Origin of the sequence: Streptomyces griseicoloratus (assembly GCF_014534645.1) — a bacterium.
GTDB classification, from domain to species: Bacteria; Actinomycetota; Actinomycetes; order Streptomycetales; family Streptomycetaceae; genus Streptomyces; species Streptomyces griseicoloratus.
In genome coordinates, this window is sequence record NZ_JACVQF010000218.1 from 55,608 (window position 1) to 111,040 (window position 55,433).

At 73.3% G+C, this 55,433-nt stretch carries 54 protein-coding genes (2 of these 54 cut by a window edge); 25 read left to right on the forward strand and 29 right to left on the reverse strand.

Annotation, left to right across the window (positions count from 1 at the left end; genetic code table 11):
• The 3 genes from H0H10_RS27120 to H0H10_RS27130 all read right to left on the reverse strand — a co-directional run.
• On the reverse strand, window positions 1-177 hold the beginning of the coding sequence (locus H0H10_RS27120) for a Gfo/Idh/MocA family protein (RefSeq protein ID WP_188183751.1). Its footprint begins 843 nt before the window's first position; the window shows 177 of its 1,020 coding nt (coding positions 1-177); its start codon is at window positions 175-177; the stop codon falls past the left edge of the window.
• A gap of 116 nt (window positions 178-293) precedes the next feature.
• Window positions 294-1,391 (reverse strand): baeRF3 domain-containing protein, encoded by a 1,098-nt coding sequence (locus H0H10_RS27125; protein ID WP_188183752.1) that lies wholly within the window; start codon window positions 1,389-1,391, stop codon window positions 294-296.
• A gap of 84 nt (window positions 1,392-1,475) precedes the next feature.
• The gene (locus tag H0H10_RS27130) at window positions 1,476-3,065 is read right to left on the reverse strand and encodes an alpha/beta hydrolase (protein WP_188183753.1); all 1,590 of its coding nucleotides are present in this window, start codon (window positions 3,063-3,065) and stop codon (window positions 1,476-1,478) included.
• A 248-nt stretch (window positions 3,066-3,313) separates the two neighbouring features.
• On the opposite strand from H0H10_RS27130, the gene H0H10_RS40790 reads away from it, so the two are divergent.
• Entirely contained in the window at window positions 3,314-4,003 is a 690-nt protein-coding gene (locus H0H10_RS40790) for a chaplin (protein ID WP_188183754.1), read from the forward strand.
• A 355-nt stretch (window positions 4,004-4,358) separates the two neighbouring features.
• Here H0H10_RS40790 and H0H10_RS27140 read toward each other — a convergent pair whose 3' ends face one another.
• Window positions 4,359-4,844, reverse strand: a complete 486-nt coding sequence (locus H0H10_RS27140; protein ID WP_188183755.1) for a nucleoside deaminase — start codon at window positions 4,842-4,844, stop codon at window positions 4,359-4,361.
• Window positions 4,845-4,906: 62 nt separating this feature from the next.
• Window positions 4,907-5,614, reverse strand: coding sequence for a TetR/AcrR family transcriptional regulator (locus H0H10_RS27145; protein ID WP_309141908.1), 708 nt, complete (start codon window positions 5,612-5,614; stop codon window positions 4,907-4,909).
• A 128-nt stretch (window positions 5,615-5,742) separates the two neighbouring features.
• On the opposite strand from H0H10_RS27145, the gene H0H10_RS27150 reads away from it, so the two are divergent.
• A complete protein-coding gene (locus H0H10_RS27150; protein WP_188183757.1) occupies window positions 5,743-6,702 on the forward strand; it encodes an NAD-dependent epimerase/dehydratase family protein in 960 nt (319 codons plus the stop codon).
• A 75-nt stretch (window positions 6,703-6,777) separates the two neighbouring features.
• Here H0H10_RS27150 and H0H10_RS27155 read toward each other — a convergent pair whose 3' ends face one another.
• Window positions 6,778-7,041, reverse strand: coding sequence for a GlsB/YeaQ/YmgE family stress response membrane protein (locus tag H0H10_RS27155; protein WP_188183758.1), 264 nt, complete (start codon window positions 7,039-7,041; stop codon window positions 6,778-6,780).
• Window positions 7,042-7,209: 168 nt separating this feature from the next.
• Window positions 7,210-7,650, reverse strand: a complete 441-nt coding sequence (locus H0H10_RS27160; RefSeq protein WP_188183759.1) for an SPW repeat protein — start codon at window positions 7,648-7,650, stop codon at window positions 7,210-7,212.
• 227 nt (window positions 7,651-7,877) lie between these two features.
• Between H0H10_RS27160 and H0H10_RS41315 the strand changes: the two genes are divergently transcribed.
• The 4 genes from H0H10_RS41315 to H0H10_RS27175 all read left to right on the forward strand — a co-directional run bounded on the left by H0H10_RS41315 (window position 7,878) and on the right by H0H10_RS27175 (window position 11,120).
• Window positions 7,878-7,961 carry a putative leader peptide gene (locus tag H0H10_RS41315; RefSeq protein WP_365655653.1) on the forward strand — a complete coding sequence of 28 codons (84 nt, stop codon included), beginning with the start codon at window positions 7,878-7,880 and terminating at the stop codon, window positions 7,959-7,961.
• A gap of 214 nt (window positions 7,962-8,175) precedes the next feature.
• Window positions 8,176-8,733, forward strand: coding sequence for an NADPH-dependent FMN reductase (ssuE, locus tag H0H10_RS27165; protein ID WP_188183760.1), 558 nt, complete (start codon window positions 8,176-8,178; stop codon window positions 8,731-8,733).
• A 144-nt stretch (window positions 8,734-8,877) separates the two neighbouring features.
• Entirely contained in the window at window positions 8,878-10,026 is a 1,149-nt protein-coding gene (locus H0H10_RS27170) for an LLM class flavin-dependent oxidoreductase (protein ID WP_188183761.1), read from the forward strand.
• A 203-nt stretch (window positions 10,027-10,229) separates the two neighbouring features.
• Window positions 10,230-11,120, forward strand: coding sequence for a glycoside hydrolase family 19 protein (locus H0H10_RS27175; RefSeq protein ID WP_188183762.1), 891 nt, complete (start codon window positions 10,230-10,232; stop codon window positions 11,118-11,120).
• Window positions 11,121-11,135: 15 nt separating this feature from the next.
• On the opposite strand, the gene H0H10_RS27180 is transcribed toward H0H10_RS27175, so the two are convergent.
• Entirely contained in the window at window positions 11,136-11,594 is a 459-nt protein-coding gene (locus H0H10_RS27180) for a pyridoxamine 5'-phosphate oxidase family protein (protein WP_188183763.1), read from the reverse strand.
• 148 nt (window positions 11,595-11,742) lie between these two features.
• Between H0H10_RS27180 and H0H10_RS27185 the strand changes: the two genes are divergently transcribed.
• Window positions 11,743-12,135, forward strand: a complete 393-nt coding sequence (locus H0H10_RS27185) for a VOC family protein (protein ID WP_188183764.1) — start codon at window positions 11,743-11,745, stop codon at window positions 12,133-12,135.
• Between the two features lie 44 nt (window positions 12,136-12,179).
• Window positions 12,180-13,259: an adenosine deaminase gene (locus H0H10_RS27190; protein WP_188183765.1), complete on the forward strand. Its 1,080-nt coding sequence runs from the start codon at window positions 12,180-12,182 to the stop codon at window positions 13,257-13,259.
• On the opposite strand, the gene H0H10_RS27195 is transcribed toward H0H10_RS27190, so the two are convergent.
• Together H0H10_RS27195 and H0H10_RS27200 are read right to left on the reverse strand one after the other, a co-directional pair.
• Window positions 13,241-13,756 (reverse strand): mycothiol transferase, encoded by a 516-nt coding sequence (locus tag H0H10_RS27195; RefSeq protein ID WP_188183766.1) that lies wholly within the window; start codon window positions 13,754-13,756, stop codon window positions 13,241-13,243. The two genes, H0H10_RS27190 and H0H10_RS27195, sit on opposite strands and share 19 nt — an antisense overlap.
• 25 nt (window positions 13,757-13,781) lie before the next feature.
• Window positions 13,782-14,666, reverse strand: a complete 885-nt coding sequence (locus tag H0H10_RS27200; RefSeq protein ID WP_188183767.1) for a LysR family transcriptional regulator — start codon at window positions 14,664-14,666, stop codon at window positions 13,782-13,784.
• Window positions 14,667-14,796: 130 nt separating this feature from the next.
• Here H0H10_RS27200 and mgrA point away from each other — a divergent pair, with 130 nt between their 5' ends.
• From mgrA to H0H10_RS27235, 7 genes are all read left to right on the forward strand, one after another.
• A complete protein-coding gene (mgrA, locus tag H0H10_RS27205; RefSeq protein ID WP_188183768.1) occupies window positions 14,797-15,789 on the forward strand; it encodes an L-glyceraldehyde 3-phosphate reductase in 993 nt (330 codons plus the stop codon).
• A 153-nt stretch (window positions 15,790-15,942) separates the two neighbouring features.
• Window positions 15,943-18,489 carry a Pls/PosA family non-ribosomal peptide synthetase gene (locus H0H10_RS27210; protein WP_188183769.1) on the forward strand — a complete coding sequence of 849 codons (2,547 nt, stop codon included), beginning with the start codon at window positions 15,943-15,945 and terminating at the stop codon, window positions 18,487-18,489.
• Window positions 18,486-21,029 carry a non-ribosomal peptide synthetase gene (locus H0H10_RS27215; protein WP_188183770.1) on the forward strand — a complete coding sequence of 848 codons (2,544 nt, stop codon included), beginning with the start codon at window positions 18,486-18,488 and terminating at the stop codon, window positions 21,027-21,029. The genes H0H10_RS27210 and H0H10_RS27215 overlap by 4 nt, the downstream gene beginning before the upstream one ends.
• A gap of 21 nt (window positions 21,030-21,050) precedes the next feature.
• Window positions 21,051-22,088 carry a TauD/TfdA family dioxygenase gene (locus H0H10_RS27220; protein ID WP_188183771.1) on the forward strand — a complete coding sequence of 346 codons (1,038 nt, stop codon included), beginning with the start codon at window positions 21,051-21,053 and terminating at the stop codon, window positions 22,086-22,088.
• A complete protein-coding gene (sbnB, locus tag H0H10_RS27225; protein WP_188183772.1) occupies window positions 22,085-23,155 on the forward strand; it encodes a 2,3-diaminopropionate biosynthesis protein SbnB in 1,071 nt (356 codons plus the stop codon). The genes H0H10_RS27220 and sbnB overlap by 4 nt, the downstream gene beginning before the upstream one ends.
• Before the next feature lie 58 nt (window positions 23,156-23,213).
• On the forward strand, window positions 23,214-24,233 hold the full coding sequence (gene sbnA / locus H0H10_RS27230) for a 2,3-diaminopropionate biosynthesis protein SbnA (RefSeq protein ID WP_188183773.1): 1,020 nt from the start codon (window positions 23,214-23,216) through the stop codon (window positions 24,231-24,233).
• A gap of 195 nt (window positions 24,234-24,428) precedes the next feature.
• A complete protein-coding gene (locus H0H10_RS27235) occupies window positions 24,429-25,037 on the forward strand; it encodes a 4'-phosphopantetheinyl transferase family protein (RefSeq protein WP_309141909.1) in 609 nt (202 codons plus the stop codon).
• A 61-nt stretch (window positions 25,038-25,098) separates the two neighbouring features.
• Here the strand turns inward: H0H10_RS27235 and H0H10_RS27240 are convergent, their stop codons facing one another.
• Complete coding sequence (locus tag H0H10_RS27240; protein WP_188183775.1) at window positions 25,099-25,836, reverse strand: anti-sigma factor; 738 nt, start codon at window positions 25,834-25,836, stop codon at window positions 25,099-25,101.
• Window positions 25,833-26,444 (reverse strand): ECF RNA polymerase sigma factor SigK, encoded by a 612-nt coding sequence (sigK, locus tag H0H10_RS27245; protein WP_188183776.1) that lies wholly within the window; start codon window positions 26,442-26,444, stop codon window positions 25,833-25,835. Before sigK ends, H0H10_RS27240 begins: the two co-directional genes overlap by 4 nt.
• Window positions 26,445-26,864: 420 nt before the next feature.
• Between sigK and H0H10_RS27250 the strand changes: the two genes are divergently transcribed.
• Window positions 26,865-27,275 carry a hypothetical protein gene (locus tag H0H10_RS27250; protein WP_188183777.1) on the forward strand — a complete coding sequence of 137 codons (411 nt, stop codon included), beginning with the start codon at window positions 26,865-26,867 and terminating at the stop codon, window positions 27,273-27,275.
• Between the two features lie 75 nt (window positions 27,276-27,350).
• Window positions 27,351-29,690 carry an FHA domain-containing protein gene (locus tag H0H10_RS27255; RefSeq protein ID WP_188183778.1) on the forward strand — a complete coding sequence of 780 codons (2,340 nt, stop codon included), beginning with the start codon at window positions 27,351-27,353 and terminating at the stop codon, window positions 29,688-29,690.
• 934 nt (window positions 29,691-30,624) lie between these two features.
• Here the strand turns inward: H0H10_RS27255 and H0H10_RS27260 are convergent.
• The 3 genes from H0H10_RS27260 to H0H10_RS27270 form a co-directional block, all read right to left on the reverse strand.
• Window positions 30,625-31,902 carry a streptophobe family protein gene (locus tag H0H10_RS27260; protein ID WP_188183779.1) on the reverse strand — a complete coding sequence of 426 codons (1,278 nt, stop codon included), beginning with the start codon at window positions 31,900-31,902 and terminating at the stop codon, window positions 30,625-30,627.
• 67 nt (window positions 31,903-31,969) lie between these two features.
• Entirely contained in the window at window positions 31,970-32,383 is a 414-nt protein-coding gene (locus H0H10_RS27265) for a PRC-barrel domain-containing protein (RefSeq protein WP_223180510.1), read from the reverse strand.
• Window positions 32,383-32,964 carry a PRC-barrel domain-containing protein gene (locus tag H0H10_RS27270; RefSeq protein ID WP_188183781.1) on the reverse strand — a complete coding sequence of 194 codons (582 nt, stop codon included), beginning with the start codon at window positions 32,962-32,964 and terminating at the stop codon, window positions 32,383-32,385. The genes H0H10_RS27265 and H0H10_RS27270 overlap by 1 nt, the downstream gene beginning before the upstream one ends.
• 164 nt (window positions 32,965-33,128) lie before the next feature.
• On the opposite strand from H0H10_RS27270, the gene H0H10_RS27275 reads away from it, so the two are divergent.
• Complete coding sequence (locus tag H0H10_RS27275) at window positions 33,129-33,590, forward strand: ATP-binding protein (protein WP_188183782.1); 462 nt, start codon at window positions 33,129-33,131, stop codon at window positions 33,588-33,590.
• Window positions 33,591-33,674: 84 nt separating this feature from the next.
• Here the strand turns inward: H0H10_RS27275 and H0H10_RS27280 are convergent, their stop codons facing one another.
• Window positions 33,675-34,562 carry an RNA polymerase sigma factor SigF gene (locus H0H10_RS27280; RefSeq protein ID WP_188183832.1) on the reverse strand — a complete coding sequence of 296 codons (888 nt, stop codon included), beginning with the start codon at window positions 34,560-34,562 and terminating at the stop codon, window positions 33,675-33,677.
• A 345-nt stretch (window positions 34,563-34,907) separates the two neighbouring features.
• Between H0H10_RS27280 and H0H10_RS27285 the strand changes: the two genes are divergently transcribed.
• Window positions 34,908-35,333, forward strand: a complete 426-nt coding sequence (locus tag H0H10_RS27285) for a helix-turn-helix domain-containing protein (protein WP_188183783.1) — start codon at window positions 34,908-34,910, stop codon at window positions 35,331-35,333.
• Between the two features lie 118 nt (window positions 35,334-35,451).
• Here H0H10_RS27285 and H0H10_RS27290 read toward each other — a convergent pair whose 3' ends face one another.
• A complete protein-coding gene (locus H0H10_RS27290) occupies window positions 35,452-36,054 on the reverse strand; it encodes a ClpP family protease (protein WP_188183784.1) in 603 nt (200 codons plus the stop codon).
• Window position 36,055: 1 nt separating this feature from the next.
• Window positions 36,056-36,709 carry an ATP-dependent Clp protease proteolytic subunit gene (locus H0H10_RS27295; protein WP_188183785.1) on the reverse strand — a complete coding sequence of 218 codons (654 nt, stop codon included), beginning with the start codon at window positions 36,707-36,709 and terminating at the stop codon, window positions 36,056-36,058.
• 215 nt (window positions 36,710-36,924) lie between these two features.
• Here H0H10_RS27295 and H0H10_RS27300 point away from each other — a divergent pair, with 215 nt between their 5' ends.
• Entirely contained in the window at window positions 36,925-37,407 is a 483-nt protein-coding gene (locus H0H10_RS27300; RefSeq protein ID WP_188183786.1) for a VOC family protein, read from the forward strand.
• Window positions 37,408-37,751: 344 nt separating this feature from the next.
• On the opposite strand, the gene H0H10_RS27305 is transcribed toward H0H10_RS27300, so the two are convergent.
• Window positions 37,752-38,084 (reverse strand): SDR family NAD(P)-dependent oxidoreductase, encoded by a 333-nt coding sequence (locus H0H10_RS27305; protein ID WP_188183787.1) that lies wholly within the window; start codon window positions 38,082-38,084, stop codon window positions 37,752-37,754.
• Window positions 38,085-38,166: 82 nt separating this feature from the next.
• Here H0H10_RS27305 and H0H10_RS27310 point away from each other — a divergent pair, with 82 nt between their 5' ends.
• The 4 genes from H0H10_RS27310 (at window position 38,167) to H0H10_RS27325 (ending at window position 41,420) form a co-directional block, all read left to right on the forward strand.
• Window positions 38,167-38,964 (forward strand): VOC family protein, encoded by a 798-nt coding sequence (locus H0H10_RS27310; protein WP_188183788.1) that lies wholly within the window; start codon window positions 38,167-38,169, stop codon window positions 38,962-38,964.
• 42 nt (window positions 38,965-39,006) lie between these two features.
• The gene (locus H0H10_RS27315; protein ID WP_188183789.1) at window positions 39,007-39,696 is read left to right on the forward strand and encodes a ribonuclease H family protein; all 690 of its coding nucleotides are present in this window, start codon (window positions 39,007-39,009) and stop codon (window positions 39,694-39,696) included.
• Between the two features lie 131 nt (window positions 39,697-39,827).
• On the forward strand, window positions 39,828-40,811 hold the full coding sequence (locus H0H10_RS27320) for an aldo/keto reductase (protein ID WP_188183790.1): 984 nt from the start codon (window positions 39,828-39,830) through the stop codon (window positions 40,809-40,811).
• A gap of 87 nt (window positions 40,812-40,898) precedes the next feature.
• A complete protein-coding gene (locus H0H10_RS27325; RefSeq protein WP_188183791.1) occupies window positions 40,899-41,420 on the forward strand; it encodes a DUF6328 family protein in 522 nt (173 codons plus the stop codon).
• Window positions 41,421-41,430: 10 nt separating this feature from the next.
• Here the strand turns inward: H0H10_RS27325 and H0H10_RS27330 are convergent, their stop codons facing one another.
• The 10 genes from H0H10_RS27330 to H0H10_RS27375 form a co-directional block, all read right to left on the reverse strand.
• Window positions 41,431-41,856 carry an SsgA family sporulation/cell division regulator gene (locus H0H10_RS27330; protein ID WP_188183792.1) on the reverse strand — a complete coding sequence of 142 codons (426 nt, stop codon included), beginning with the start codon at window positions 41,854-41,856 and terminating at the stop codon, window positions 41,431-41,433.
• Window positions 41,857-41,950: 94 nt separating this feature from the next.
• A complete protein-coding gene (locus H0H10_RS27335; RefSeq protein WP_188183793.1) occupies window positions 41,951-42,922 on the reverse strand; it encodes an LLM class F420-dependent oxidoreductase in 972 nt (323 codons plus the stop codon).
• A gap of 67 nt (window positions 42,923-42,989) precedes the next feature.
• Window positions 42,990-44,582 carry a serine/threonine protein kinase gene (locus H0H10_RS27340; protein ID WP_188183794.1) on the reverse strand — a complete coding sequence of 531 codons (1,593 nt, stop codon included), beginning with the start codon at window positions 44,580-44,582 and terminating at the stop codon, window positions 42,990-42,992.
• A 135-nt stretch (window positions 44,583-44,717) separates the two neighbouring features.
• Window positions 44,718-45,677 (reverse strand): threonine/serine dehydratase family protein, encoded by a 960-nt coding sequence (locus tag H0H10_RS27345; protein ID WP_188183795.1) that lies wholly within the window; start codon window positions 45,675-45,677, stop codon window positions 44,718-44,720.
• A 79-nt stretch (window positions 45,678-45,756) separates the two neighbouring features.
• Entirely contained in the window at window positions 45,757-46,434 is a 678-nt protein-coding gene (locus H0H10_RS27350) for an AIM24 family protein (protein WP_188183796.1), read from the reverse strand.
• Between the two features lie 56 nt (window positions 46,435-46,490).
• Entirely contained in the window at window positions 46,491-47,795 is a 1,305-nt protein-coding gene (locus H0H10_RS27355) for a CAP domain-containing protein (protein ID WP_188183797.1), read from the reverse strand.
• Between the two features lie 93 nt (window positions 47,796-47,888).
• Window positions 47,889-50,852, reverse strand: coding sequence for a helix-turn-helix transcriptional regulator (locus tag H0H10_RS27360; protein WP_188183798.1), 2,964 nt, complete (start codon window positions 50,850-50,852; stop codon window positions 47,889-47,891).
• Window positions 50,853-50,937: 85 nt separating this feature from the next.
• Window positions 50,938-51,291, reverse strand: coding sequence for a UBP-type zinc finger domain-containing protein (locus H0H10_RS27365; RefSeq protein ID WP_188183799.1), 354 nt, complete (start codon window positions 51,289-51,291; stop codon window positions 50,938-50,940).
• The gene (locus H0H10_RS27370; RefSeq protein WP_309141911.1) at window positions 51,288-52,745 is read right to left on the reverse strand and encodes an ATP-binding protein; all 1,458 of its coding nucleotides are present in this window, start codon (window positions 52,743-52,745) and stop codon (window positions 51,288-51,290) included. Before H0H10_RS27370 ends, H0H10_RS27365 begins: the two co-directional genes overlap by 4 nt.
• Window positions 52,742-54,418 (reverse strand): NAD(P)/FAD-dependent oxidoreductase, encoded by a 1,677-nt coding sequence (locus H0H10_RS27375; RefSeq protein WP_188183800.1) that lies wholly within the window; start codon window positions 54,416-54,418, stop codon window positions 52,742-52,744. The genes H0H10_RS27370 and H0H10_RS27375 overlap by 4 nt, the downstream gene beginning before the upstream one ends.
• Window positions 54,419-54,609: 191 nt before the next feature.
• On the opposite strand from H0H10_RS27375, the gene H0H10_RS27380 reads away from it, so the two are divergent.
• Window positions 54,610-55,433, forward strand: partial view of a universal stress protein gene (locus H0H10_RS27380; RefSeq protein ID WP_188183801.1) — the 5' portion only. It continues 49 nt past the right edge of the window; the window shows 824 of its 873 coding nt (coding positions 1-824); it begins with the start codon at window positions 54,610-54,612; its stop codon lies off the right edge, out of view.

The following is a 55,433-nucleotide window of genomic DNA, read 5'->3' on the forward strand; positions in this document are numbered from 1 at the left end:
GGCCTCCGTGTGCGTGGCGACCCCGTCCATCCCGGCCACGGCGGCCTTCGCCCGCTCGGCGTCGGGGTCGGCCACGGCGGCCACCCTGGCGCCGCTCACCACGCGGTCGAGACGTCGTACGTGATCGGCCCCCATGTGTCCCGCACCGAGGACCGCCACACCCAGCAGCTCACTCACGCTCCGCCGGCTCCTTCCCTGTTCGCCGCGCGCCCGCGAGGGGCGGGCACCTGCACGGCGAACAGGGTTTCATGGTCGTCAAGAGGGGCGGTACGGCGCGGTGGACGGCGGGTGCCTCAGTACCGCAGCACTCCCGCGATGCCGTTCGCGTCCCCCAGCGTGCCGTCCGGTACGAAGCGGACGTCGGCGCCCGTCTCCAGGCACTGCTCGACGATCTCGTCCACGATGTCCTCGCGGGCGTCGAGGTCGCCGCTCTCCGCCGGGATGAGATGGTCACCGGCGTCGCGCACCGTCACCCGGTAGTTCTCCTCGACCGCCAGCAGCCGTACACGGCCCGACCGGGCGCTCTGCCACAGCTCGTCGACCCCGGCCGCGTAGTCCTTGCGCCCGCGGGCCGCCTCCAGCTCCTTGGCCACCGCGGCGGCGGAGCCGCGGGCCTCCTCGGCGAGCACCGGGTGCACCGCCTGCCACACGCCCTCGGCGGTGCCGCCGTGGGCGAGTCCGCCGCGCGGCACGAGGACCGCGTCCCTGGCGATGCCGCCGGCCTCGTCGAGCAGGGACAGGGCGGGCTGCGGGCCGGTGATGTACAGCGGCCGCGGGTGCGTCCGCAGCACCTTGGCCATGGCCGCGTCGGCGTCGCGCAGGAACCGGCGGGTGGTCTCGTCCCGGAAGGTGCTGGGCGTGTCCCCGATCCGTTCCTGGCGTTCGGGGTCGAAGTTCTCGGGGGGCCGGTCCATCGGGAAGCCGCCGGTGCGCTCCTCGACGACGCGGTCGACGCCGCCGTTCCACAGGGCCACGCGGTCGGCGGCGACCGACAGCACCCAGAACGGCCGCTCGGCGGTCTGCGCGGCGACGAGGTTGCGGGTGAGGAACGTGTCCGAGAGCACCACGCGCTCCGGCACGGAACGGGCGAGGGTCCACACCTGGTGCTCGCCCGGAGCGGCGAAGATCGCCAATCCGTCCTCGGCGTGCGCCAGATCGACCTCGGTGAGGGCCCGGTCGAGTTCCCGGGAGACCTCGATGCGCCGCTCCCGGGTGACCGAGGGATCGTCCTCCAGCTGTTTCTTGGCCTCGGCGACCGCGTTGCGCAGCCGTACCGGGTCCTGGGCGTTGTTCGGCTCGCGGCGGTGCGTCGGCGTCAGCACGGACACCGCCGGATACGGGCGGGGCCGCCGCAGCTCGGCGAGGGTGGCGGGACTGAGATCGTGCTCCATGTCAGCACGATAGGGCGGATGCGCGTATCGGGCATTCGGAGCAAGTCGCCGGTTCGGCTGCCGGCCCGCCCGCGTGGTTCCGGATCAGCCGCCGCTGCGGCCCGCGTCGTCCTCGGACCCGCAGGAGCTGCCGTCGGGCGGCAGGGAGCCGTACAGCAGGAAGTCGTCGACCTTGCGGTGCACGCACTTGGACGACGCGTAGCCGGTGTGGCCCTCGCCCTTGTTGTCGAGCACCACGGCCGACGGGCCGAGCCGCTCGGCCGTCTCCTCCGTCCAGCGGTACGGCGTCGCCGGGTCGCCGCGCGTGCCGACGAGCAGCATCCTGGCGGTGTCGAGGTCCTTCACGTCCTCGCGGATGTAGTCGGTGCCCTTCGGCCGGCCGTAGCACATCAGCACCTGGACGAGCCGGTAGGGGCCGAATATCGCGGACGCCTCCTCGTACTGCCGGCGCAGCGGGCCCAGGGACCGGGTGACCTGCTCGGCGGAGGGGCGGTCGGGGTCGTCCGCGCAGTTGATCGCCATCAGCGCCGCCGGCAGGTTGTCGAGGGGGATGTCCTCCTCGTCACTGAGGTCGCCGTCGTCGTCCCGCCGGACGGGCAGGTTGACGCCGCCGGAGACGAAGCCCTCCAGACCGCTGGTGTCGCCGTGCTCGATCAGCTGCGCGAGGGCGCGCTCCAGCGTGGGCCACAGCTGCCTGCTGTAGAGCGCCTGCCCGACGGCTCCCACCAGGTCCTGCCCGGAGAACGGCTCACCGAAGGCGGACGGCACCGGGTCCGCGTCGAGCGACGCGACGAGCTGCTCGACCTGGCGCCGGGAGCTGCGGGGGTCCTGCCCGAACGGGCAGGCGATGTCCTCGGCGCACCAGTCGAGGAAGTTCTCCAGCGCGTTCTGCTGCCCCCGCGCGCCGGCCAGTCCCTGCCTGGCCAGGGGTTCCGTCAGCGTGTCCACCCCGTCCAGCACCACGCGGCCCACCTTGTCGGGGAACTGGGCGGCGTACACCGCGCCCAGCCTCGTCCCGTACGAGAAGCCCAGGTAGTTGAGCTTGCCGTCGCCCAGTGCCCGGCGCATCACGTCCATGTCGCGCGCGGCGTCGACCGTGCCCATGTGGCGCATGACGGGGCCGGAACGCTTCTCGCACTCCGCGGCCGCGTCGCGCAGCTGCCGGAGCACGTCGTGCGGATCCGCCATCTCCTCGTCCCCGTCGGTCGCCTCCACGATGTCCACGGTGGCCGGGCCGCAGGTGACGGGCGAGGACCGGCCCACGCCACGGGGATCGAAGGACACCACGTCGTAGCCGTTGGTCAGGTGCATGAAGTTCTTGCCGCTGGTGGCGAGTTCGCTGACGCCGGAAGCGCCGGGACCGCCGAAGTTCAGCAGCACCGAGCCCCGCGAGTCGCCGGTCGCCCGGTACCGGGCGAGCGCCAGGTCGAGCGTCTCCGCGTCGGGCCGGGAGTAGTCGAGAGGAACGGTGACCTTCCCGCACTGCAGGTCTTTGGACACGTCCATGCCCTCGCAGGCCGACCACTTGATCTTCTGGTTGTGGAACCGGGACAGATCGGGGCCGTCGTCGTCCGCGCCGGCGGTGGGCAGGCCCGCGGCCAGCAGGGTCAGACCGAGTGCCCCGGCGACCGCGCAGCGCCGGACCGTGGACCGGGTCGACGGCTTGGCCAGCATCGATGCCTCCTGGGTGCCGCGTCGCGGACCGTGGATCGGTGCCCTCGAACACACACCATAGGCGGCCCCCGGACGCGCCGCCTCCGGGCGGACCGCCCGCCGTGGGCCGCGCTCGGATCTGCCGCCAGTTCGACAACCCGGCCACTCGATGGAGTGAAAGACCGATAAGCCATAACTCGGATGGTGCGCCCGCGTTTTACCCGGTGCGGGCGAGCGCCCGCGATCATTTCTGGAAGGCAGGGAACCTCATGAGAAGGGTTACCCGAAACGGTGTGCTCGCCGTCGCCGCCTCCGGCGCGATGGCCGTGACCATGCCGGCGTACGCGGCCTTCGCGTCCGACGGAGCCGGCGCGGCCGGCTCCGCGGCCGGCTCGCCCGGGCTGATCTCCGGCAACACCGTCCAGGTCCCGGTGGACGTACCGGTGAACGTGTGCGGGAACACCGTGAACGTGGTCGGGCTCCTCAATCCGGCGGCGGGCAACAGCTGCGCCAACACCGGGTCCGGCAGCACGGCGAGCGAGCAGGGCGGTACGTCCGGCGGCAGCTCCTCCGGCGGAGCGGTCGCCGAGGGCGCCGCGTCGGACTCGCCGGGCGTGCTCTCCGGCAACGGCGTCCAGCTGCCCGTCCACGCCCCGGTGAACGTCAGCGGCAACACGGTGAACGTGGCCGGAATCGGCAACCCGGCCGTCGGCAACCAGTCCGTGAACGGCGGCGACGGCCCCGAGACCCCGGCCCGCCCCGAGGAACCGGAGCCGAGCGAGCCCACCGAGGAGCGTGCACAGCCCGCACCGGCCCCGCAGGCCGCTCCGCCGCGCGCCGAGGCGGCCCTCGCGCACACGGGAGCCGACCAGACCCTGCCCGCCCTCGCCGGCGGAGCTGCCCTGGTCATCGGCGGAGCCGTCCTCTACCGGCGCTTCCGGCCGCGGACGGGCGACTGACGCCGCCCCGGGCGCGCGGCGGCCCTCCGGCCCGGCGCCCGCCGCTACCCGTCCACCGGCCGTGCCCGCCCCGCACCGGCCCGCCCGCGTGTCCGGTCGCCCCGGTGGACCCCCTCGACGCCGCCGGAGGGTGCACGCACCGCGGGTACCGGCCCGGCATCCTCGTGCCGGACACCGAGCGGGCGACGACGTCCCGGACCGGACGACGAGCGATCGCGCCGGGCCGGTCCGGGACGGCGGGAGACACGGCCCCGCCGGCCCGCCCTGCCCGACGGCGGCGGGCCGGACGTGCCGCCCGGCCGGTTCGGCGGACACGGGCCGTCTTCGCCGTCCGCCCGCCGGCGTACGGCCGCCGTCAGCCGCGCCCGCGGTGGAAGCGGTGGTGCAAGGCCCGCACCTCGTCCGCGAGTCCGGGAACGGGACCCTCCACCACCACGCCGGGGGCGACCTCCCGCACCGGCAGCGCCCGCACGGGCGGGGCGGGTACGTCCAGCTCGGCGAGCCAGGCCGTGAGCTGCTCCGAAGAGGCGACGTAGACGATGCGGCCGAGCCCCACCCAGGCATGGGCGGCGGCACACATCGGACAGTGCTCGCCGGACGTGTACACCGTCGCGGCCGCCCGCTCCTCGGGAGCGAGGTGGGCCGCGGCCCAGCGCGCGAGCTCGAACTCGGGATGGCGGGTGCGGTCGCCGGAGGCCACCCGGTTGTGGTCCTCGGCCAGCACCCTGCCGTCCGAGCCCACCAGGACCGAGCCGAACGGCTCGTCACCGGCGTCCAGCGCCTCGGCCGCCAGCTCCACGCAGCGGCGCAGGTACGGCAGCTCGGCATCCTTCACGACCATCGGCCTACGACCCTCCTCGTGATCCGTTCCCTCCCGGCACTCTACGTGTTCCAATCCAGCGCTCAGCGGAGACCGAACGCGTCCGCCAGCGCGTCGAACTGGGCGGTGAGCAGGGTGGCGCCGTCGTGCCCCATCCCGGCGAACTGGCCCGCGACCTCCAGCCCGATCACCCCGTGCAGGCCGGTCCAGGCGAGCACGGCGCCGGCCAGCGCGACGGCCTCGTCCCCGGCGGGCACGTGCCGCGCGGCCCACTCGGCGACCGCCGCGTCACCGGCGGCCCACGTCCGCATCTGCTCGGCCACCGGACGCACCGCCGCCGACGGCTCGCCCCCCGCGAACGCCGGCAGGAACGGTCCGAGCACCGCCCGGGCGCTGTCGAGCGTGTCCGGCGGTGCGCTGTACCCCGGCACCGGTGTGCCCTCGATCAGCAGATAGCGGTGCGGTTGCGCCACCGCCCAGGTGCGGCAGGCCGCCGCCAGCGCCCGCAGCCGGGCACGCGGCGAGGTGTCCGCCGGCAGTGCGTCCGCGGCGGCGCCCACGGCGGCGGCCAGATCGGTGTAGGCGTCCCGGATCAGATCGGTGAGCAGGGCGTCCCGGCTGTCGAAGTAGCGGTAGAGCGCGGGACCCGACAGGCCGACCTCCTTGGCGATGCGAGTCAGCGCCACCGCCGTCGTGCCGCCCTCGGCGAGCTGCCGGAGCGCGATCTCCTTGATCTCCGCCCGGGTCTGCTCCCGGTAACGGTCCCTCGGGCTCAGCCGGCTTCCGCTCACGGGCGGCTCCTCTCGTCTCGTGACACACCTTAACGACCGCCGGAGCGCCCCACGCTTGCTATGGCTCATCGCGAGAGTTACTGTCTCTAACAGTTGCGAGCAGTGCTCACAGAATCGAGGAGACCGGCATGTCCGCCACCACCACCCCCCAGACCCGGGCCCGGCACACCGTCCTCGGAGCCGGCCCCGCCGGCACCGCCCTCGCCGGGGAACTGGTCCGCCGCGGCCACCCCGTACGCCTCGTCGACCGGAAGGGCGACGGTCCCGCGCCGGCAGGCGTCGAGCGGTTCGCCGCCGATGTGAGCACCCGCGAGGGCGCGCTGGCCGCCGTGGGCGGGGCGGCCGTCGTGTACCACTGCGTCAACGTCGGCTATCACCTCCAGGTCGAGGTGATGCCCCGCGTGCAGGAGGCCGTCCTGGCCGCGGTCGAGGCGTCCGGGGCCCGGCTGGTCGTGCTCGACACCCTCTATCCGTACGGGGAGACCGGGGGAGCGGTGATGACCGAGGACAGCCCGTGGCAGGCGACCAGCCGCAAGGGCCGGATGCGCGCCGAGCTCGACGAGCGGTACCTCGCCGCGCACCGCGCCGGCCGCGCACGCGTGGTCCTCGGCCGTTCCGCCGACTTCGTCGGCCCCGGCGTGCTCAACTCCTCCCTCGGCGCCGCCGTCTTCCCCGGTGCCCTCACCGGCGGGGAGGTCCTGGCGCTCGGGGACATCGACCTGCCGCACAGTCACACCGACATCCGGGACGTGGCGGCCGGCCTCGCAACCCTCGGCGAGCGTCCGGAGGGCGACGGCCGGGTGTGGCACCTGCCCACCGCGCCCGCCGTCAGCACGCGTGAGATACACACGATGATCGAGAAGTGCGTGGGCCGCCCCCTGAACGTCGTGGTCCTCGAAGAGGCCCGCCCCTTCGGGCCGTTCGACGACCTGTTCATGGCGGAGTACGCCGAGATGTTCTACCAGCACACGGAGCCCCAGATCATGGACTCCTCCGCCTGCCAGCGCGCCTTCGGGGTGGCTCCGACGCCGCTCGCGGACACGGTGGAGGCGACCGTGGCCTGGTACGCGGAACGCCTCGCGCGGTGAGGCGCCGGGCCGAGCGGACGCGCGGGAGCGGCGCGCCGGATCACGCCCGGCGCGCCCGGCCGGACTCCCGCCTCGTCAGCGACGTGCCCGCGAGCGGTCCAGCGCGCCCACGCCGAGCGCGGCGAGGGCGATCTGGATGAGCCACTCGATCCAGTCGACGCCCTTGGTGTCGGCCACGTCGAGCGCGGTGGCGATCCAGGTGCCGATCAGCGCGGCCACGATGCCCACGAGGATCGTCCACAGGATGCCGATGCGCTGACGGCCCGGGACGACCAGTCGGCCCAGGACGCCGATCACGACGCCGATGACGATGGCACTGATGATGCCGTCGATCTCCATCTCCGCCCCTCTTCGTCAAGTCCCCGCACCAAGGCGTGTTCCCGCTGCGGGCGGGCGCAGTCCGCCTTCAGGGCGGCGACGGGCCGGGTGGCGGGAGGGTCGAGGGGGCACGTGCAGGCCGGTACCTCGTTCGGACCGGCCTGCACGGCGTTCCGGTTGTCGGCGTGCCTACGGCCTTGGGACGCTCCTCGCTGCCGTGCCGGCGCAGACCAGTCCCAGGACCAATGCCAGGACGCCGATGACGATGTTGTTCCACACGACGCCGGCGTCCGGGCTGGAGCCGACGATCCACGGTGAGATGATCATCCACACACCCATCGCGCACATGGCCCAGCTGAGGCCGTACATGCGCTCCGGGGCCCTGGTGAACCCGAGGGCCAGCAGTCCGATGGCGATACCCACGATCAGGTTGTGGGGCACCAGCGCCGGCTGGTTCGCCGTGAAGTGGAGGATCCACGGGGACACGGCACAGTACAGACCGAGCAGGAACACCGGCCCGTCCACGAGTGCCACATCGCGACCACCGAGCATGCGGGCGTAGCGTGCCCGCATTTCCGAGGCATCAGGGTGACTGGTGATGTCACCTCTGGTGTGCGAGACGTGGGCCATGAGTCGTCTCCTTTGACTTGCAGGCCGACCGCTCTGATGCGGTATGCGGTAAGCGCCGCGTACATACATTCTGCGCTTATTTCTCCCTTATGTGTAGAGGTCAGCGAGGGTCCCGCACGGTCTGCCAGCATCCCGAACGTCACACCCTCGTGAATTGCGGTTCCGCGATACGAGATCGTCCGGGTACTCCTTGACGGCTCTCGCCGGCCGCTGTCACGATCGACGGCATGACAACGCGACTGGAACTCACGCGGCGACGCCACGTCGACCTCGCACGCGTTTCCAGCGCCTTCTGTCGCATCGCGGCCTGACCCTCCGGTCCGCCGTCCCCTCCCGCGCCGCGAAGGCCCCGCGCGCGTTCTTCCCTCCCACCGTCCCGGCACGGCGCTCTCTCACGTCCCGTTGAACGAGGACCACGCCGAACCCGACGGTGTCTTCTGCCGGTTCCGACCCCTTCCCCCCGACCGCTTCCACCGGGGCGCCGCCCTCGGCGCCGTGCGCTCCGCCGTCCCGAAAAGAGGGCCCATGGCCACCGTCCTGTCCGTTTCCGGCAGCCCTTCCGCCACCTCCCGCACCAACCGGCTGCTGCGCCACCTCGACGACCGGCTGACCGACCAGGGCCACGAGGTGATCCCGCTCGACGTGCGCACCGTCCCCGCCGACGCCCTGCTCGGCGCGGACTTCCGGCACCCCGCGATCGTCGAGGCCACCGAGCTGTTCGCCCGTGCCGACGGGGTCGTCGTCGGCACGCCCGTCTACAAGGCGTCGTACTCCGGTGTCCTGAAGGCGCTCCTCGATCTGCTCCCGCAGTACGCCCTCACCGGCAAGACGGTGCTGCCGCTGGCCACCGGCGGCTCCACGGCCCACGTCCTGGCCATCGACTACGCGCTCCGTCCGGTCCTGAACTCCATGGGCGCGGCGCACATCGTGCAGGGCTGGTTCACCCTCGACAAGGACATCACCGCGCACGAGGACGGCTCGGTCACGATCGCCCCGGGGGCGGCGGAGGCCCTGGCCCATGTGGTCGACCAGTTCTCCGCGGCCCTGGGCGTCCACGTCCCGGTCCTGGCCGCGGCGAGCTGAGGGCCGGCGGCCGCAGGGGGAGAGGTGCGCCGGCCCTCACCCCGCTCGCCGAACACTCGCCGAGGACCACTTCGGGGCAACGTCCGGTTGCCCCACGCCGCCCGGCCGGCCCGTACCGACGAACGTCCCCGAACGGAGACCCACGTGTCCCTCACCTTCCACTGGTTCCTGCCCACCAACGGCGACAGCCGCCACGTCGTCGGCGGCGGCCACGGCTCCCCGGCCACCGCCTCCGGACGGGACCGGCCGCCGACGGTGGCCTACCTGAGCCAGATCGCCCGTGCCGCCGAGAGCCTGGGCTTCGCCGGCGCGCTCACCCCCACCGGCGCCTGGTGCGAGGACGCGTGGCTGACCACCGCGATGGTCAGCCAGAACACCGAGCACCTGAAGTTCCTCATCGCCTTCCGCCCCGGGCTCCTGTCGCCCACGCTCGCCGCGCAGATGGCGTCCACCTTCCAGCGGCTGAGCGGCGGACGGCTGCTCCTGAACGTCGTCACGGGCGGTGAGAGCCAAGAGCAGCGGGCCCACGGCGACTTCCTCGACAAGGACGCCCGCTACCGCCGTACCGGCGAATTCCTGCAGATCCTCCGCGGGTTGTGGGAGGGCGGGACCGTCGACCTGCACGGCGAGCACCTTCGCGTCGAGGACGCGAGGCTCGTGCGCGTACCGGACCCGGTGCCCGAGGTCTACTTCGGGGGCTCCTCGGCCATCGCGGGCGAGGTCGCCGCCCGGCACGTCGATGTGTACCTCACCTGGGGCGAACCGCCCGCGCAGGTCGCCGAGAAGATCGACCGGATCAGGGCGCTGGCCGCGCGGCAGGGCCGCACCCTGCGCTTCGGCATCAGGCTGCACGTCATCACCAGGGACACCTCCGAGCAGGCCTGGGCCGAGGCCGGACGGCTCCTCGACGGCTTCGACCCGGAGACCGTGCGGTCCGTGCAGGACTCTCTCGCCCGCAGCGAGTCCGAGGGGCAGCGGCGCATGCTCGCCCTGCACGGCGGCTCCCGCGACGCGCTGGAGATCCACCCCAACCTGTGGGCCGGCATCGGCCTGGTGCGCGGGGGCGCGGGCACCGCCCTGGTCGGCAGCCACGACGAGGTCGCCGAACGGATCAGGGAGTACCACGCGCTCGGCATCGACGAGTTCGTCCTCTCCGGATACCCGCACCTGGAGGAGGCGTACTGGTTCGGCGAGGGCGTCCTGCCGCGCCTCGCCGCCGAGGGCCTGTGGCGGCATCCGTACGACGACCTGACGGCCGGCCCGCTTCCCGTGCCGGCCGCCGCCGCGAGCTGACGCCACGCCAGTCCGCCCGGTACTCAATGAAGTTGAACTGGTCTACACCCTTGACTGGTACAGACCAAGGCGGTTGAGTGTGCCTCCACACCCCCCACCACGGCCGCCCCCACGCCGTGGCCGGTCCCACCGGCACGCGCGCACAAGGCTCCTGCCCCCTGTCCTTGTCCGGGGACGGCCGTGCTCGCCAAGGAGGCAGACCCGTGTCGAGACGTCGTATCTCCGCCGTGGTGACCGTGCTCGCCCTCGCGGGAGCCGTGCCCGTGCTCCTGCCGGCCACCACGGCGTCCGCCGCCGCGTGTTCCAGCTACCCGAACTGGACGGCCGGCAAGTCCTACAACGCCGGCGACATCGTGCGCTACACCGACGGCAAGGCCTACATCGCCGAGCACGCCAACCCGGGCTACGACCCGACGATCAGCACCTGGTACTGGGAACCGTACGCCTGCGACAGCGGCTCGCAGACGCCGGTCGGCACCTTCGTGGTCAGCGAGGCCCAGTTCAACCAGATGTTCCCGAACCGGAATCCCTTCTACACCTACCGCGGCCTGACCGCCGCGCTCAGTGCCTACCCGGGCTTCGCCAACACCGGCAGCGACACGACGAAGAAGCAGGAGGCCGCCGCCTTCCTCGCCAACGTCAGTCACGAGACCGGCGGACTGGTGCACGTCGTCGAGCAGAACACCGCCAACTACCCGCACTACTGCGACTGGAGCCAGCCGTACGGCTGCCCGGCGGGACAGGCCGCCTACTACGGGCGCGGCCCGATCCAGCTCAGCTGGAACTTCAACTACAAGGCGGCGGGCGACGCCCTCGGCATCGACCTGCTGAACAACCCCTGGCTGGTGCAGAACGACGCGGCCGTGGCCTGGAAGACGGCCCTGTGGTACTGGAACACCCAGTCCGGGCCGGGCACCATGACCCCGCACAACGCCATGGTGAACGGCGCCGGCTTCGGCCAGACGATCCGCTCCATCAACGGCTCCCTGGAGTGCGACGGCCGGAACCCGGCGCAGGTGCAGAGCCGCGTGACCAAGTACCAGCAGTTCACGCAGATACTCGGCGTCGCGCCGGGCGGCAACCTGTACTGCTGAACCGGCGGCCCGCGGTCAGACGGTCCAGACGCCGTCCCGCATGAGGTGCCGGCCCCTCAGCTCGTGCACCCCGTGCCAGGCCTGGACCGCACGCGGACGCACCCGGAACCAGGCGTACGGGGCGCTGTCCTCGCGCGGATCCCAGCCGGTCTTCGCGAGGAACGCCCCGGCCGCCTCCGCGGGCACCTCCGACGCCCCGAAGGTCTCCACGTCACCGTCGATCAGTACGACGTCCCGGGTGTGCCCGAAAGCCAGCCGCGCCCGGCCGCCCTCGCGCAGATTGCGGCCGGTGGGGTTGGTCCGGCGCGTCGCCAGCCACAGGGACTCGCCGTGCCAGGCGAACCACAGTGGGACCAGGCACGGCAGCCCGTCGGCGTCCGCCGTGGCCACCCAGACGTCGGTCTCCCGTTCCAGGCGGGCCAGTACGTCCTGCTTGCGCCGCTCGGGGCCGCGCGGAGGAGCGGTGATCTTCATGGCGGGGACGCTAGCGGAGACCGCGCCGGTCGCGCCTCGGGCGCGAGGCGTAGGGCCGGAGACCGGCGACCAGGGGTTTCCGGAGACTGGCGCCCAGAGAGTTTTACGTATAACCTCTCCCGTCAATCGCTGCTCCCGGAAGGCCCAGATGACCCGCATCGCCCTGGTCACCCTCGTCGTCGACGACTACGACGAGGCGATCCGCTTCTACACCGAGGCTCTCGGCTTCCGCCTCGCCGAGGACGCCCCCCGCCCCGACGGCTCCCGCTGGGTCGTCGTGGAGCCCGGGGTGCAGGGCGAGGGCACCGCGCTGCTGCTGGCCCGCGCCAAGGGCGGGGCGCAGCGCGACCGGGTCGGCGACCAGACCGGCGGACGCGTCGGCTTCTTCCTGTACACCGACGACTTCGCCCGCGACCACGCCCGCATGCTGGCCGCCGGCGTGACCTTCCTGGAGGAGCCCCGGCACGAGACCTACGGCACGGTCGCCGTCTTCCAGGACCTGTACGGCAACCGCTGGGACCTGCTCCAGCCGGCCTCCTGACCTCCCGAACCCATCGCACCGACCCGCCGAGGAACCACCGCACCATGTCATCTACGCGCATAGACGCCGACCTGATCCGCCGCCTCCCCAAGGCCGTCCTGCACGACCACCTCGACGGCGGCCTGCGCCCCGCCACCGTGGTGGAGCTGGCCGGGGCCGTCGGCCACACGCTGCCCACGACCGACCCCGACGAGCTGGCCGCCTGGTACTACGAGGCCGCCAACTCGGGTGACCTGGTGCGCTACATAGCCACCTTCGAGCACACCCTCGCCGTCATGCAGACCCGCGAGGGCCTGCTGCGCACCGCCGAGGAGTACGTCCTCGACCTCGCCGCGGACGGCGTGGTCTACGGTGAGGTCCGCTACGCCCCCGAGCTGAACACCCGCGGCGGGCTGACGATGCGCGAGGTCGTCGAGACCGTCCAGGAGGGACTGGCCGCCGGCATGGCGAAGGCCGCGGAGGCCGGGACCCCCGTACGCGTCGGCACGCTGCTGTGCGGCATGCGGATGTTCGACCGCGTCCGGGAGGCCGCCGAGCTGGCCGTCGCCTATCGGGACGCCGGCGTCGTCGGCTTCGACATCGCCGGCGCCGAGGACGGCTTCCCGCCCGCCGACCACCTCGACGCGTTCGCGTACCTGCGCCGCGAGAACGTGCCGTTCACGATCCACGCCGGGGAGGCGCACGGCCTGCCCAGCATCCACCAGGCCCTCCAGGTGTGCGGCGCCCAGCGCATCGGCCACGGTGTGCGCATCACCGACGACATCCCCGACCTCGGGTCCGGCAAGCTCGGCCGTCTCGCCGGCTGGGTGCGCGACCGGCGCATCGCCCTGGAGATGTGCCCGACGTCCAACCTCCAGACCGGCGCCGCGACCTCGATCGCCGAGCACCCGGTCACGGCGCTGAAGGACCTCGGCTTCCGGGTCACCCTCAACACCGACAACCGGCTCGTCTCCGGCACGACCATGACCCGCGAGATGTCCCTGCTGGTCGAGCAGGCGGGCTGGACGGTCGAGGACCTGCGCACGGTCACGGTGAACGCGGTCAAGAGCGCGTTCATCCCGTTCGACGAGCGCAGGGCCCTGATCGAGGACGTCGTCCTGCCGGGCTACGAGGCGGCGCTCTGAAGGAGCCCCCGTACATAGGCGGCCTGTCCGGCGTGCTGCAGATCGTCGGACAGGACGCTGACCAGCCGCACGCCCAGGGTGACCGGCGGGTCCCAGTTCTCGTCCACGATCCGCTCCAGGTCCTTGGCGGCCACGGAGCGCAGCGCGCCGAGCGTCTGCTCGTGCACGTCGTCGTAGTAGCCGGTCAGCAGGTCCGCCGAGTCGACCCGCACCTTCGCGACCTTGGCCGAGCTGTGGCCGTACCCGGTGTCGAGGCGCGGCAGCCCCAGGCCGAACCGCTTCTCCCACTCCTGGGCGAGCCACACCTGGTCGAGCCCGAAGGCGTCGGCCATGTGGTCGTCCTGCACCCGGGTGAGGTGCCAGACCAGCCACGTGATGGAGTTGGCGTCACCGGCCGGGCGGGCGTTCAGCTCGTCGGGGTCCAGGCCCTCGACGACGGCGTGGACTTCTTCCCGGATGCGGCTGTAGCCCTCGATGAGGATGTCCTTGGCATGCATGGGTCCACCATCGCGCAGTCCGCCCTCACCCGCTCCCCGTCTCCAGCAGTCCCATGAGCGCGCGTGCCGCCGGACTGGTGGCCTGCACGGGCGGCAGCAGCGCGATCGTCTCGTACGCCGTCTCCCCGGTGTCCTTCAGCGGCAGTGACGTCAGGGAGTCCCGCTTGCGCCGGAAGTGGCGCGGCACGACGGCGATGCCGAGGTCCTCGTCGATCAGGTCGAGCAGCCCGTGCACGTCGTTCACCTCCAGCGCCACCGTCCGCCGTACCCCCGCGGCCGCGAACACCGCGTCGGTGACGCGCCGCGGACCCCAGTCGGGGTGGAAGTCGACGAAGACCTCCTCGGCGAGGTCCTGCGGGGTCAGCACCGCCCCGCCGGCCGCCAGCCGGTGGCCGGGGTGGCACAGCACCGTCATCGGCTCGCCGCCCAGCGAGACCGAGCGCAGCTGGTCCGTGTCCGCCTGCGTCCGGTAGGCGAACGCCAGGTCCAGCCGCCCGGCCGCGACCTCCTCCGCCAGTTCGCCCGAGCCCGCTTGCCGCAGCCGGATCTCCACGTCCGGATGGCGCCGCCGGAACGCGGCCAGCAGCCCCGCCACGTACACCCCGGCCACGCACTGCTCGGTGCCCAGCGACAGCGTGCCGCGCAGCACGCCCTGCACCGCGGCGACCGCCTCGTGCGCCGACCGCACCTGAGCCAGGATCCGCCGGGCCTCGCCCAGCAGCGCACGCCCGGCCTCCGTCAGCGTCACCCGGCGGGTCGTCCGCACGAACAGCGGCGTCTGCAGCTCCCGCTCCAGCGAGCGGATGGACGCCGACAGCCCGGACTGGGACACCAGCAGCCGTTCGGCCGCCCGGGTGAAGTGCTGGTCCTCGGCGACCGCCACGAAATGCTGGAGATGACGCAGTTCCATGATTGAGAAGCGTATCCGCTGAATCCCATCGGATTCTTCTGTTGGACCACTGCCCGCGGGCCGCGAAAGAGTGGGACCCGGTCACGTCAGAAAACCCGGCACCTTTGGTGCCAACCCCACTGGAGTCGCGTTGTACACCGCACACCCCGACCGCTACGCGGACATGCCCTACCGGCGCACCGGACGCAGCGGCCTCAAACTCCCCGCGCTCTCGCTCGGCCTGTGGCACAACTTCGGCCCGGACCGCCCCGTCGAGACCCAGCGCGCCATTCTGCGCCGCGCCTTCGACCTCGGCGTCACCCACTTCGACCTGGCCAACAACTACGGCCCGCCGCCCGGTGCCGCCGAGTCCGCCCTCGGCGAGGCGCTGAAGGCGGACTTCACGCCGTACCGCGACGAGCTGGTGATCTCCACCAAGGCCGGCTACCTGATGTGGCCCGGCCCGTACGGCGAGTGGGGCTCGCGCAAGTACCTGCTCTCCTCCCTCGACCAGAGCCTGAAGCGGATGGGCCTGGAGTACGTCGACATCTTCTACTCGCACCGCCCGGACCCGGAGACTCCCCTGGAGGAGACGATGGGCGCCCTGCACTCGGCGGTCCAGCAGGGCAAGGCGCTGTACGCCGGCGTCTCCAACTACTCGCCGGAGCAGACCCGCGAGGCCGCCCGCATTCTCGCGGACCTCGGCACACCGCTGCTGATCCACCAGCCGCGCTACTCGATGCTCGACCGGCGTCCGGAGAGCGAAGGGCTCCTGGACACCCTCGACGAACTGCGGGTCGGCTCCATCGCCTACTCCCCGCTGGAGCAGGGCCTGCTGACCGCCCGCTACCTCGACGGCATCCCGGAGGACTCGCGCGCCGCGAGCGACAGCCCGTTCCTGAACTCCGACGCGGTCACCGAGGAGCTGGTCGGCAGGCTGCGCACCCTGAACGAGATCGCGGCGTCCCGCGGCCAGTCGCTGGCCCAGATGGCGCTGGCGTGGGTGCTGCGCGAGGGCCGGGTGACCTCCGCCCTGGTCGGTGCCAGCAGCCCCGAGCAGCTGGCGGACAGCGTCTCGGCCATCCGCAACCTGCACTTCGGCGCGGACGAGCTGGCCCGGATCGACGAGGTCCTGAAGCGGTAGGACATCCGCCATCGGCGTCGGACACCGGCGCCATCTGGTGAGACATCCGCCCACGATCCGAGAAGTACGGCCGGACCCTCATCCCTCGGCCCCCCGGCAACGAACACCTAGCGAGGCAGGGGCAGGCGACCGTCGGCAGCCGAGGGGGTCACCATGACGGGACAGGAGCTCCAGGAGGCGGTCACGGACCCGGGGGCAGGGGTCCGGCCTCGCGAAGCGCCGCCGGATCCCGTCGTGTCCGCCGGGGCGGAGCGGTTCGCCGGGCTGCTGGCGGAGGTCGCCCACCTGGACGAGGTGCCCGTCGACAGCAACTTCTTCGACGATCTCGGCGCCGACTCCCTGGTGATGGCCCACTTCTGCGCGCGGGTGAGGAAGCAGCCGGATCTGCCTCCGGTGTCGATGCGCGACGTCTACCGGCATCCGACCGCGCGTGCCCTGGCGGCCGGACTGCTCGGCGGCACCCCGGCTCCACCCGACGCCGGGACGCCCGGCCCGTCGGCTCTGCCCGGGAGCCGGGCGCCGGCACCGGCGCCGCCGACGGGCCGCCCCCACCACGTGCTGTGCGGGGTACTCCAGCTTCTGGCCTTCCTCGGTTACGCCTTCCTCCTCGCCGCCGTCACGGCCCAGGGGTACGAATGGATCTCCGCCGGAACGCACCTGCTCGACGCCTACCTGCGGTGCGTCGTGTTCGGCGCCGCGCTGCTCGTCGTTCTGTGCGCCCTGCCCGTGATCGCCAAATGGCTGCTCATCGGCCGGTTCACGGACCGTCGGTTCCGCGTCTGGAGCCTCACGTACTTCCGGTTCTGGCTGGTCAAGACGCTGATCCGGTCGAGCCCGCTGGTCCTGTTCGTCGGATCGCCCCTCTACCCGCTCCTCCTGCGGGCGCTGGGTGCGCGGATCGGACGAGGAGTGACGATCCTTTCGCGCACCGTACCCGTCTGCGCCGACCTGCTGACCGTCGGGGACGGCGCGCTCGTCCGCAAGGACGCGCTGATCAGCTGCTACCACGCGGCCGACGGTGTGATCGAGACCGGGCCGGTCACGCTGGGACCGGGCGCGGTCGTCAGCGAGGCGACCGTGCTGGACATCGGAACCCGGCTCGGCGACGGATCCCGGCTCGGGCACGCGTCCAGCCTCCACACCGGGCAGGCGGTCCCGGACGGCGAGCACTGGCACGGGTCTCCGGCCCGGCCCGCGGACGGCGGCTTCCCGGAGGTGGAGCCCGCCCGGTGCGGCACCGTACGCCGAGCGGTCCACGGAGTCCTGCTGCTGCTCACGGCGCTGCTGGTGTACGTGCCGGTGGCGGTGGGCCTCCTGGGCGTGCTGCTCTCCCGGATGCTGGAGGGGTCCGCGGCGGTCCGGCCGAGCGGGGCGGCGTCCGCCGGTGCGGTGCTCTACACCGACGTGCTGGTGGTCACCGCCGTGGCCTTCTTCGGCGGCGTGCTCGCCGCTCTCGCGGTGCTCGGCACCGTCCCACGGCTGCTCCGCAGGCTGGTCGAGCCGGGCCGGACGTACCCGCTCTTCGGGTTCCACCACGCCGTGCACCGGGCGATCGTCCTGATGACGAACAGGAGGTCCCTGACGCGTCTGTTCGGCGACAGCTCCTGCATCGTGCACTACCTGCGCCTGATCGGCTACGACCTCTCACCCGTGGAGCAGACCGGCTCGAACTTCGGCACGCAGGTCAAGCACGAGAGCCCGTACCTGAGCAGGGTCGGCACCGGCACCATGGTCGCGGACGGACTGTCCCTGATGAACGCCGAGTACTCCAGCACCTCCTTCCGCCTGTCGCCGACCGCGATCGGGGCGCACAACTTCGTCGGTAACCGGGTCGCCTACCCGTCCGGCGGCAGGACCGGCGAGAACTGCCTCCTCGCCACCAAGGTGGCCGTCCCGGTCAGCGGACCGCTCCGGCACGACGTGGGACTGCTCGGCTCTCCGTGCTTCGAGATCCCGCGATCGGTCCGGCGGGACAGCACCTTCGACGAGCTCGGCGCCGGTGACGGGCTGCGCCGGCGCCTCGCGGCCAAGAACCGGCACAACGCCGTCACCATGGCGTACCACCTGCTCACGGGATGGCTGTACGTCTTCTGCGTCGCCCTGCTCTTCGCGCTCGCCGCGAGCCGGTACCCCGTGTGGGGCACGGCGGTGATCGCGCTGGCCAACGCCGTCCTGCTGCCGTTCACCCTCCTGTACTTCGTCCTCGTCGAGCGGGCCGTCACGGCGGTGCATCCCCCCGGGCCACTGTTCTGCTCGATCTACGACCGGCGCTTCTGGCGCCGCGAGCGGTACTGGAAGGTCCCGTCGGAGACGTATCTCCACGTCGTCGACGGCACTCCGTTCAAGAGCGTCGTCTGGCGCCTGCTGGGCGTCCGGATCGGCGCCCGCGTCTTCGACGACGGCTGCGCCCTGACCGAGCGCCGCATGGTCGCCATCGGGGACGGCTGCACCCTCAACGCGGGCAGCGTCGTGCAGTGCCACTCCCAGGAGGACGGCACGTTCAAGTCCGACCACAGCGCGCTCGGTGCCGGCTGCACCCTCGGCGTCGGAGCGTTCGTGCACTACGGCGTGACGGTCGGCGACGGCGCCGTGCTGGCGGCGGACTCCTTCCTCATGAAGGGCGAGACGGTCCCCGAGCACGCCCGCTGGGCGGGGAATCCGGCCCGTCCGGCCCTCGACGACACCGGAGGTGCGCAGTGACGGCACCGACTTCGACCGACGCCCGCGTCCCCGGACACGACGGCCGTGCCGACGGCGGCGGCTGCACGGCCGTGCCCCGATGGGCGGCCGAACCGGTGGCCGGCGCAGCGGAGCACGTCAGGTACCTCCCCGACGCGGTGACGGCGGCCCTGCGCGGACGGGCCCGTGAGCTCGGCGTGCCGCTCGGCGCGATCCTCCTCGCGGCGCACGCGAAGGTGCTCGCCGCGCTCTCCGGAGATCCCGAGGTGCGCAGCGGCTACCGCGCCCCGGGCCGGGCCGGGCCGCTGCCGTTCGAGCTGACGGTCGGGCCCGGCCCATGGCGCCGGCTGGTGCTGGAGGCCGCGAGGGCCGAGGCCGCGGTGCTGTCGCCCGGGCCCGCCGCACCGTCCGCGGCCGGCGCCGAAGCGGTGTTCGCCCCGGCCGGACCGGAGAACACCGTCCCGGTGGACGGCAGCGTGCTGCTCGGCGTCTCCGCCGGTGAGGAGGACGGCCGGCTCGTGCTGCGCGTGCGCCACCGAACGGATCTGCTGGACGCCGACTTCGCCGCCCGGATCGGCGGATACCATCTCGCCGCACTCGAGGGGATCGCCGCCGACCCCGACGCCCCGCACCACCGGCGCAGCCTGCTGTCCGCGGACGAACTCCGGTTCCAGCTCGACGGACTGGCGGGGCCACGCCGTGAACTGCCGGACCGCCGGTTCCACGAACTGTTCGAAGAGCGGGTCCGGAGGCATCCGGACGCCGTCGCCGCGATCCACCGGGGCCGGCGCTGGACGTACGGGGACCTCAACACGCGGGCGAACCGGCTGGCCCGCGCCCTGCTGGCGCAGGGGACCGGTCCCGAGGACACGGTCGCCGTGGTGACCGAGCGCGACCTGCACTGGGCGGCCGGCGTGATCGGCGTCCTCAAGGCCGGCGCCGTGTACCTGCCCGTCGACCCGCACCACCCGCCCGGCCGCATCGCCACCGTGCTCACCCGCGCCGACTGCTCGTACGTCCTCACCGAACCAGGCAGCACCACACACCTCGACCGGGCCCTGACGTCGCTCCCCGGAACCCGGCGGCTCCTCGTCCCGGACCTCACCGAGCGGACCGCCGACGGAACCGACCTCGGCCTGGACATAGCGGCGGACCGGCTCGCGTACGTCTTCTTCACCTCCGGCTCCACCGGAGAGCCGAAGGGCGCGATGTGCGAGCACGCCGGCCTCCTCAACCACCTGTACGCCAAGATCGACGATCTGCGCATCGGCGAGGGCACCGTGGTGGCGCAGACGGCCTCGCAGTGCTTCGACATCTCGCTGTGGCAGTTGCTGGCGGGGCTGCTGACGGGCGGGCGGACACTGCTGGTCGAGCAGGACGCCGTGCTCGACGCGGACCGGTTCCTGGACCGGATCACCGAGGACCGCGTCAACGTCCTCCAGGTGGTGCCGTCCTACCTCGACGTCATCCTGTCCGCGCTGGAACGCGCTCCCCGCGACCTGCCGGACCTGCGGTGCGTGTCCGTCACCGGGGAAGCGCTGCGCGGGGAGCTGGTCCGGCGGTGGTTCGCCACCGGTCCCGCCGTGCGACTGGTCAATGCCTACGGACTGACCGAGACGTCCGACGACACCAACCACGAGGTGATGGACCACGCGCCCGCCACCGACCGGATCCCGCTCGGCCGGCCGGTCGCCAACGTGCACCAGTACGTCGTCGACGACCATCTGCATCCGGTCCCGCTGGGCGCCCCCGGCGTCATCGTCTTCTCCGGGGTGTGCGTCGGCCGCGGCTACGTCAACGACCCCGAACGCACCCGGCTCGCCTACATGGCCGATCCCCACCGCCCTGGCCAACGGCTCTACCGCGGGGGCGACTTCGGCCGCTGGCGGCCCGACGGAAAACTGGAGTTCCTCGGCCGCCGGGACGCGCAGGTGAAGATCCGGGGGTTCCGCGTCGAGATCGGCGAGGTCGAGAACACGCTGTTGCGCGTGCCCGGCGTCACGGACGGCGCGGTCGTGGTGACAGGCGCGCAGGACCACGGCCGCCGGCTGGCCGCCTTCTACACGAGCGAAGGCGCGATGACCGCCGAGGACCTGCGGGAGCGGCTCGCGGACCGGCTCCCCGCGTACATGGTTCCGGAGTCCGTCCACCGGTTGGACCGCCTGCCGCTCACCGCCAACGGCAAGACCGACCGCAAGGCGCTCTCGGCGCTCGCCGAGTACCACGGCCAGGCCCACGACTCCGGCGGTGTCCCGCGGACGCCGACCGAACGGCGGCTCGCGGCGGCCTGGGCGGCGGAACTCGGCATACCGCCCGGACGGATCCACCGGGGCGACGACTTCTTCGATCTGGGCGGCACCTCCCTGTCGGCGGTACGGCTCGCGGTGTCGCTGGACCGGGCGATCTCCCCGCGCGACCTCGCCGGGCATCCCGTACTGGCCGACCTGGCGCGCCTGATCGACACCCGGACCGGCGCGGACGACCCGGCGCCCCGGTCCCCGCTGGTCCCGGACGGTCCCACGCACACCGCGCCGGTCCGCCTTCCCGGGCGAGAGACATGAGCAGTACGACAGGAGAACGACATGCTGTCCGCAGTCTTCCGCAAGCGCAGGGCCACCGGGCCACCGGCCGCACCCCACACGGGCATCGCGGCACCGGCCCCGGACGGCCCTCCGGTACTGGACGCCGAGGGCCCACCCGACGCGGCGGCCTGGGTGGCCGGCCGACGGGACCTGCTGCGCGAACTCCTCGCCGAGCACGGCGCGCTCACCGTCCGGGGCCTCGGCCTGAGCACCCCGGCGGACGTCGGGTCGGTCCTCCACCAGGTGGCCGAGCACCCCGTGGCCGAACGTGAGGCGTTCGCCGCCCGCCACCGCCACGCGGACGGCGTCTACTCGTCGTCGGCATGGCCGCCCAACCAGCCCATGTGCATGCACCACGAGCTCAGCTACGCCCTTCAGTGCCCCGGCCTGATGATGTTCGCCTGCCTGGAGCCGCCTGTCGAAGGCGGGGCCACCGCGGTGGCCGACTCGGCCGCCGTGCTGCAGGCGCTGCCCGCCGAACTGGTCGACCGTTTCGCCCGGGAGGGCTGGCTGCTCACCAGGGCCTACAACGACGGGATCGGCGCGACGCCGAGTCAGTCCTTCGGCAGCGACGACCGTGGCGCGGTCGAGGCGTACTGCCGCGCCCACGCGATCGACTGGTCCTGGCAGCCGGACGGGTCACTGCGGACGCGGCAGCACCGGAACGCCGTCGTACGGCACCCGGTCTCCGGCCTGCGCTGCTGGTTCAACCAGATCGCGTTCCTGAACGAGTGGACGATGGAACCCGACGTCAGGGAGTTCCTCGTGGACGAGTACGGCCCGGACGGTCTGCCCTTCAACACCCGCTACGGCAACGGCGACCCGGTGCCCCCGGACGTCGTCGAGCAGATCAACACGACCTACGAGGCCCACGCCGTGAGCCGGTCCTGGCAGCGCGGGGACCTGTTGCTCGTGGACAACATCCGCACCGCGCACAGCCGCGAGGCGTACCGGGGGCCACGGAACGTCGTGGTGGCGATGGGCGACCCCGTACGTGCCCATCCGCCCGGGCCGCCGGCGGGGAGGGCAGTCGCATGACCGCCGTGCACCCCGATGGCGAACCGGCCGTCGGGACGGACACCCCGGTCGTGCCCTCCTTCGCCGTCGTCCCCGGCAGCCAGGTCAAGCAGGTGCTCGAGGGCCGTGAGAAGACCGTGGTGGAGGTCGTCGAGGCGACGTACCGTCTGCACGGCGCCGGCCGCACGGTCAACCCGCCGTCCTCCTTCCTGCGCTTCCCCGACCGGCCGGCTTCACGGATCATCGCCCTGCCCGCCTCGCTCGGCGGTGAGGGCCGGGTGGACGGCCTGAAGTGGATATCCAGCTTCCCCGCCAACGTGGCGTCGGGCATTCCCCGGGCGTCGGCCGTGCTCATCCTCAACGATCCCGCCACGGGCTACCCCTTCGCCTGCATGGAGAGCTCGATCATCAGCGCCGCCCGGACCGCCGCGTCCGCCGCGTCGGCGGCCGACCGGCTCAGCAGGGGACGACCGCGCCCCGCCCGCCTCGGGTTCGTCGGGGCGGGGCTGATCGCACGCTACATCCACACGTACCTGGAGGGCACGGGCTGGTCCTTCGACACCATCGGCGTGCATGACCTGTCCGCCGGCAGCGCGGCCGGCTTCCGCACCTACCTGGAGCAGTCCGGAGCCGTCGGACGCGTCACCGTGCACCGCAGCGCCGAGGAACTGATCCGCCTCAGCGACCTGATCGTCTTCGCCACCGTCGCCGACCGGCCGCACATCGCCGAGCCGTCGTGGTTCCGGCACAACCCGGTGGTGCTGCACGTGTCGCTGCGCGACCTCGCGCCGCAGGTGCTGCTCAGCGCCACCAACGTCGTCGACGACATCGACCACTGCCTGAGAGCCGCCACCTCACCGCACCTCACCGAACGCCTCACCGGCAACCGCGACTTCCTGCTCGGCACGCTCGACGACGTGATGGCCGGCCGTGTGACGGTCCCGGCCGACCGCCCGGCGGTCTTCTCGCCGTTCGGCCTGGGCGTGCTCGACCTCGCGGTCGGCAGGTTCGTCTACGACGAGGTGGCCCGCTCCGGCGAGCTGAGGATCATCGACGACTTCTTCCACGAACTGCGCCGGCACGGCTGAGGACGGCTCGTCGCCGGCCGTCCGGACGGCCCTCGCGGTCACAGACGAGGAGGACATCGTGCCAGTCATATCCGTCCCCTACGCCTTCAACGAGGAGGACCTGTACGTCGACCTGGAGCCCATGACCGGACACCGGCTCTTCCTCAAGTGCGAGGGCTTCAACTTCGCCGGTTCGATCAAGCTGAAGGCCGCGACCGAGATGGTGGAGTCCGCCGAGCGGAACGGAATCCTCACCCGGGACTCCATCCTGGTCGAGTCCTCCTCCGGCAACCTCGGCGTCGCACTGAGCGTGATCGCGGCGAGCAAGGGCTACCGCTTCGTCTGCGTGACGGACTCCCGCTGCAACCTGGCCGCCCGGCTGATGATGGAGGCCCTGGGCAGCCAGGTCCACGTCGTCTCCGACGAGCACGCCGCCGGCGGCCTCCTGGGAGCCCGGCTGGCGCACCTGCGCGAGCTGTGCGCCGCGGACGACCGCTACGTGTGGCTGAGCCAGTACACCAACCCCGACAACTGGCGGGCGCACTACGGCCGGACGGCCCCGGCCATCGCCCGCCGCTTCCCGCAGCTGGACGTGCTGTTCATCGGCGTCGGCACCACCGGCACCCTGATGGGATGCGCGCGCTGGTTCCGCGCCTGGCACCGTCCGGTGCGGATCATCGCGGTGGACAGCGTCGGTTCCGCCATCTTCGGCCATCCGCCCGGACGGCGGATGATCCCCGGACTGGGCATGAGCGTCCGGCCGCCGCTGCTCGACGAGTCGTACGTGGACGAGGCGGTCCGCGTCGAGGAGGCCGACGCCATCCGCGCCTGCCGGCACCTGGCGGAGCGGGGCTTCCTGTTCGGCGGGTCGACCGGCACGGTCGTCAGCGGGGCGACGAGCTGGCTCGACCGGCACGCGACGCCGGGCCTCACGCCCGTCGCGATCGCCCCGGACCTCGGTGAGCGCTATCTCGACACGATCTACCAGAGCAACTGGGTGGAGGCCCTTTACGACGACGACGCGCTCCCCCCGCCGGTCGAGCGCGACGACGGACGAACGGACCGTGAGGAGCACGCCTCCGACGGCCTGCTTCCCTGACCGCCCGCTCGGTGCGGGCACTTTCCCGGCCGAAGGCGGCGTCCCATGTGCCCCCTCCTTCCGCGACGCTCCGAGGCGCCGGCCCCCGCGGGTGCGTACCGCCCGGTCCTGCGTCCCGAGCGGCTCACACCCGCCACGTGGGCCGGGCCTCCGAAGCCGCCCCGCTCCGGACGGCCCCGGCTGTGGCTGGCGTACGTGGACGACCTCCGCGGCGTCGTGGCCCCGCTCGCCGACTTGCTGCTGGACAGCCGGGAACGGGCGCGGGCCGCGGCGCTCCACCGGCCGGCGGACCAGGACGGCTACCGGGTCGCCCACGTGGGCCTGCGCATGCTTCTCGGTGCCTACCTCGGGGTCGAGCCGTCGGACGTGACGCTGGTCCGGCAGCCGTGCCCGTTGTGCCGGGCCCCGCACGGCCGTCCCGGCGTGCCCGGCGTGCCCCTGTGCTTCTCCCTCTCCCGTACCGACGGCCTGTGCCTTCTCGCCTTCGCGGAAACGGCCGTCGGCGCGGACGTCGAGACACTGCCCGCCTCCGACGTCGTCGCCGGCCTCGCCACGATGCTGCATCCCGAGGAGACCGCCGAGCTCGCGGCGTGCCCGCCGGACCGGCGGCCCGCCGCCTTCGCCCGCGTGTGGACCCGCAAGGAGGCGTATCTGAAAGGGCTCGGCACCGGACTCGCACGTGACCTCCACCTCGACCGCCTCGGCACCTGCGCGTGCGGGCCCTGTCCGGTGCCGGGCTGGGCGGTCCACGACGTGGCGGTGGAGACGGGGTACGCGGCTGCCGTCGCCGTGGCCGAGGAGTGACGCGGCAGTCCGCCCGCCCACTCGGTTCCCGGACGCGGACGCGGTGCGCGTGCCGGTGTCGTCACGCGGGAAGGGAGATGAAGGCGAGGATGTCGGTGGTGGGCCGAGGGGAGCCGCCGGCCGGTTCGACCGTGATGCAGACGGCAGTGGCTCCGCCGAGCCGTCCGTCCAGGACGCGGGACTGGCGTCCGCCCGTGGCCGGCAGCAGTCCCGCCGGCCGGTACCACCCCGAGTCCGCGTACCAGAGCTCGTAGACCCGGTCGCCGGCGAGCGGCGGCAGCTGTGAGGCGATGAACGCCGAGCGGTCCTGCCCGCGGGAGGCGACGACGGCGGCGTTGCCGCCGTACTCCAGCTTCGAGGTGGTGATCGTGGCGTCGGGGGCGGTCAGGACGTCGGCGAGTCGTCCGGTTTCCGCACGGGCCAGGGCGGACTGCTCACGCGCGGTGTCGGCCTCCGAGCTCTGCCACCAGGCGACACCTCCGAGAGCCGCGGCCGCCGCCAGGGACGCGGCCAGCGCCGGCCAAAGACGCCGTTCCCGGCGGCGCCGGGACGCGACCGGCCCGGGACGGTCCTGGCGTACGGTGCCGATCCGGTCGAGCACCCGGCGGCGCAGGTCCGCGGGGGGTGCGCTCGTCTCGGCCGCGCCCAGCCGAACGGCCGCCCCGGACAACTGTTCGGCCTCCAGGCGGCATGAGGTACAGCCGGCCAGGTGGTTCTCGAAGGCGGCCTCCTCATCGGCCGGGAGCGCGTGCAGCACGTAGGCGCCGACGTCGAGGTGGGGATCGTCGGTACGGTTCACGAACCCGCCTCCAGACACTCGTGCAGGCGCCGCAGCCCCTGACGTATCCGCGACTTGACGGTTCCCGCCGGGGCGGAGAGTGCCGCGGCGACCTCCGCGTACGTCAATCCCTCGTAGTAGGCCAGCACCAGGGGCAGCCGCAGCTCCCGGGCGAGCTGGGCCAGGCAGCGGAAGACCACGCGCTGCTCCTCCCGCACCTCGACCTCTTCGGCCACGGTGTCGAAGGACCGTTCCTGCTCCAGGAGCGCCGCACGCAGCTCGCGGGCGCGGCCCGTGGCGGTGGACCTCACCCGGTCCACCGCCCGGCGGTGCGCGAGGGTGAGGACCCAGTTCCGGGCGGCTCCCCGCTCCGGACGGAACAGGTGGGCGGTGCGCCACACCTCCACCATCACGTCCTGGGTCACCTCCTCCGCCTGGGCCCTGTCCCTCAGCACACGGCAGGCCAGCCCCATCACCGTCTGTGCCAGGGCGTCGTACACCCCGGCGAACGCCTGTTCGTCGCCATCGGCGGCGCGGGTGAGCAGCTGGTCCAGCCTGGAGTCGTCCGCGGACCGTCCGGGCCGCCCGTGAGCGTCACCTTCCGTTCGAGCTCCGGTTCCACGACCCATCGCGCCTCCTCGGCTCAGCTCGACACTGGCTCCCCTCCCCGGAGAGCGCATCCCTCTGGAGCCGTCCGTCTGACGGATTCACCTGCCTGCCGCAGCGGACGGCAGGCCGTCCGTCCGGCCGGGTGAGGCTGCGCGCTCCCTCCCCCTTTGTTCGGAGCCGTCGCCCCGGCAGATCAAGATCATGTCGTCCGCGCCCGGTGCGTCCGCCCTCCGGGAGCCCGTCCGCAGGGTTTCGGCCAACTGTCGCGGTGAATATGCCAGGAGACTGGCCGGAAACTCATGGTGACAGTGGTTCAGTAGTGAACATACTCGTCAGCTAGGGCGTCTCACACCATGCGACGGCGTCCTCACGCACAGCACACGAGCCGCACGGACGCCAGGCCCGACCGGCAGGCGAGCTGGCGACGGGGGAGGGGAGCAGTGCACGACGAGTTCCTGTGCCATGTCACCGCCTACGGTGTCTGCGACGGCCGGCGCATCGGCGTACCCCTGGGCACCTACCGGGCCCCCACGCTGGCCCTCGCCCTGTGGTGGCTGCGCGACCGCGCGTCCTGGATCGCCGAGCGCCTGGACCCGCAGCCCGACACCCCGCACTTACCCGCCGGTGCCCTGACCCCGGTCGCCGACGACGCTCCCGACGTGCCCCGCGTGCTGCGTTCCTGGTGCGCCGACGACGTCCAGCAGGAACTGGTCGCCGACGAGTTGGCCGCGGGACGGCTGGTGCGCGTCGCGACCAGCGACGACACCACGGAATACGAGCTGCTGGCCGAGTCCGTGGACGCCCTGCGCATGCAGCGCGCGGCCCCGCCACTGGTCGTGCACGTCGCCTGACCGCCGTCCCCGCCCGGCGCCGGAAGTGCCCCGACCGCCCAGGCATCGGGGTGTACGAATCGGTAGAATCCAGGCATGGTGAAGCGGCCGGCCGCCCCGACCGCGCCGGAACTCGTCATGGAGACCGACACGGGCTCCACCGTGATGAGTCCGAGCCGCGACTACCACGTCGGGCGCGACCCCTCGTGCGACGTCGTCATCGACGACGCCCGCGTCTCGTGGCACCACGCGGTGCTGCGGCCCGTGGGCGGCCACTGGACGCTCGAGGACGACAACAGCGCCAACGGCACCTACACCGACGGCCACCGCGTCCACGAGTGGGACGTCGGCCCCGGCACCGTCATCCACTTCGGCAGTCCGGCGGACGGGCCCTGCGCGGTCCTCACCAGCCGCCGCGCCCCGGAGCATTCGCCGGCGGCCGACACCGTCTCGCTGCCGGCCCTGGCCGGCCTCCGGCAGCCGACCACCGTACGGCCGCTGCCCGCCCGCCCCGTCCGCATCGGCCGGGCCCCCGGCAACGACCTCGTCGTCGACGACCTGGTCGTCTCCCACCGGCACGCCGAACTGCGCACGCTGCCCGACGGGACCTACGAGATCGTCGACCTCGGCAGCCACACCGGCACCTACCTCAACGGCGTGCGCGTCACCAGCGCCCGCGTGGGCCCCGGTGACATCGTCGGCATCGGCCACTCCGACTTCTGCCTGGTCGGCGACACGCTCCAGGAGTACGTCGACACCGGCGAGGTCTCCCTCGACGTACAGGACCTCACGGTCGCCGTCGACGGCGGGCGGCGGACCCTGCTCGACCACGTGTCGTTCCCGGTGCGGGAGAAGTGCCTGCTGGCGGTCGTCGGCCCCAGCGGCGCCGGCAAGTCCACGCTCCTCAACGCGCTCACCGGACAGCGGCCCGCCGACCAGGGCACCGTGCTCTACGACGGCCGCGACCTGTACCACGACTACGCCGAACTGCGGCAGCGCATCGGCCTCGTCCCGCAGGACGACATCCTGCACACCCAGCTGACCGTCCGCAGCGCCCTGTCCTACGCGGCCGAGCTGCGCTTCCCGCAGGACACCGCGAAGGCCGAGCGCCGGGCCAGGGTCGACGACGTGATGCGCGAGCTGGGCCTGGAGCAGCGCGCGGGGCAGCACGTGCACAGCCTGTCCGGCGGACAGCGCAAGCGGGTCAGTGTGGCCCTGGAACTGCTGACCAAGCCGTCGCTGCTCTTCCTCGACGAACCCACCTCCGGCCTCGACCCCGGCATGGACCGCTCGGTCATGCGCATGCTGCGGGGCCTCGCCGACGACGGACGGACCGTCATCGTCGTCACGCACAGCGTCCTCAGCCTCGACGTGTGCGACCGGCTCCTCATCCTCGCCCCCGGCGGCAAGATGGCCTACTACGGGCCGCCCGGGGAGGCGCTGCCCTTTTTCGGCGTCGAGCACTGGCCCGAGGCGTTCGAAGCCTTCGAGCGGGACCGGGAACGGGACTGGGCGGGCCGGTTCCGCTCCTCGCCCCTGTACGCGCGGTACGTCGCCGGGGCCACCGCACAGCCCCCGCGGCCCCGGTCCGGCCCGGTCGTCATCACCCCGCCGGCCAGCCCGCGCAGCCCGGTCGCCCAGCTCGGTACGCTGGTCCGCCGGTACGCGGCCGCGCTCAGTTCCGACCGCACCTTCCTGGCCATCATGATCGCCCTGCCCTTCGTGATGGGGGCGATGGCCCGCGCCCTGGCCGGCGGCCGGCTGACGCAGCAGTCCGCGATCAACACGCTGCTGATCCTGTGTGTCGGCGGCGTGCTCACGGGCGCGGCCAACGCCGTGCGGGAACTGGTCAAGGAACGCGTGATCTACCAGCGGGAACGGGCGGTGGGCCTGTCCAGATCGGCGTACCTGATGTCGAAGGTCGTCGTCCTGGGCACGGTCACCGTGCTCCAGGCCGTGGTGCTCACGCTGGTCGCCCTGCTCGGGGTCGATCTCAACGTGCCGGGAGGCGAAGGCGTGTTGATGCCGCCCCTTGTGGAGATCACGGTCGCGGTCGCCCTGCTGGCCTTCACGTCGATGATGCTCGGTCTGGTGGTGTCCGCGCTGGTGCGCAAGGAAGAAGTCACAATGCCGCTGCTGGTGCTGCTGGCCATCGTCCAGGTCGTGTTCTCCGGTGCCCTGCTGAAGCTGGACGGCGTGCCCGGCCTGGAGCAGCTGTCCTGGCTGGTGCCTGCACGGTGGGCGCTCGGTGCGATGGCGGGCACGGTCGGGCTGGGCCGGCTCGTGCCCGGTGAGCTGACCTCCGACCCGCTCTTCGAACACTCGGCGGGCGTGTGGCTGCTCGACATCGGCATGCTGCTGGTGCTGTCGGTGGCCTTCGGCGTCCTCGTCTCCCGGCTCCTGCGCCGTCACGAGCCCGTGGTGATGCGGAGGTAGACGGCTCGGGCCGCGTCGCCCACCCGTCCGTGGCCGGGTCCCCGGGTCCCCGGCGTCCCGCGCGGCCCCCGCGCGGGCCGCCTCGCGCCCCGCGCTGGGCCGCCTCGCCGGACGAACTCACGCCGCCCCGAGCGGCCTGCGGCCTCGCCCACCCAAGCGAGCCGAGAAGCCGGCCGCGTGCTTCGAGCCGATGCACGGCGCCCGGGCGCGGACCGCGCCGGCTCGGGGGCTTGTGGTCTGAGGGGCCTGGGCGTGTGGGTGGGGGTGCGTGCGCGGCGCCCGGTCCCGCTGATCGGGGCCGGGTCTGCGGAGGGACCAGGGCCACGGCCCGACGTGTGGATTCGGGGACCTGAGCGGCCTGCGGAACCCACCCGCGGACGGACCGGCAGCAGGCGGCCCGTCCGACCGGCGCCGCCCGCTGCCGGGACGAAAGACGCCTCCCGCCCCCGCGGGCGGGCAGCCTGCGGCACATCGGCGGACCCACGGAACCGGACCCACGGACCCCGAGCCGCGTGCCGGGTGCGCGGTGTCCGGGCGCGCAGACCCGCAGTCCGTGCGGGACCGGAGCCACGGGGGCCGGGCTGTGGCGCGGGGTGTGTTGTGTTCGGGTGCGCAGATCCGTGGTGCGTGCGGGACCGGAGCTATGGGGTCCGGGCTGTGGCGCGGGGTGTGTGGTGTTCGGGTGCGCAGATCCGTGGTGCGTGCGGGACCGGAGCTATGGGGGCCGGGCTGTGGCGCGGGGTGTGTGGTGTTCGGGTGCGCAGATCCGTGGTGCGTGCGGGACCGGAGCCACGCGGTCCGGGCCGTGGCGCCGGGTGCGTGGCGTCCGGGTACGCAGATCCCTGGTCCGCGCGGGACCGGAGCCACGTGCAGATCCGTGGTTCGGGCGGAACGGGGCACCCGCTGCTTCCGCGCTGCGCCGGGTCCGGCGTCGTTACCGCGCCGGTCCCTCGTGTGTGTCGGAGTGTCGGGCGAGTCGCTGGGCGAGCGACGCGCCGAGGAAGCCGGCCGCCAGGCCCCACAGGACCGCGAGACCGACCGCGCCCCACAGGTGCGGGCGCAGGAAGAGCTGTCCGGACAGATCGCCCCCCAGATCGCCGATGCCGAGCACCGAGAGGCCGTACCGCGCGGAGACCCGGCCGACGAGGCAGATCATCAGTGTCGCCAGTGCCAGCGCGACGGCCATGTGCACGGCGTGCCGCCATGCCGGCGTCCGTGCCGGGGAGCGGCGCGCCATCAGCCACCCGGCGGCCGGCAGCAGCACCACGTCGGCGACCAGGAGCCACCACACCCGGCCGTCGTGCTCGGCGAGGGTCCCCAGGTTGAGCGTCGACACGTCCGGCGTGCGCAGCACCTCGTCGAGCACCTGCGGCATCGGCAGCCCGAACGGTCCCTCCACGCGCCCGTCCCAGGTGGCGCCGAGGCCGATCGTGAGCGCCGGCCACACCAGGTTCGGCAGGCCGAGCAGCAGCACGGCGAAGGTCTGCGCCGGGTGCCCCCGAGTCCCCGCGACGACCAGGCCGACGACGACGCCGATGACGACGTAGGCGAGCAGCAGGGCGACCACGGCGTACGCCGCCGGCCGCACCGACGCATGCAGACGCAGCAGCCGCGCCGGCAGCGGCGCCCCGCGCGACACCAGCAGGGCCAGCACCAGCACACCCGCCAGCCACAGCAGTCCGAAGAAGGCCGTCAGCGGCACGTCCGTGGTGAAGCCGACCTCCGGAGAGAGTCCGAACAGATCCCCCAGGTCGTCCAGCAGCCCCTCCCCGAGGGGCACCTCGAAGGTCTGGTGCGAGGCGAAGGACAGCCCGAGGAGGGCGAGCAGCCACAGGACGGCGATCCTGGCGGCCCAGCCGGCCAGTTCCCCGGCACTGCCCACGGCCCCGTGACGCAGCGGCCGCAGGAAACCCGCGGCGATCACCAGCGCCCCGGTCAGCGTGACGGACAACGGCATCACGGTCAGCGCCGCCTCCGTGTCGGCGAGCCCGTCGGCGTTCCCAAACAGCTCCACCGCACCGCCCACGGCGGTCACCACCGTCGCCGTGACGACCCGGGGGAAGGCGTTGTCCGGCAGGTCCGCCGCGCCCGCCGCCCACAGCCCGAGCGCGGCCACCAGCCCCATGGCGACCAGCCCGGCCAGCACCGTGGCCAGTGCCTGGAGCCAGCCGTGCCGGGCGCCGGCCCGGGCGGAGGGGGTTCGCGAGCTCACGCTGCCACGCTAAGCAGCAGCCGCGCGGTGCGCCCGCCGACGGGGCCGTCCGCGCCGGCGCCGTGACTCAGACCGCCCTGACGACCAGGGCGTGGCCGCCGAGGCCCAGCAGACGGTCGGCCGGCAGCTCGGCCGATGTCGTGACGACCCTCAGGATCCGCCCGGTACGCGGATCGAACGCCACGTCCACCACTGTGCCGCGCTCGTCACCGGCCTCCGTCAGGACCCGGCTGCCCAGGATGTCGTGCCGGGGCGGAACCGGCTCGGGCGCGGCGGTCGACCGGACCACGACGGCGTCGGGGCCGATCGAGTCCAGCGCGTCCCAGGCCAGTACCGTCTCGCCGCGGAACCGCCCGCAGCGGACGCGGACATGGCTGACCCGTCCGGACGCGGTGTCGACGCCCAGGGACGCCATGACGCCGAGCTGTGCGCCCTCGGACGGCGCCAGCACGGGCCGGCCCCGCAGCCGGGAGAACAGCATCACGGCGGCGGACCCTCCCGCCGGGGGGCGCCGTCGGCCAGGGCGGCGAAGGCCGTCAGGTCGTCCGCGATGTGCTGCAGGGCGTCCTCCGGGAGAACGAACGCCCGTCCGTGGACCGCGAGGCTCTCGCCGCGCGGCACGTACACCCACCGCCGATGGCGCTTCGGGCCCGGCGGCGCGAACTGCCTGGCCGCGGCCACCCGGAAACCGGCGACACGGCCACTGGTGCCGCCCTCCACCACGACGTCGAGCACCGTGCCGATGTCGGTGCCCTTCTCCGTCAGGACCCTCGCCCCCAGTACCCGGCCCCGCAGGGGCTCGTGGTGGGCCACGGCGAGCGCGCCCGTCAGCGCGCGCCGGTCGCGGATCATCACCGCGTCGTGGCCGAGCGAGTGCACCGCCGGCCACGGCAGGCCCTCCTGCAGCTGCCCGGACAGCAGTCCCCGCCCACTCAGGGCGAAACCGGCGATACGGCCGACCGACGCGTCGAACACGGTGTCCTTGATCTGGGCGACGGCGTCGCCGCCCAGGGTGACCACGGGCCGGGTCGTCAGGCTTCGTGCGGCCATCAGCTCGTTCATCGCACGCCCTTCCCGCCGGCTCCCGTCGGGCCGGTACCCTGCGGGTGCCCCGGGCGACTGTGACGATGCCCGCAGTGCGGGCCGCGGGGACTGCACGGTCCGGCTCGGGGTACGAGGACTGGTGCAGACACGTCCGGCCATTCCGGCTTCCGAGAGAGAAACGCATGACCGAGTACCTGGACGGGGCAGTGATACCCACTGGTTTCGACGTGCCCGTGGAACCGCTGCGGCGCGCGGCACACTTCACCGGCGAGCCGGGATGCATCGCCGAGGCACGTTCCACCGCCTCGCTCTTCCTCGACCAGCTCAGGACCGAGTGGTGCGCCGAGATCGGCCAGCGGGCCGACGGCGCGGTGCTCCTCGTGGTGAGCGAACTGGTCACCAACGCCGACCGCCACAGCAACGGGCCGTACATCCTGGAGCTGGAAGGCACGGACGCCTCGGTGACGGTGACCGTCTACGACAGCAGCGGCGCCGTGCCCCGGCTCTTCCCCCGCGACCCCGAGCGCGTCGGCAGGCACGGTCTGGAGATCGTCCACGCGCTGGCGGAGACGGTCACCGTCGAACGCGTCCCGGTCGGCAAGCGCGTGAGCGCCGTGGTCCGGTTCGACGGCGACGGCGACTGAACCCGGCCGACGACAGCGACCGAGTCCCGCCGACGACGGCGACCGAGCCCGGCCGTGACCGGGCCCCGGCCTCCCGGCACCCCGTCAGGCGCAGCCCAGTTCGCCCATCATCCCTTCGCGCAGCCGCGTGATGATCCGCTTGATCAGGCGGGACACGTGCATCTGAGAGCAGCCGAGCTGCTCGCCGATCTCCGCCTGGGTGGCCTCCTCGACGAACCGCATGTGGATGATCCGACGGTCGCGGTCGCTCAGCTCGGCCATGAGCGGCGCGAGCGAGTGGAAGTCCTCGACGAGCCGCAGCCCGTTCTCCTCCACGCCGATGAAGTCGGCGAGCACCGCCTCCCCGTCCTCCGGCCCGTCCCCGGTGAGCGCGGCGTCCAGCGACGAGGAGTTGTACCCGTTGGACGCGATCTGGCCCTCGATCACCTCGTCCTCGCTGATGTTCATCAGCGTGGCCAGTTCGGCGACCGTCGGGTCGCGGTCCAGCCGGCTGGAGAGCTCCTCACGGGCCTTGGCCAGCTCCACCCGCAGCTCCTGCAGCCGCCGCGGCACGTGCACCGCCCAGGTGGTGTCGCGGAAGAAGCGCTTGATCTCACCCACGATGTACGGCAGCGCGAAGGAGGTGAACTCGACCTCGCGGGACAGCTCGAACCGGTCGATGGCCTTGATCAGACCGATCATGCCGGTCTGGACGATGTCCTCCATGTCGTCCCCGCGGCCGCGGAACCGGCCGGCGGCGAACCGCACGAGCGACATGTTCATCTCGATCAGCGTGTTGCGCGCGTACTGGTACTCGTGCGTGCCCTCTTCGAGTTCCGTCAGACGCTGGAAGAACTGACGGGACAGTTGACGAGCGTCCCGAGGCGCCACGGTGCGGGGGTCGGCCACCCCCGGAAGTGATCCGTCGCCCGTCCTGCTCCCGGTGGTCTCCTCGACAACCTGCGCTTCCGGCCGGGTCACGGCGGTCTCCATTACCTCTCCCACGAAAGTCACGGTTCGGCGTCTCCCTAGGCTCTTCCCGACTGCGGGTACCCGGGTCCTGGCACGGCATGCCCCTCCGTCCTGCCGCCGGCGGAAAACGGCGGCACGGCGTGGGTGTCGAGCGGCCCGTGCCGAGCCGGTCACGTCCGCGCGGTGACGGCGGTATTTCGCGGGTTGGCGCGATATGTCACAGGATATCCCCCGGGTCGGCCACAGGCACGCCGGACGCGGGCTGCCGCAGCGCTCGTGGAACCGGTCCGCGGCCCGCGGCCGCCGTCCGCTCTGGGCGGAACGTCGATCCCTTTCCCTTCGCGGCGCCATTCCTAGTCTGGAGAGGTGAGCAGCCATGTGCCGAACGAAGCCCGCGTCATTCCCCTGCGCCCGCCGGCCGCGCGCCCGGGAGTCCGTCCCACCGCGTCGCCGGCCCCTCCGGACCCGTCGGCACCCGCCGTCAGAGAACCGCTGTGGCGCGACCTGGTCGGTGACGTCCTCAGGCGTGAACGCCTCGCCCAGGAGCGCACGCTGAAGGAGGTGGCGGAGCAGGCGCGGATCTCCATGCCGTACCTGTCGGAGGTGGAGCGCGGTCGCAAGGAGGCGTCGTCGGAGGTCCTCGCCGCCGCCGCGCACGCCCTCGGACTCGGCCTCGGGGATCTGCTGTCGCGGGCCCAGGGCGAACTGCTCCGCATCACCGCCCGGCACACCGGCGGCCGCCACCGCGGCACGACCGGTGCGCGCTACGACGGGCTCTGCCTGGCCGCCTGACGGTCCGTGCGGACCGGCGCCCGGTGGGAGACCGGGCGCCGGTCCGCCGTCCGGGACCGTCACCGGCTGAGAGCGTCACCGATCCAGGACCGTCACCGGCCTCGGACCGTCACGGGTGTCAGACCCTCACCAGCCGTCGGCTCAGCACCTCGTCGGCCAGCCCGTACGCCACGGCCTCCTCGGCGGTGAACACCTTGTCGCGGTCCATGTCGGCGCGCAGCGTCGAGACGTCGTGGTGCGTGTGCCGCGCCAGCACCTCCTCGACCTGGGACCGGATCCGCACCATCTCCTTGGCCTGCAGCGCCAGATCGGAGACCGTGCCCTGCCGTCCGCCGCTGGCCGGCTGCCCGAGCAGCACCCGCGCGTGCTCCAGCACGAACCGCCGGCCCGGATCCCCGCCGGCCAGCAGCACGGCCGCCGTCGAGGCCGCCTGACCGACGCAGAACGTGGAGATCGGCGCCTGGACGAAGGTCATCGTGTCGTAGATCGCCATGAGCGAGGTGAACGAGCCGCCGGGGGAGTTGATGTAGATCGCGATCTCGTTCTCCGGCGCCGACGACTCCAGATGGAGGAGTTGCGCGATGACGACGTTGGCGACGCCGTCGTCGATCTCGGTGCCCAGGAAGATGATCCGCTCCGACAGCAGCCGGCTGAAGACGTCGTAGGACCGTTCGCCCTGCGGGGTGCGCTCGACGACGTTCGGAATCGTGTACGTCCCCATGTCACAGCCCCATCCGTCGCCTGGTGGCCGCCGGCCGGACGTCCGCCAGGGACTCGACGACCCGGTCGACCATGCCGTACTCCCTGGCCTCCTCCGCCGTGAACCAGCGGTCGCGGTCGCCGTCCCGTGAGATGGTCTCCGGGCTCTGACCGGTGTGCTCGGCGGTGATCCGCTCGATGGTCCGCTTGGTGAACTCCAGGTTCTCCGCCTGGATCTCGATGTCCGCCGTGGTGCCGCCGATGCCGGCCGACGGCTGGTGCATCATGATCCGCGCGTTCGGCAGGGCGTACCGCTTGCCCGGCGCGCCCACGCTGAGCAGGAACTGGCCCATGCTGGCGGCGAATCCCATGGCGAGCGTCGCGACGTCGTTGGGGATCAGCCGCATGGTGTCGTAGATGGCCAGGCCCGCGTGCACCGAGCCGCCTGGGCTGTTGATGTACAGGCTGATGTCGGTGCGGGGGTCCTCCGCCGACAGGATCAGCAGCTGGGCGCAGACCCGGTTCGCGGAGACCTCGTCGACCTGTGTGCCCAGCAGCACGATCCGCTGTGCGAGCAACTGCGCGGCCAGGTGGTCGTCGAACCGGGTGGGCGGGGTGTCGCCCTCCTCGGACCGGGGCAGGGCGGCCGGCGCCGGGCCGGCGATGAGTGGAGACATCGGCACTCCTTGTCGAGTCCTGTGTCGAGTCGTCGAAGCGGGTCCTACGCGGCCGTCGGGGCCGCGGTCTCCACTGTCGGCGCCGGGCGGGCCCCGTCGGGGCGTTCTCTGCCCGCGGCAGATTCGCCACGGGCAGAGCCGCCGCGCGACCGATGAGTTCCGCCGCCCGGGCCGGTCGACAGTGGTGACCGCGTTCCACGCCCCAGGAGGAGCACATGAGCACCGACGGATTCACCACGTGTCTCTGGTTCGACGGGCAGGCGGAGGAGGCCGCCCACTTCTACGTCTCGGTCTTCAAGAACTCCGGTGTCGGCAGCGTCACCCGCTACACCGAGGCCGGTCCCGGCCCGGCGGGTTCGGTGGTGACCGTCGAGTTCACGGCCAACGGCCAGAAGTTCGTCGCGCTCAACGGCGGCCCCGAGTTCCGGTTCAGCGAGGCGGTCTCCTTCCAGATCACCTGCGCCGACCAGGAGGAGGTCGACTACTACTGGACCCGCCTCACCGAGGGCGGCGGGGAGGAAGGCCCGTGCGGCTGGCTCAAGGACAGGTTCGGGCTGTCCTGGCAGGTGACCCCGCAGCGGCTGATCGACATGATCAGGGACCCCGACCAGGAGAAGGCGGCCCGCGCCACCCGCGCGATGCTGAAGTCACGCAAGTTCGACATCGCCGAACTGGAGAGGGCCTACGCGGGCAAGTGACGGCGCCCCGCACAGCCGTTCCCCGCCGGAGAGGGCCGGGAACGGCCGGCCGCGGGGGCCTGCCCGGTGCGCCGCTCGTCGTCGGCGAGGTGCCGCGGGGAACAGCGGCGAGCGGAAGGACAGCGGATCACCCGCGCCCGGCGCGGCCGGGCCCGAGCGCGCCGGCGTGCCGGGGCTCGCCCACGGGGTCCGCCCCGGCCGTCCGGAGGCACACCCGCGGTCCCAGGAGGACACGGAACGCGGCCGAGCCGGCAGCGGCCGGACCATCTGCGCCGGGCGGCGGCCCCGGCGGAGCGCGCCGCGTGCGAAGGTGCGCCCGTGCGGACTCGCTCGCCCCGGACGTGTCACCGAGACGCCTCGACAGGGGGCCGCACCATCGAGGCCGCGTCCTCTGGACTGCTGACGTCGGTGACAACCGTCCGGACCCGGTCGGCCTCGGCGAACGCCGACGCGGCCGCTTCCGCCGCGTCCTCGTCGACGTCCGTGATCACCACGTTCGCACCGGCCTCGTACAGGCGGCTTACGGCGCCGAGGCCGATTCCCCCGGCGCCGCCGGTGACGATCCCCGCCCGGCACAGCCTCCGGGCCCGGGGCCGAGGGCGGGCCGGCGGCGGGCGGCGGCCGGCGCCGGCCGGTGTTCCGCGTTCTCCGGTTCCGGCATGTGCGGAATCCGGCATTCGGCGCGCGGGGCAACGTGCCGGTGGCTAGCGTGAGGAATCGGAGGATCCGGACCACCCATCCACGCGGAAGGCGGCAGCCATGGCCGTGCAACCTGAGGGAGCCCCCTGCTGGGCCGACGCGATGTTCAACGACGTCGAGGGGGCCAAGCGCTTCTACGGCGACGTCCTCGGCTGGACCTTCGGTGAGTCGGCGCCGGAGTACGGCAACTACACCCAGGCCTACGCGAACGGCAAGGCCGTGGCCGCCGTGGCCCCGCCCATGGCCGAACAGGAGGGCCAGTCCCAGTGGTGCCTCTACTTCGCGTCCCGGGACGCCACCGCGACCGCCACGAAGATCCGGGAGGCCGGCGGCGAGGTGGTGATGGAGCCGATGGAGGTCGGCGAGTTCGGCACCATGTGCCTGGCCTGCGACCCGGCCGGTGTCGTCTTCGGCGTCTGGCAGAGCGGCACCCACGAGGGGTTCGAGGCGATGGCCGAACCCGGCGCCTACTGCTGGGCCGAGGTGTTCACCCGCGAGCCGGAGAAGTCGGACGCGTTCTTCCCGGCGGTCTTCCCCTACTCGGCGAAGCAGATGGAGGACGACCAGATCGACTTCCGGATCTTCGACCTGGACGACCGCAGTGTCCTGGGCCGTATGAAGATGACGGACGACTTCCCGCCCGAGGTCCCGCCCTACATCAACGTCTACTTCACCGTCGCCGACTGCGACGAGGCCGTGGCCCGGGCCACCAAGCTCGGCGGCATCGTGCGGTTCGGCCCGGTGGACACCCCCTTCGGCCGGTTCGCGGCGCTCAGCGACCCGCAGGGCGCGAACTTCTCGGTGATCGACATCACGAAGACCGAGGGCGAGATGCCCAAGGTCACGGCCGTCTCCTGAGTCCGGTCCGGCCACCCCGCCGGGTCATGGCATGATCGGGCCATGCGTGAACGTGTTGTGGCCGCGTGCGACGGGGCTTCGAAGGGAAACCCCGGCCCGGCGGCCTGGGCCTGGGTCGTCGCCGATCCGTCCGGGACGCCGGTGCGCTGGGAGGCGGGGCCGCTCGGCAGAGCCACCAACAACATCGCCGAACTCACCGCGCTGGAACGCCTGCTCGCGGCGACCGACCCGGACGTGCCGCTGGAGGTCCGCATGGACTCCCAGTACGCGATGAAGGCCGTCACCACCTGGCTGCCCGGCTGGAAGCGCAACGGCTGGAGGACGGCCGCCGGCAAGCCCGTCGCCAACCAGGAGCTGGTGGTGCGCATCGACGAGCTGCTCGACGGCCGCTCGGTGGAGTTCCGTTACGTGCCGGCCCACCAGGTCGACGGCGATCCGCTCAACGACTTCGCCGACCGCGCCGCCAGCCGCGCGGCCACCGTCCAGGAGCCCGCGGGCAGCGCCCTGGGTTCGCCGGAGCCGCCGCCCGCGCCGGACGTCCCGGCGGCCAGGAAGGCACCGGGCCGCAAGCCGGGGGCCTCCCGGAAGGGCGGCGGCGCCTCCTCGCGCACCATCAAGGCGAAGTTCCCCGGGCGCTGCGTGTGCGGACGTTCCTACGCGGCCGGCGAGTCCATCGCCAAGAACGACCAGGGCTGGGGCCACCCGGAGTGCCGCACCGCGGCGGCCGGCTAGCCGCCGGAGCCGGCGTCGCGGACGTCCCCCTTCCGTGGATGCCCCCTGACGTGAGCGGGCGTCAGGGCGGCGCGTGCCGGCCGCCCGGGCCCCGTGCGGTGCCGGGCCGCCGCTGATGACAGACTGGCGGCATGGAAGAGCGCACATTCGACAGGTCGGGTCAGCACGCGTCGGTGGTCGGTCTGGGCACCTGGCAACTGGGGGCCGACTGGGGAGACGTCGACGACAAGCAGGCGGAAGCGGTGCTGGAGGCGGCCGCCGAGTCGGGGGTGACCTTCTTCGACACCGCGGACGTCTACGGCGACGGGCGCAGCGAGGAGACCATCGCCACCTTCCTGCGCAGCAGGCCCGACCTGCACGTGCTGGTCGCCACGAAGATGGGCCGCCGGGTCGAGCAGATCCCGCAGAACTACGTCCTGGACAACTTCCGGGCCTGGAACGACCGCTCCCGGCGCAACCTCGGCGTCGACGTCATCGACCTGGTGCAGCTGCACTGCCCGCCGACGCCCGTCTACTCCAGCGACGAGGTGTTCGACGCCCTCGACACCCTCGTGGAGGAGGAGCGCATCGCCGCGTACGGCGTCAGCGTGGAGACCTGCGAGGAGGCGCTGACCGCGATCGCCCGGCCGAACGTGGCGAGCGTGCAGATCATCCTCAACCCGTTCCGGATGAAGCCCCTGCGCGAGGTGCTGCCGGCGGCCCGGGAGGCGGGCGTCGGCATCATCGCCCGGGTGCCGCTGGCCTCCGGCCTGCTGTCCGGCAAGTACACCAAGGACACGGTCTTCGCCGCCAACGACCACCGCACCTTCAACCGGCACGGCGAGGCCTTCGACCAGGGCGAGACCTTCTCCGGCGTCGACTTCGCCACGGGCGTCGAGGCCGCCGCCGAGTTCGCCGCCCTCGCCCCCGAGGGATACACCCCGGCCCAGCTGGCGCTGCGCTGGATCATCCAGCAGCCCGGCGTGACCACCGTGATCCCCGGTGCCCGCTCGCCGGAGCAGGCGCGGGCCAACACGGAGGCCGCCCGGCTGCCCGCGCTGTCCGAGGACACCCTCGCGGCCGTCCGCGACCTCTACGACCGCCGCATCAAGGACCAGGTCGAAGACCGCTGGTAGGGCGCCCCGGCCGCGCCCCCCTCGTCCCGCCCCGGGCACCTCGCCGCCCGGCGAGGTGCCTGTCCGCGGGAAACCCGGGAAGAGGAGATGCAGGCGGCAACGGGAGGACCAGTGGCGGAAAGGGCAGAGGGCTCGGGCCGGCGCAGGGGACGCGACGAGACCGAGGAGGAACGCGCGGACCGGATGTGGACGGAGCTCATCCAGGAGGTCCGCGTCGCGCAGATGGGCGTACAGATCCTGTTCGCCTTCCTGCTGACCGTGGTGTTCACCCCGAAGTACGACGACCTGTCCGACACGGACCAGGCGATCTACCTGGTCACGGTCGTCCTGGGAGCCGTCACGACCGGGGCGCTGATCGGTCCGGTGTCGCTGCACCGGATCGTCTCCGGGCGGCGGATCAAGCCGCAGGCGGTGCGCTGGGCCTCCCGGCTGACCGTGCTCGGCCTGGTGCTGCTGCTCGCCACGATGGCCGCCTCGCTCCTGCTGATCCTGCGCGTCGCGACCCACGACGGCTTCGTGCCCTACCTGGTCGCCGCCGTCGTGGCCTGGTACCTCCTGTGCTGGTTCGGGATTCCCCTGTGGACCCGGCACCGGTACCTGTCGCGCTGACCGGGGCGGGTCAGCCGCCGGCGATGACCTCCGCCAGGAAGTCGTCGACGCGGACGTCCTCGCTGCCCGGCCGGACCACGCCGTGGGTGTCGCGCAGGAAGGCGGCGACCGCGGGGGCCCACACGTAGACCACGGCGCGGTGCCGGTCGCCGTCGGGCCTCGCGTCGCCCAGGAACTCCATGCGCAGTTCGTCCCACATGCCCCGCGACTCGGGGCGCAGCCGTACGTCTCCCACACCCACCGGGCGTCTCAGCCCCTCGCCGACCATCTCCCGGTCCAGTGTCCACCGCGCGAGCACGCGCCCCTCGTGGCTGAACACCATGGTCAGCGCGAACGGGTCCGCGGCGTCGTAGCCCAGGTGGGCCATGACCGGGAATCGGTCCGCGTCGCCCGACTGGAGCTGCACGACCAGGGTCTTGCGCACGAAGGAGTTCACGGGGGCCTCCGGGAGAACGGACGTAGATCCCTCAGGTACCCCGCCCCACCGGGAGATGCTCGCGCATCCGGGTGAACGTGCCGTCGCCGGGGAGTCAGCCGAGGGCGTCTCGCAGTGCCGGCAGCAGCGTCTTCTCCGACCAGTCCAGGAAGGCCGGCTGCGACTCGCCGCCGATCTGCACCAGGGCGATCTCGGTGAAACCGGCCTCGGCGTACGGGCGCACGGCCGCGACGAAGGCGTCCGGGTCGTCACCGCACGGGATCGACTCGGCGACGTCGTCCGGCGTGACGAACTGCGTCGCCGCCTCGAAGGCATCCGGATGCGGCAGCTCGGAGTTGACCTTCCAGCCGCTGCCGAACCAGCGGAACTGCGCGTGGGCGCGCTTGATCGCCGTGTCCCGGTCGGGGTCGTAGGACACCGGCAGCTGGCCGACGCGCGGCTTGCCCCGGCCGCCCTGCCGGTCGAAGGACTCCACCAGCCCCGGCTTGGGCTCGGTGGCGATCATCAGGTCGGCGTGCTCGCCGGCCAGGGCGCAGGAACGCTCCCCGGAGACGGCGATGCCGATCGGCGGCGGGCTGTCCGGCAGGTCCCACAGCCGGGCCGACTCCACGTCGAAGTGGGTGCCGCGACGGTTCACGTGGCCGCCCCCGAACAGGTCCCGGATGATCTCCACGGCCTCCTGGAGCATCTCGTGCCGCACGTCCACGGACGGCCAGCCGCCACCCACCACGTGCTCGTTGAGGTTCTCGCCCGAACCGAGCCCCAGCCGGAACCGGCCCTCGGACAGCAACTGCAGCGTCGCCGCCTTCTGCGCCACCACCGCCGGGTGGTAGCGGAACGTCGGACACGTCACGTACGTCATCAGCGGGATGCGCGACGTCGCCTGCGCGGCCGCGCCCAGCACGCTCCACGCGTAGGGCGAATGCCCCTGCGAGCGCAGCCACGGGAAGTAGTGGTCCGAGGTCACCGAGAAGTCGAAGCCCACCTCCTCCGCCCGCACCAGGTGGCCGACGAGCTCACGGGGGCCGGCCTGCTCGGTCATCATCGTGTATCCGATTTGCACCATAACGGGCGAGTCCCCGCCGGGCCGGAGCGAAAACGGCCCGCCCCGCCCCACCGGCGCCCGGCGCCGGTCAGGCCGACCCCTCCCGGAACGTCTCCAGGAAGGCGGCGAGCGCCCGCTCGTTCGCCGCCTCGTCCCAGTCGGCGGCCGGGGTCGTCCAGCGCAGCGAGAAGCCGCGTCCGCCGCCGAGGAGGAAGCCCCGGCCGAAGGTGCGCACCCGGGTGCCGTCGTCCCGCGCGAGCCACTCCATGTCGGCGGCCTCCCGGCCCCGGTACGTGGTCGCGCGGATCTCGCCGATCCTCCGGTAGCCGCCCGACCGCCGCAGACCGGGCTCGACGTCCTCCCGCCAGACCGCCACGGGGTCCGCCCCCACCCGCTCGCTGTAGGTGACCGCGAGGGTGCGCGGATCCCCGGACGTGCCGAAGACGACCCGGTACGCCACCCCCGGCACGCGGGAGGTGTCCAGCCGCCGCCAGTCCTCGGGGAGCGCGACGGAGAAGCCCTCCGGCGCCTCGTAGCGGCGGAACCCGGCCGGCACGGCGGCGCCCGGGGCGGACGGCGACGGCGAGGGCGTCACGCCCGGCCGGGGGGTGCGGGGCCCGGGCGCGGTGCCGTCGCCGGGCGGGGCGGAGGGAACTCCGGGGCGCGGCCGCGTGCCGGTGGCGGAACCGCCGGTGCCGGGCGGCCCGAGGGTGGCGGCGAGGACGGCGACCGTGACGGCGGCGACGGCGAGGGCGGCTGCCGCGGCCGTCGTCCGCCGGCCCCGCGCAGGGCCCGCGTGACGGACGGCGGCGTACCTGCCGCGCAGCCGGGGACGCGGGACCGGTCGTACGGCCGCGTCGGCGTCCTCCGTCAGCACCCGGGCCAGGGCCTCGCGGACCACCGGCCGGGTCAGCCGCTCCCGCGGGTCCTTGCGGAGCAGCCCCTGGACCGCCTGCGTGAGCGGGCCCGCGCGCACCGGCGTGCGCAGCGGCAGCCTGTCCACGCCCCTCAGCGTGGCCTCGGGCCTGCCCCGGTCACGGAACGGCGGACGCCCCTCCACCATCGTGTAGAGGATCGCGCCCAGCGCCCACAGGTCGGCGGCGGGCCCGGTCCGCTCGTCGCGGGCCTGCTCGGGGGCGGCGTACGCGGGAGCGGTGAGCCGCGGGGATTCGGTGGCACCGGCCAGTCCGAAGCCGCCGACCACGACCGATCCCTCCGCACGCACGAAGACCTGCCCGGGGCTCAGCTCGCCGTGCGTGATCCCCCGGCCGTGCGCGGCCTCCAGCACCTCCAGCAGCTCCAGTCCGACGCGCGCCGCCCGCACGTGGTTGAACCTGCCGTGGCCGGCGAGGACGTCGCCCAGCGGCTCGCCGGTGACCCACTCGGTCACCGTCCACAGGGAGCCGTGCTCCACGACGACGTCGATCACCGCGGCGATCCGCCCGGGGCACAGCATCCGCATGGTCTCGCCATCGCGCACGATGCGGCCGCAGGCCCGGCGGGCGGTCTCCCCGGTCACGTCCTCGGGGAGCCCGATCCGCGTGACCAGGCACGGGCGGCCCGCCTCGACGTCCTCCGCGGACCAGCGGACGCGGTTCGTCTCGCGGTCGACGACCGCGAGCAGCCGGTACCGCCCGGCGACCAACTCGTGTGCGCAGACCTGCTCCGTGCCCATGGCCATCCCTCGTTCGCACCCGCCCGCTCCGGCTCGCCCAGAGGTACGGTGAGCGAGCCGGGGTGCGTTCAACGGATCCGGCGCGTCCGGGAGAAAGCGGCCGCAGGGGCGGTCTCCGCCCCCGGCCGCCCGCCCGCACCGTCAGCGCAGACCGAAGCGGGCCGCCCAGGCGGTCATGTCGGCGGCCGTCGCGTTGCCCCCGCACACCACCAGCCCGATCCGTGCGCCGCCGCCCACCCGCTCCACCACCCTCCGGGCCGCCGGCAGCAGACAGCCGGCGGCCGGCTCGGTCCACAGCTTGGCGTGCTCGGCGAGTACCAGGGACCCCTCGACGGCCTCCCGGTCGGGCACCACCAGAACCTCTTCGACCTGGGCCGCCACATGGTCGTACGTCAGCTGCGACACGGCCGGGGCGCTGAGCGTGGTGACGATCGACGACAGCGCCACCGGAACCGGGCCGCCCGCCGCCAGCGCCCGCGACATGGCCTCGGCGCCCTCGGTCTCCACGCCCCAGATCCGCAGGTCCGGCCGGCGCGCCCGCAGCGCCGCCGCGACGCCCGCGATCAGCCCGCCGCCCCCGATGCTCACCAGGACGTCGGTGAGCTCCCCTGCGTCCTCGGCGAACTCCAGCCCGACCGTGCCCTGCCCGGCGATCACCTCCGGGTCGGCGAAGGGGTGCACCAGCGTCAGACCCTCGTCCTGGAGCCGGGTCACGAGCGCGAAGGCGCCGTCCATGTCGTCGGTCAGCCGCACCGAGGCGCCCGCCTCCTCGGCGGTCTCCACCGACCGCGGCGGAGCCGAGCGCGGCATGACCACCGTCGCCTTCACATCGAGCGCGGCGGCCATCACCGCCACCGCGATGCCGTGGTTGCCGCCGCTGACCGCGACGACCCCGGCGGCCCGCTCGGCGTCGGTCAGCGACAGCAGCTTCGCCGTGGCGCCGCGCGCCTTGAACGAACCCGTGCGCTGCAGCAGCTCCAGCTTGGCGGTGACCGGAACCTCCAGCAGCGCGGACAGGCCCGGACTCGGCACGGTCGGGGTGCGTACGACGTGTCCGGCGATCCGCTCGGCCGCGGCTTCGATCTCCGTGATCCCGATCAACTCAGTCATCCTTCCGGCACGGCAGGGGCCCCGTGCCACCTCGCCACACTTCCGCTCACCGCTCTCCGGGTCAACAGCCTCAGTGCTGCTGCGCCTTCTGCGGTGCCGCCTCGCTGGGACGCACCACCACGTAGCCCTCGCCCTGGAGCATCAGCTGCACGGCCTCCCCGGACCCGCCCCGCAGCATCGACCCGATGGACTGCGAGCGGTGCAGCGAGGTCCCGAGCCCCGCCGTCCAGCCGACGATCGCGTCCGTGTCGACGTACACCGGGTACTGCGGCGAGACCGGGATGACCAGCGGGCTGCCCTCGCAGACCAGCCCGAGCCTGCCGTGCCCCGTGAAGACGCTGTTGAACAAGCCGCCGCCGGCGATGCCCGAACCCTTCACCGTGGCGATGCGGTACGACAACGAGGCGTCGAAGCACAGGACGTTGCGGCCGTTGACCGTGAACTCGTCACCCGGCTCGACCTCGACGATGAAGCAGTTCTGCGCCTCGTGCGCGAACCACGCCTCACCCCGTCCGCGCACCGCCATCAGCGGCAGCCCCTCCCCGGTGACCGCGCGCTTGAGCATGCCGCCCACACCCTGGCCCTTGCGCTCGAACTGGAGGTCGCCGCGGTAGGCGACCATCGCGCCCTGGCGGGCGTGCATCTCACCGTCCACGGCGTACCGGATGCACTTGGCGTTCTCGACGGTCATGCCCGGCGCCGTGGCGGGCTGCACCATGTGCTCGCTGGAAAAGAGGTCACCCTTCATGCGGGCATCCTGGCCCGGACGACTCCGTTCCGCCAAGATCGCCCTCCTGGGGCCGCTCAGCCACCGAAGAGCTGCGTCCAGTACGTGCCCGCCCGGCCGCCGCCCGCCAGACCGACCCCGATGTGCGTGAACTCCGGCTTGAGGATGTTGGCGCGGTGCCCGGGGCTGTTCATCCACCCCTCCACCACGTCGGCGGGGGAGCGCTGGCCACAGGCGATGTTCTCGCCGATCGTGCGCTGCGGGGCGCCCGCGGCGGCCGCGCGGTCCCAGGGCCGGCTGCCGTCGGGGCCCGTGTGGGAGTAGAAGTCGCGGGCGACCATGTCGGCGCTGTGCGCCTGCGCGGCGGCGGTGAGCCGGGGATCGGCGGCCAGCGGGCGCAGACCGGCCCTGGTCCGCTCCCGGTTGGTGAGGCCGACGACGTCGGCCGTCGTCCGCGCCAGGCCGGCGGGCGTCAGCGGCACGGCCCACAGCGCGGTCCAGTACGTGTCGCCCGAGGGGCCACCGGTGACGCACCCCCACCCGGCGTGCGTGAAGGCGGCGTCGTGCAGGGTGCGCCGGGTCCGCTCGGCGCGCAGGCAGTACGCGACGAACTCGGCGGGCGTGCGCGGGCCGGAGACCAGGTGCTCACCGACGGTCAGATACGCGTACCCGGCGGAGACGACACGCTGGTGCACCGAGACGCCGTCCCTCGTCTCGACGCTCAGGGCGCCGGCGGCGGCCATGGCGGCGGCGTGGTCGCGGGCCGCGCCGGCCAGGCGCGGGTCGGCGGAGACGGGAGGGGAACCGGCGGCGGCACGGGCGGAGTTGACCAGCTCCAGGAAACCGGCGGCGGCCGGGGCCGGGGCCGGGGACAGGCCGGGTGGCCGGTCGGGCGCCGGTGTCTCGTCGACGACCTCCACCCCGAAGTCGCGGGCGAGACCGGCGAGCCCGTCGGAGTATCCCTGGCCCAGCGCACGCAGCTTCCACCGGTCGCCGCGCCGGTAGAACTCCGCGAGCAGCAGGACCGTCTCCTGCCGCGGGCGGGGCGGGGTGAACCGGGCGAGCGTACGGCCGCCCGCGTCGGTGACCTGGAGCGCCGGGGCCGGCAGGGCGCTCAGGGCGGTGCCGGGCTCGGCGGGGCTGACCGCCACCGTCACCCGGGTCGCACCGGCCCGCAGCCGGGCCGGGTCGACGGTGAGCGTGTCGTCCCGCAGCCGGGCACCGGGGGCCTCCGGCTGGTTGTAGAACACGAAGTCGCCGTCGCCGCCCACCTTGCCGCCGTCGTCCGTGACGAGCGCCGACACGTCGAACGCGCCCGGCACCCGGATGGTGACGGGCCCGCTCGGCAGGGGGACGTTGCCCCCGGGGACCAACTCGCTCATCGTGCCGCCCTGCTGTGTCGTCGGTTCGCGCTCCGCCGGGTGGGTGTCCGGACAACGTCCCTCGGCCGGCCGGGGTTCCCGGCACCGCCGGCGTCACCCCCCAGCCGTCGGCTCCGGGGTGATCAGCCCTTGCCGGTAGGCCACCGCGACCGCCTCCGTACGGCTCGCCGCGCCCAGCTTCGCGAGGATGTTGGAGACGTGGACGCTCGCCGTCTTGACGCTGATGAACAGCTCCTCGCCGATCTGCCGGTTGCTGCGACCGAGGGCCAGCAGCCGCAGCACCTCCCGCTCACGGGCCGTCAGCACCGGCCCGCGGTCCCCGCCGGCCGCTTCCCGCGTCAGCCGGCCGCGGCGGACCAGATCGTCCAGCCGCTCCCGCAGCGGCGCGGCCCCGAGCCGGTCGGCCTCCCGCCGTGTCGCATCGGCCTCGACGGCGGCCTCCTCGCGGCGGTCGGCCGCCAGCAGGGCCTCGGCCAGCCGCAGCCGGCACCGCGCGCGTTCGTAGACGTCGCCGTCGGCGAAGGCGGCCACCGCCGCCGCCCAGGCAGCCACGTCCGGCCCGGACACCGCCCGGGCCCACTCCGCCTCGGCGCGGGCCAGCCACGCCTGCCCCTCCGGGCCCTGCGGTATGCCGCCCTCGCCGCGCCCGGCCGACTCCCGTGCCTGTGCCACGAGTCCGGTCGCGGTGTCCGCCCAGCGGCGCGCCCCCTCCTCGTCGCCGGTCAGGCGCAGCCCGGCGGCCCGGTCGGCGACGGCGGCCAGAGCCAGAGCGGTGAGCCGGACCGTGACGTGGGGCCGCGTGCCCGCGGCGTCGGTGAGGGCCTCGACCGTCGACCGCATCCACCGCACGGCCTCCTCCGGGTCCCCGCGCAGCGCGGCGGCGTCGGTCAGCACGATGCCGGCGACCATCGTCCCCATCCAGTCGAACGGCCCCTCCAGCAGCGTGCGGGCGCGCTCGGCGGCCCCGAAGTCGCCGCGCGCCAGCGCCACGTACAGCCCGGGTCCCGCCGTGTAGCCGCCCGCGGCGGGCAGTGCCCCGGCATGGTCCGCCGCCTCGCGCACGCACTCGTCCCAGTGGCCCAGCGTGTACCGCACCAGCTGCCGCAGGTACCACATCTCCCGCGGATACGGCGCGGACAGCAGCCCGGAGCGGCGGGCCCGGTCCAGTCCCTCCGTCGCCCAGGGCAGGCACTCCTCCAGGTCGCCGGACTCGAAGCAGCCGATGGCGAGATTGAACAGCGCGCGCAGCTCCACCGGCGCGTTGCCCGCCCGCCGCGCCAGCTCCCGGGCCTCCTTCAGCCGTGCGCGGCCGGCCGGCGTGCGCCGGCCGTGTTCCTCCAGGCCGGCCAGGGAGATCAGCAGGTCGGCCCGGGCATCGGCGACACCCAGTTCCTCCGCGACGCGCAGGGCCCGCCGGGCGGTGCGCAGCGCGGTCTCGTGCTCGCCGACCTGGCGGGCGGTCACGACGTGCGTGGCGGCGGCCCACACCCAGGTCGCCGACGGGGGCTCGGCGGGGATCAGGGCGAGGGCCTCGCTGCTGTGCTCGAAGGCGGCCGTGAGGTGGTCGACGTTCAGCAGGTTCCCGGCCAGGGTGTAGCGGACCCGGGCGGCCAGCTCCAGGTCCGCGTCCTGGCCGAGGCCGGCCAGTGCGGACCGGGTCAGGGAGACCGCGCGGTGCAGCTCACCGGCGTGCGCGGCCGCCGCCGAGGCGCGCAGCGTCAGGGTCACGGTGTCGGTGCCCGCCGGCCGTGCCGAGGTGTCCACCGCCGCCCACAGGTCGAGGGCCGCCTCCACGTGCCGTAGCTCCTCGGCGGGCGCGCCGACGCGCTGGGCGTGGTCCGCGGCCTCCAGCGAGGCGGCGAGCGCCTCGGGCAGGTCGTGGCTCTCGCGGTAGTGGTGGGCGCGCTCGGCCGCGCTCCCGGCCCGGCGGTCCCGCCCGGCCAGCAGCCGGGCGAACGCGCCGTGCAGGCGGGCCCGTTCACCGGGGAGCAGGTCGGTGTAGACCGCCTCCCGCGCGAGGGCGTGCCGGAAGGAGTACGTGTCGCCCTCACCGGGGACGAGGAGCTGCCGCTCCACGGCCTCGCGCAGCGCCGCGTCCAGCTCCGCGTCGGGCAGCCCGACGGCGTCCCGCAGCAGGTCGTGCCCGACCCGGCGCCCGGCGACGGCGGCGGTGCGCAGCACCTGCTGGGCGGTGTCCGACAGTTGCTCGAACCGGATGAGCAGCACGTCGACCAGGCCGCTGGGCACCCCTGACGCCGGCGCGTCGGTGGCCGCGACCAGTTCCTCCGCGTAGAAGGCGTTGCCCTCCGCGCGTTCGACGATCCGGTGCACCGTGGCGTCCGGCAGCGGGCGCTCCCGCAGGGCACGCACCAGCCGGGCCACGTCGGCGTCGGCCAGCGGCCGCAGCTCCATCCGCTCCACGGCGGGCAGCCGCACCAGCTCGGCGAGGAGCGGGCGCAGCGGGTGGCGGCGGTGCAGGTCGTCCGCCCGGTAGGAGGCGAGCACCGCGAGCCGGCGTGCGGGAGCCCCGCCCACCGGGTGCTGGAGGATCCCCCGGCTCAGCAGGAACCGCAGCAGGTCCCGGGAGGACTGGTCGGCCCAGTGCAGGTCCTCCAGGACCAGCAGCAGCGGGGCGACCTCCGCCAGGTCGGCCAGCAGCCCGGCCACGCCCTCGAAGAGCCGCAGCATCGCGTCCGCGTGACGCGCGGCGTCCGTACCGCCGCCGAGGAGCCGGTCGACGACCGGATGCGCGGCGAGCACGGAGGCGAACCGCTCGTCCCCGGCGAGCACACCCAGGATCTCGGTGAACGGCAGATAGGGCAGACCCACGTCGCCGAGGTCGACGCAGTGCCCGGTGAGCACGGTGGTCCCGGCCTTCGTGGCCCGGTCGGCGACCTCGTCCAGAAGCCGGGTCTTGCCGACTCCGGCGTCCCCCGCGATCAGTACCGCGCGGGCCGCTCCGCCGCGGGCACGGTCCAGTACGCCGGTGAGGCGGGCGAGTTCGTCGTCTCGGCCGACGAGCGGGGTGGTGAATGAGGTCTGCGGCACGCGGTCCATCCTGGCACGCGGCTCGGACGGCACCGCCGCGCCCGGTGCCGTCGCGCCGGCCCACCGGCCCACGAGGGCCGCGGGACGGTACCGTTCAGCGCCGCAGCGTCCGGGCCCAGTCCGCCGGTACCCGCCCCGCCGGGCCGGGGGACGGCTGGTCCTCGGGGTGGCTGCGCGGCGGGGCGAGTTCCGGCCCGGACTCGCGCACCTCGTTCGTGGCGTAGTCCCAGAACCAGTCCTCGCCCGGCTCGAAGCTCTGCACCACCGGATGACCGGTGGCCCGGTAGTGGCCGGTGGCGTGCTGCCCCGGCGAGCTGTCGCAGCAGCCGATGTGACCGCAGGCGGCGCAGCGCCGCAGGTGGAACCACCAGCCGCCCGCGGCGTCGCACTCGACGCAGCCGGTGCCGCTCGGCAGGACGGCGGGGTCGATTCCGGTGTGACTGGTCATGCCGGCTCCTCGGTCGGTTCGGGTTCGGCGGCGGTGAGCGGAAGGAGGACCTGGAAGCGGGTGTCGCCCGGCTCGGAGGTGACCTGGAGGGTGCCGTGGTGCTTGTCGACCACGATCCGCCAGGAGATGTCCAGGCCGAGCCCGGTGCCCTCGCCCACCGGCTTGGTGGTGAAGAACGGGTCGAAGATGCGCCCCCGGATCTCCTGGGGGATCCCGGTGCCGGTGTCGCGGAACTCCACCAGCAGCCGGTCGTGGTCGAGCGCGGTCCGCACGGTCAGTGTGCCCTCCGCACCCGTGGAGCGCATGGCGGAGACCGCGTTGTCGATCAGGTTGGTCCACACCTGGTTCAGCTCCGCCGGATACCCGGGGATGCTCGGCAGCGTGCGGTCGTACTCCTTGACGACCCGGATCCGCGGGCCGATCTTGCCCGACAGCATCAGCAGGGTGCTGTCGAGGAGTTCATGGACGTCGACGATCCGGTAGGGGGCCCGGTCGAGCTGCGCGTACTGCTTGGCGGCGTCCACGAGGTGGGAGATACGGGCGGTGGAGTCCGCGATCTCGTCCATCAGCAGCTCGGTCTCCACCGTGTAGTTCAGCCAGCCGACCGCCCCCGGCAGGATCTCCTCGTCCACGGCCGCCGCGACCTGGTCCAGCCACTCGGTGTCCAGCCCCGCCTGCACGAACGTCGGCGCGATCTGCCAGCCGCCCTCGATGCCGTGGTCGTCCAGCCAGTCGGTCAGTGCGTCCTCCCGGTCGGCCGCCTCCAGCGGGCTGAGCGACGGCGCCTTTGCGACCCGCTCGGCGGTGCGCTCCTGGAGGTCGATGAGATCGGCCAGCGCGTCACGCGAGAACGGTCCTTCGGCGATGACGGCGAGCTTGTGCCGCATCTTCGCCACCCGCTCCCGCAGGGACTCCGTGGCGCGCACGGCCGCGGCGGCCGGGTTGTTCAGCTCGTGCGTGAGACCGGCCGACAACGAGCCGAGCGCCAGCAGCCGTTCGCGCTGGCCGATGGCCCGCTGGGTGTTCTTCGACCCGAAGAAGAGCCCCTCCAGCAGATGCACCGCCATCGGGAACCACTCCTGCATGACGCTCGCGAAGGTGTCCGCGGGCAGCACGAAGAACCGCGTCGGCTCGGTCACGCGCATGGAGTTGTTGTAGACCTGCGGCACCCGGTCCCCGAGGTACGCCTGCATCGACCCGGCGTACACTCCGCGCTGCGAGGTCCGGCTGACCTCCACGTCGTCCCCGCCGACCCGGCGCGAGAGCACCACCGTGCCCTCCAGCATCACGTAGAAGCAGGTGGCCGGTTCCCCCTCGGCGTACACCGGACCGGGCTCGAACAGCTCCACCCGGCCCTCCGCGCACAGCCGGCCCAGCTGCTCCGGCGTCAGCTTCTCGAACAGGAACAGCGACCCGATCTCCTCGGGGCTGCACGGCATCGGCCGCCCGCTCACGACTGCTCCAGGTACCGGTGGACGAGCATCACGGCCATGGCTCCCTCTCCGACGGCGGACGCGACCCGCTTGGCCGACTCCGCGCGGGCGTCCCCCGCCACGAACACGCCCGGGACGCTGGTCTCCAGGTGGTACGGCGGCCGGTCCAGCTCCCACTCCGCCGGCGGCCGTCCGTCGGGCGTCAGGTCGGGCCCGGCGAGGATGAACCCGCGCTCGTCGCGCAGGACCGTGCCGTCCAGCCAGTCGGTCAGCGGGGCCGCGCCGATGAACACGAACAGCCACTGGGCGTCGACGAGCTCGCTGCGCCCGCTCTGCGTGTCCCGCAGGGTCAGCCGCTCCAGCCGGCCGTCCCCGTGGGCCTCCTCGACGACGGTGCCGCAGCGCACCACGATGTTCGGCATCCGGTCGATCTGCTGGATCAGGTAGTGCGACATCGACGCCGCCAGGGACGGCCCGCGCACCAGCAGGGTCACCGACTTGGCGCCCCGGGCCAGATACATCGCCGCCTGCCCGGCGGAGTTCGCGCCGCCCACGATGTACACGTCGTGGCCCTGGCAGGAGGCCGCCTCCGTCAGCGCCGACCCGTAGAAGACACCGCAGCCGGTCAGCTCGTCCGTGCCCGGAGCGGGGAGCTGCCGGTACGACACACCGGTCGCGAGGATCACGCTGTGCGCGGCGACCGCCGAACCGTCCGAGAACCGCACGATCCGCGCCGACCCGCAGACCTCCAGGCCGGTCACCTCCCGCGCGGTGAGGATCTCGGCGCCGAACTTCGCCGCCTGCCGCCGCGCCCGCTCGGTGAGCTGCCCGCCCGACACCCCGTCCGGGAAGCCGAGGTAGTTCTCGATCCGCGAGCTCTGCCCGGCCTGCCCGCCGGTCGCCGACCGCTCCACCAGAACCGTCCGCAGCCCTTCCGACGCCCCGTAGACGGCCGCGCCGAGCCCCGCCGGACCGCCGCCGACCACCACCAGGTCGTAGAAGTCCGACGCCGGCGTCGTCGCCAGACCGACGTGGGCGGCGAGATCGGGTGCCTCCGGCTCCACCAGCGGCGTCCCGTCCGGCGTGATCACCACCGGCAGCCGCTGCCCGTCCTGCCCCGCGGCCGCGAGCAGCCGCCGCCCCTCCGGCTCCTCGGCGGAGTACCACCGGTAGGGCACCTGGTTGCGGGCCAGGAACTCCCGGACCTCCGAGGAACGCGCCGACCAGCGGTGCCCGACGACCTTGGTGCTCGGCACGGGCCGGTGGTCGCCGGTGCGCCACGCCTGGAGCAGGTCGTCCACGACCGGGTACAGCTTCTCCTCCGGCGGGTCCCAGGGCTTGAGCAGGTAGTGGTCGAGGTCGACGACGTTGATCGCGTCGATCGCCGCGCCCGTGTCCGCGTACGCCGTCAGCAGCACCCGCCGCGCCCCCGGGTACACGTCCATGGCCTGTTCGAGGAATTCGATGCCGTTCATCCCGGGCATGCGGTAGTCGGCGAGGACCACGGCCACCAGGTCGCCACGCAGCTTCAGCTCGCGCAGCGCCTGCAGCGCGGACTCGCCGGACTCCGCCCGGACGATCCGGTGCGTGGCGCCGTAACGCCGCCGCAGGTCTCGGGCGACGGCCCGGGAGACTCCCGGATCGTCGTCCACGGTCATGATGACGGTCCGCGCCGACTCGGCGGCCTGTGCCATACGTCCCCCACGTCGCGAGGCCGGGTTCACGGCACGGCGTCCCCGTCACCGCACCGGCCTGACGCCCATCGTATGTTCGATCGCACCGCCTCGCTCAGGCACGGGAGACCCCGGCCTCCCGGTCGTGGCCCCGGCGGCGGCTTGGTGAAGACTGGGCCCGACCGACGAGAGCGACACAGGGAGGAACCCCCATGACGCGTCCGATCACGGCAGGGGTGGACGGATCGCAGGAGAGCCTGGCCGCACTGGGCTGGGCGGCGCGGGAGGCGGTCCGCCGCGGGACGCCGCTGCGGGTGGTGCACGCCTGGCGGTTCCAGCCGCGCGAGGTGGTCGACGCGGGAGACCGGGACACGCAGGAGCGGTGGGTCCGGGACTCGGTGGCCGAGGCCGTCCGGACCGTCACGGAACGCCACCCGGAGCTGGAGGTGTCGACCGACGTGCGCGAGGGCGACCCCGTCGCCACGCTGCTCGCCGCGGCGGCCGGTGCCGAGACGCTCGTGCTCGGCTCGCGCGGCCGAGCGGCGGTCGTCGGCTTCCTGCTCGGCTCCGTCGGCCAGCAGGTGATCGCCGGGACCACGTCGCCCGTCGTCCTCGTCCGCGCCGGGGACCGCGCCACCGCGGAGGCCGCCGGCCGGGAGATCGTCGTGGGCCAGCAAGGAGAGCCGGAGGACAGCGCCGACGTGCTCGGCTTCGCCTTCGAGACGGCCGCGGCGCGCGGTGCCACCGTGCGGGCCGTACGGGCCTGGACCCTGCCGCCGGTGTTCGCCTACAGCCCCGCCTCCCTCAAGATGCTCGACGAAGCCGGGGGCCTGGAGCCGTACGAGAAGAAGGCGCTCGCCGAGTCGCTGAGGCCGTGGCGCGAGCGCTTCCCCGGCGTCCCGGTGGTCGAGCACGTGGAGATGGGCAGCGCCGGGCAGGTGCTGCTGTCGGTGTCCGGCCGGGCCCAGTTGATGGTCGTCGGCCGCCGGGCCCGCCGTACCGCCGTCGGCGCCCGGATCGGCTCCGTCGCGCACGG

What these genes read in the sequence shown, in the direction of transcription:
- sigK (WP_188183776.1), bottom strand. Translation starts at nt 26,444, where the DNA reads ATGGGTCGTGGAACCGGAGCTCGAACGGAAGGTGACGCTCACGGGCGG.
- ssuE (WP_188183760.1), top strand. Translation starts at nt 8,176, where the DNA reads ATGGCCACCGTCCTGTCCGTTTCCGGCAGCCCTTCCGCCACCTCCCGC.
- H0H10_RS27150 (WP_188183757.1), top strand. Translation starts at nt 5,743, where the DNA reads ATGTCCGCCACCACCACCCCCCAGACCCGGGCCCGGCACACCGTCCTC.
- H0H10_RS27305 (WP_188183787.1), bottom strand. Translation starts at nt 38,084, where the DNA reads ATGCCGGATTCCGCACATGCCGGAACCGGAGAACGCGGAACACCGGCC.
- H0H10_RS41315 (WP_365655653.1), top strand. Translation starts at nt 7,878, where the DNA reads ATGACAACGCGACTGGAACTCACGCGGCGACGCCACGTCGACCTCGCA.
- H0H10_RS27355 (WP_188183797.1), bottom strand. Translation starts at nt 47,795, where the DNA reads ATGAGCGAGTTGGTCCCCGGGGGCAACGTCCCCCTGCCGAGCGGGCCC.
- H0H10_RS27270 (WP_188183781.1), bottom strand. Translation starts at nt 32,964, where the DNA reads ATGAACGAGCTGATGGCCGCACGAAGCCTGACGACCCGGCCCGTGGTC.
- H0H10_RS27335 (WP_188183793.1), bottom strand. Translation starts at nt 42,922, where the DNA reads ATGGTGCAAATCGGATACACGATGATGACCGAGCAGGCCGGCCCCCGT.
- H0H10_RS27320 (WP_188183790.1), top strand. Translation starts at nt 39,828, where the DNA reads ATGGAAGAGCGCACATTCGACAGGTCGGGTCAGCACGCGTCGGTGGTC.
- H0H10_RS27290 (WP_188183784.1), bottom strand. Translation starts at nt 36,054, where the DNA reads ATGGGGACGTACACGATTCCGAACGTCGTCGAGCGCACCCCGCAGGGC.
- sbnB (WP_188183772.1), top strand. Translation starts at nt 22,085, where the DNA reads ATGACCGCCGTGCACCCCGATGGCGAACCGGCCGTCGGGACGGACACC.
- H0H10_RS27265 (WP_223180510.1), bottom strand. Translation starts at nt 32,383, where the DNA reads ATGCTGTTCTCCCGGCTGCGGGGCCGGCCCGTGCTGGCGCCGTCCGAG.
- H0H10_RS27185 (WP_188183764.1), top strand. Translation starts at nt 11,743, where the DNA reads ATGACCCGCATCGCCCTGGTCACCCTCGTCGTCGACGACTACGACGAG.
- H0H10_RS27315 (WP_188183789.1), top strand. Translation starts at nt 39,007, where the DNA reads ATGCGTGAACGTGTTGTGGCCGCGTGCGACGGGGCTTCGAAGGGAAAC.
- H0H10_RS27160 (WP_188183759.1), bottom strand. Translation starts at nt 7,650, where the DNA reads ATGGCCCACGTCTCGCACACCAGAGGTGACATCACCAGTCACCCTGAT.
- H0H10_RS27125 (WP_188183752.1), bottom strand. Translation starts at nt 1,391, where the DNA reads ATGGAGCACGATCTCAGTCCCGCCACCCTCGCCGAGCTGCGGCGGCCC.
- H0H10_RS27340 (WP_188183794.1), bottom strand. Translation starts at nt 44,582, where the DNA reads ATGGCCATGGGCACGGAGCAGGTCTGCGCACACGAGTTGGTCGCCGGG.
- H0H10_RS27255 (WP_188183778.1), top strand. Translation starts at nt 27,351, where the DNA reads ATGGTGAAGCGGCCGGCCGCCCCGACCGCGCCGGAACTCGTCATGGAG.
- H0H10_RS27300 (WP_188183786.1), top strand. Translation starts at nt 36,925, where the DNA reads ATGAGCACCGACGGATTCACCACGTGTCTCTGGTTCGACGGGCAGGCG.
- H0H10_RS27140 (WP_188183755.1), bottom strand. Translation starts at nt 4,844, where the DNA reads ATGGTCGTGAAGGATGCCGAGCTGCCGTACCTGCGCCGCTGCGTGGAG.
- H0H10_RS27310 (WP_188183788.1), top strand. Translation starts at nt 38,167, where the DNA reads ATGGCCGTGCAACCTGAGGGAGCCCCCTGCTGGGCCGACGCGATGTTC.
- H0H10_RS27375 (WP_188183800.1), bottom strand. Translation starts at nt 54,418, where the DNA reads ATGGCACAGGCCGCCGAGTCGGCGCGGACCGTCATCATGACCGTGGAC.
- H0H10_RS27365 (WP_188183799.1), bottom strand. Translation starts at nt 51,291, where the DNA reads ATGACCAGTCACACCGGAATCGACCCCGCCGTCCTGCCGAGCGGCACC.
- H0H10_RS27190 (WP_188183765.1), top strand. Translation starts at nt 12,180, where the DNA reads ATGTCATCTACGCGCATAGACGCCGACCTGATCCGCCGCCTCCCCAAG.
- H0H10_RS27200 (WP_188183767.1), bottom strand. Translation starts at nt 14,666, where the DNA reads ATGGAACTGCGTCATCTCCAGCATTTCGTGGCGGTCGCCGAGGACCAG.
- H0H10_RS27360 (WP_188183798.1), bottom strand. Translation starts at nt 50,852, where the DNA reads ATGGACCGCGTGCCGCAGACCTCATTCACCACCCCGCTCGTCGGCCGA.
- H0H10_RS40790 (WP_188183754.1), top strand. Translation starts at nt 3,314, where the DNA reads ATGAGAAGGGTTACCCGAAACGGTGTGCTCGCCGTCGCCGCCTCCGGC.
- H0H10_RS27280 (WP_188183832.1), bottom strand. Translation starts at nt 34,562, where the DNA reads ATGGAGACCGCCGTGACCCGGCCGGAAGCGCAGGTTGTCGAGGAGACC.
- H0H10_RS27295 (WP_188183785.1), bottom strand. Translation starts at nt 36,709, where the DNA reads ATGTCTCCACTCATCGCCGGCCCGGCGCCGGCCGCCCTGCCCCGGTCC.
- H0H10_RS27275 (WP_188183782.1), top strand. Translation starts at nt 33,129, where the DNA reads ATGACCGAGTACCTGGACGGGGCAGTGATACCCACTGGTTTCGACGTG.
- H0H10_RS27220 (WP_188183771.1), top strand. Translation starts at nt 21,051, where the DNA reads ATGCTGTCCGCAGTCTTCCGCAAGCGCAGGGCCACCGGGCCACCGGCC.
- H0H10_RS27180 (WP_188183763.1), bottom strand. Translation starts at nt 11,594, where the DNA reads ATGAAGATCACCGCTCCTCCGCGCGGCCCCGAGCGGCGCAAGCAGGAC.
- H0H10_RS27350 (WP_188183796.1), bottom strand. Translation starts at nt 46,434, where the DNA reads ATGAAGGGTGACCTCTTTTCCAGCGAGCACATGGTGCAGCCCGCCACG.
- H0H10_RS27130 (WP_188183753.1), bottom strand. Translation starts at nt 3,065, where the DNA reads ATGCTGGCCAAGCCGTCGACCCGGTCCACGGTCCGGCGCTGCGCGGTC.
- H0H10_RS27325 (WP_188183791.1), top strand. Translation starts at nt 40,899, where the DNA reads ATGCAGGCGGCAACGGGAGGACCAGTGGCGGAAAGGGCAGAGGGCTCG.
- H0H10_RS27195 (WP_188183766.1), bottom strand. Translation starts at nt 13,756, where the DNA reads ATGCATGCCAAGGACATCCTCATCGAGGGCTACAGCCGCATCCGGGAA.
- H0H10_RS27210 (WP_188183769.1), top strand. Translation starts at nt 15,943, where the DNA reads ATGACGGGACAGGAGCTCCAGGAGGCGGTCACGGACCCGGGGGCAGGG.
- H0H10_RS27155 (WP_188183758.1), bottom strand. Translation starts at nt 7,041, where the DNA reads ATGGAGATCGACGGCATCATCAGTGCCATCGTCATCGGCGTCGTGATC.